Genomic DNA, 57,671 nt, shown 5'->3' on the forward strand with positions numbered 1-57,671 from the left:
CCAGCTCCTTCACTTCAGCATAAATTTCTTTTGGTAAGAACGGATTTCCGTCGTATTTCAGCACGGATTCGATCTTTTCTGCGTTGCCAACGTGCTGTTTGAGAAGGTTTTTAACTTGTCCTTGGATGTTGTGCTCAATGACAACAACCTTTTTCGCTTTCTCAACAAGTGCTTTCAATTCCTCAGCTGGGAATGGATGCAACAGGCGAATTTGGGCATGGTTAACCTTCACACCCTCTTGCTCCAAGCGAACTTTGGCTTCTTGGATCGTACCGATAGTGGAGTTGATACCCACAACCAGAACGTCTGCTTCTTCGTGAGGAGCGTCTACCACTACTGGATTTTTGAAGGTTTTCAGCACGCCATCGAGTTTGCGCATACGTTTTTCCATTTGCGCTTTACGGTTAGCAGCGTTTTCGGATGGACGACCAGTTTGATCGTGCTCAACACCGGTAACGTGGTGCAAACCGTATTTTTGGCCAGGAATGACACGAGGAGATACGCCGTCCTCTGTTACTTCATAGCGTTTGAACAGGTCGTTTTGCTCTTTTTCCGGCAACTCTTGTCCAGCCAGCAGTTTCCCACGGCGGATTTCCACTTTATTGTAGTCAAACGGTACAACGGTTTGTTTGCCCAAAGACAGAGTCAGGTCAGTCATCACGATAACCGGCAGTTGGTACTCTTCCGCGATGTTGAACGCTTCGACTGTATCGTAGAAGCACTCTTCGACTGTGCTTGGAGCGATAACAACCTTCGGAACGTCACCGTGCGTACCGTAAATCATTGCGTTTACGTCGGATTGCTCGATCTTCGTAGGCATACCTGTGGAAGGACCACCACGTTGGGTATCTACGATAACGACTGGAGTTTCTGTGATTCCAGCCAAACCGATCGCTTCCATCATAAGGGAGAGACCAGGACCTGCAGAAGCAGTCAGGGCACGAGCACCTGCGAAGTTCGCACCGATCGCCATCGTGATCGCTGCAATTTCGTCTTCGGTCTGGATAACGGTTCCGCCGAATTTCGGCAGCTTTTTAATGAGGTATTCCATTACCTCAGAAGCAGGCGTGATCGGGTAAGCTGGCATGAAGCGGCAGCCCGCTGCTACTGCACCGAGAGCGATCGCATCGTTACCGATCATGAACAGTTGCTTTTGAGGTTGTGCTTTTTCCAATTGGAACTCAGGCAGTTGACCGCCAGTTTGCTCCGATACAAAATCAAAACCGCGGCGAATGGCTTCCATATTCTTTTCAACCACTTTTTCGCCTTTGCGGAGGAACATATCTTCAACGATGTTACGGTAACTTTCTACTGGAATGCCGAGGATCGCGCTGGAAGCACCGATGGACACCATGTTCTTCATCAGGGAAGTTCCCAGTTCATCAGCAATTTCCGTCAGCGGAACGGCCAGGAAGCGAACTGGCTTCAAACCATCCGGCAATTTCGGGTTAAATTTGGTATCCGCGATAATGATACCGCCTTCACGCAATTCATGCCCATTGAAATCGATCGTTTCTTGGTCGAAAGCTACGAGGATGTCCAGATCGTCAGAAATGGCACGCATTGGCGTGGTGCTCACGCGGATTTTGTTGTTTGTGTGTCCACCCTTAATCCGGGAAGAGAAGTGACGATAGCTGTACAGATGGTAACCCATCCGGTTCATCGCCATCGAGAAGATCTCACCAGTACTCTCGATGCCCTCCCCTTGCTGTCCTCCAACTTTCCAAGAAAGTTGACTAATCATTCAGATTCCACCCTTTCAGTGACTGTGAGAAAAAGCAGCCTTTCTTATCGATAAAAACTGATAAGATGTGACAATTTTGTGCATAGACAGTAACATTGTAGTCCTGTCCATGTAAAATTGCAAGTGCTTTTACTCAACTTACTTTTGACCTGAATTTTAATGTTGAACTTGGTTCATTAATATATCTACATGTATTATTGTAGCACGTTTCTAAAAACACGCAACCAGTTTCCTTGCACAAATTTCTTTACTTCTTCCTCTTTATAACGTTTTAACAAAGCTTCTAGCAGAAGGGAGTAATCCCCTGCACAAGTGAGGTCGCCATACGTCTGGGAGATGCCGTCGAAGTCGGATCCAAAGGCGACATGGTCTACTCCCCCCAACGCACATACATGGTCCAGATGGCGAAGCAGATCATCGATCCAGACGGTCCGCTTTTCCTCGACGGTAAAGAAGTCCACGAACGTCAGACCCATCACGCCATCCTTTGCGATCAACGCTTGTATTTGATCGTCCGTCAAATTGCGCGGATGGTTGCACAGCTTGCGTGTATTGGAATGGGAAGCGATTACGGGAGCTTGCGACAGCTCCATGATGTCCCAGAATCCCGGATCAGCCAGATGGGAGACGTCGATGACCATTCCCAAACGGTTCATCTCGGCAACAACAGTTCGCCCGAACTCAGTCACCCCACCCGGATTCGGCTCCCCGCTTCCGGCTGCGACGGAATTGCCGTGGTTCCAGGTCAATGTCATGCCACGCACCCCGAGACGGTACCACGTCCGAAGCTGCGCTAGGCTTTCTTCCAAGGCATGCGCTCCTTCTACAAACAGAATAGCCCCTTTCCGCCCCTTTAATACGCAGTCGTCCAAATCCGCCCTGCTGTAAATAGGTAGAAACCGATCGCTCGCTACCCGTTCGTAAAAGACATCGATCATCTCTAGCACCGTATGAAATCTTCTGCCGAAGGGCACATTCGCCGGCACGAAGCAGGCCAGCACCTGTATGTCTACTTTCCCTTTTATCAAGTCGGGTAAACTTACGTGCAACCGCTTGTCCCCCTGATAAAAGTCGAGCTCCGGGTCCTTCCACAGCTTCCCCAGCACGTCGCAATGCGCGTCAAACACCTTCATGTGCTCTCTCTCCTTATGCTTCCTTGATCGATTCGGACAAACGAAAAAACCTGTTCATTCGTCGAACAAACAGGCGGGCCAAACTGTACTCGATTTTCATTATCTGGGCTCTACGATTAATTTGATTGCAGTGCGCTCTTCTCCATCAATCACGATGTCGGTAAAGGCTGGAATACAAATGAGGTCAACTCCACTCGGCGCTACGAACCCTCGTGCGATAGCTACTGCCTTCACTGCTTGGTTAAGCGCCCCAGCGCCAATAGCTTGGATCTCGGCTGCCCCGCGTTCGCGAAGGACACCGGCAAGGGCACCAGCAACGGAATTGGGGTTAGACTTTGCTGAAACTTTTAATACTTCCATCCTTTTGAACCTCCCGTCTGATAGGAATCCTGTCATCATTAGAATGATATTCGCATAACCCCTAAAAATTCCTGCTAACTGTCATGAAAGATTCAAAAAATTCTAATCTTATTCTTATTATTCCATAAACGGATGGTCGGCGTCAATTCGGATTCGCTCCAGCTTTTTCGCGTGCCCTGTCGATTTGTCGAGCGTAATCACCACGGCATTGAGCTGGGCGGGATCCGGTGCCACCTCAAAGCGAACGGGCAGCTGGGTCAAAAACTTCTTGATGACGGCTTCCCGTCCCATTCCCAGGATTCCGTCGCTCGGACCGCAAATCCCTACATCGCACAAAAAACCCGTACCTTGCGGAAGCACGCGTTCATCCGCTGTTTGAACATGCGTGTGCGTCCCGACGACGGCACTCACCCTCCCGTCCAAATACCAAGCCATCGCTTGCTTTTCAGAAGTGACCTCTGCGTGAAAATCGACAAAAATGAGCTTGGTACGCTTCCTCGCCTGCTCCACGAGCTTATCTGCCATCTGAAACGGACAATCGAGCGGAGGCAGGAAGGTGCGGCCTTGCAAATTGATGACAGCCAGCTCCCCCTCGGCTTGTTTGATATATGTAATTCCTTTACCCGGAGCTCCCTCCGGAAAATTCGCAGGGCGAATCATACGAGGCTCGTCATCGATGAAGTCAAAGATCTCCTTTTGATCCCATGTATGATTTCCCAGCGTAATGGCTTGAACACCGCATTCAAACAGCTCTTTTGCAATCTTCTCCGTAATGCCGCGCCCATGTGCCGCGTTTTCCCCATTCGCCACAATAAAGGTAGGCTGATATTTTCGCTTCAACAACGGCAAATACGATTTCACCATCTCTCTCCCTGGAGAGCCCATAATATCCCCTAGAAACAACAGCTTCATAAAAATCACCTCAATCCTAGTATACACAACCGCATTCGGATTCGAACATGCAGAAGGCATCGCGCATATGTCGCATTTGCCTCCTGCACTCCGTATCGAACCAGTCTGGCACTGACGTCCAGAAAAAAAGTAAAGTGGCTTTTCGCCACTTTACTTTGCATACTCAACTGCCCTTGTTTCACGAATGACCGTCACTTTGATGTGACCCGGATAGTCGAGTTCATTTTCGATTCGTTTTGTAATCTCACGTGCCAAGCGTGTCGCTTCTGCATCGTCGATCTTCTCAGGTTGAACCATCACACGGATTTCTCGTCCCGCCTGAATCGCATAAGACTTTTCAACTCCATCGAACGACTCGGAGATCTCTTCCAGTTTCTCCAAACGTCTGATATAGGTTTCCAAAGTCTCACGGCGAGCTCCCGGACGTGCTGCAGAAAGTGCGTCGGCTGCACCTACCAGCATGGCAATGACGGAGGTTGGTTCGGTATCGCCGTGATGTGAGGCAATACTGTTGACAACTACCGGATGCTCATTGTACTTCTTAGCCAATTCCACACCGATTTCCACGTGCGAACCTTCCACTTCGTGATCGATCGCCTTCCCGATATCATGCAGAAGGCCTGCGCGTTTTGCGAGTTTTACATCCTCTCGCAATTCCGCCGCCATCAAACCTGCGAGGTGCGCTACTTCCATCGAGTGCTTCAGCACGTTTTGACCATAGCTCGTACGATAACGCAGACGGCCCAGAATCTTGATCAGGTCAGGATGCAGACCGTGTACGCCTGTCTCGAAGGTAGCTTGCTCCCCGTATTCACGTATGCGCTCGTCTACTTCTCGACGGGCTTTTTCCACCATTTCCTCGATGCGAGCCGGGTGAATTCGACCGTCGGCGACCAGCTTATCCAAAGCAGTCTTGGCAATCTCCCGACGAATCGGGTCAAAACCAGACAGGATCACCGCTTCCGGCGTATCGTCGATAATGAGGTCAATCCCTGTCAACGTCTCGAGCGCGCGAATGTTCCTTCCTTCACGGCCGATGATGCGTCCCTTCATCTCATCATTTGGCAAGGTAACGACAGAAACCGTCGTTTCCGCCACGTGATCTGCCGCACAGCGTTGGATGGAGGTGGTAATGATTTCTCGGGCACGCTTGTCCGCCTCTTCCTTGGCTTGTGTCTCAATCTCTTTGATCATCACAGCCATGTCATGGCGAACGGTGTTCTCCACTTCGGTCAAGATGATATTCTTCGCTTCATCCTGCGTCAAACCGGAGATGCGTTCCAGCTCAGAAACTTGTTCTTTATATAAGTGCTCTACCTTGCTTTGCAGTTCTGCGATGGCTTTGTCACGCTCGGAAAGCTCTTCTTCCTTGCGCTCCAGCTGTTCCATCTTGCGGTCCAACGATTCTTCTTTCTGCAGGATACGACGTTCCTGACGTTGTACTTCGTTGCGCCGCTCGCGCAGTTCGGTTTCCGCCTCCGAACGAAGCTTGAACACTTCATCCTTGGCTTCGAGTACCTTTTCCTTTTTCACGGCTTCTGCGTCCCGTTTCGCTTCTTCCACGATCTGTCTCGCAGCTTCTTCCGCGCTGGAAATCTTCGCTTCGGCAATGGACTTACGAGTGAAGTAGCCGGCACCCGCACCGATGAGCAGAGCGATGAGCACAATGACGACTGTTAGTATAGGATCCATAGGTTTTTCATTTCACCTCCTTGTGGTAAGACATCTCCCCGCTTTCCAAGCATTCGTTTTTCATGGAGTGCCGCTGTCGTTTTGATCAACCATCGGACATTCGACTAAAAAACAAGACCGATTCGACTCGGTCCGCTGAATCCGCACTCATCGCACGGGTGTTCAGTTGTACCACAGGCAATGAGTAGGGAAAGCAGCAAAAAGCTATGATACACCAAGTAAATACAAACCTATTTTATTATTTGTGAACAAGAATTGTCAAGATCATGCAAATAGAGTCAGGCCTATTCGTCGGTTCGCTGACGCAATTCGCCGCGAATCTGTTGTACAACACCATGAGAAAATCCTTTTCGCAACAACATCGACAGCAGCTTTCGCTCCTCGGCAGCGTCCGGTGCTCCGGTCAGCCTTCTCGCTTTTTTCTCTATCAAGGCTCTTGCCGCAGTCAGTTCATCTTCACGGGAAACGGCCCGCACCGCCTCGTCCACGATGCCTTTGTCCACTCCGCGCTGCTGCAGCTCGATCCGCAGCATGTACGGGCTGCGCGGCTTTAGCCGAAGCCGCTCATCCACCCATTGCCGCGCAAAGGCTTTGTCGTCGATGTATCCTTGCTTTCGACAGCGGTCGCACACTTCATCAGCCACCTCCGGCAAAAAACCTTTTTCCAGCAGGTACGCGTGGAGCTGGCTTTGCGTTCGCGGCCGTATTCCTAAATAACGCAGGGCTCCCAGATAGGCTTTATGCTTTTCCTCCGCCACGAGCACTTCCCGAAAAAAAGCTTCGTCCACTTCCGTGCCTTTAAACAGATTGTACTTGACCAAGATGTCCTCGTGCACGGAAAAGGCATACTCCCCTTCCACATCGATGTGATACCGCTGCTTTTGCTTGGTGTCACGATGCACCCCTGTGATCTGTCCGGTCTTCATGGTTCTTCCTCCTCCCTCAGCGGTCCTGCTGCCTTCTTTTACGATGAACAAAACAGCCTGTCTCGTCGACAGGCTGCTTGCTAGGCTCTCGCTTACTCTAATTCAAAGGATGGCTCTTCTTCTTGCTCAGGATCGAAAACCGCTTCTGCCTCTGGAATCGAGCCTGGGTTCAGGCTGAAATATTCACGGACTTTGGCTTCGATCTGCGAAGCGATGTGCGGGTTCTCTTTCAAGAAGATCTTGGAATTCTCACGTCCTTGGCCGAGTCGCTCTTCATTGAAGGAGTACCACGCCCCGCTCTTTTGCACGACATCGATTTCCGAGCCGATATCGAGGATGCTGCCTTCCTTGGAGATGCCTTCCCCGTACATAATATCGACCTCGGCTACCTTGAACGGCGGAGCCACTTTATTTTTCACGACTTTGATTTTGGTCTTGCTACCCAAGATGTCGTTCCCGACTTTGATCGTCTCGGCTTTCCGGACATCGAGACGAACGCTCGCGTAGAACTTGAGGGCGCGTCCACCTGGCGTCGTTTCCGGGTTGCCGAACATGACGCCGACTTTTTCGCGAAGCTGGTTGATAAAGATCGCGATCGTTTTGGACTTGTTGATCGCCCCGGACAGCTTGCGGAGAGCTTGAGACATCAGACGCGCTTGAAGCCCGACGTGGGAATCTCCCATTTCGCCTTCAATCTCGGCTTTCGGAACCAAAGCCGCTACGGAGTCCACAACAATAATATCGACAGCGCCTGAGCGCACCAATGCTTCTGCAATTTCAAGCGCTTGCTCACCGGTGTCCGGTTGAGACAGCAAGAGCTCATCAATGTTTACGCCCAGCTTGGCAGCGTACACCGGATCCAGAGCATGCTCGGCGTCAATAAACGCAGCTTGTCCGCCCTGCTTCTGTACTTCCGCAATCGCGTGCAGAGCTACGGTCGTTTTACCGGAAGACTCTGGCCCGTAAATTTCAACGATCCGGCCACGCGGGAAACCGCCCACACCGAGTGCAATATCCAGAGCAAGCGCTCCGCTGGAGACGGTGGAAATTTGAACGTTGGCGACTTCCCCCAACTTCATGATGGAACCTTTTCCGAACTGTTTTTCTATTTGACGCAATGCACTTTCCAAAGCTGCGCGACGATCTGACAAATGGTACACACCCTTTCACATTTCGCATCTGTTTTGCTTGTTTCCATCATACATCGAGACAGAATGGTTTGCCAAGTATTTTTTGCGAACAAATATTCGCATGCAAACAAAGACAGCCACCCGCCTGCTATACTGGCGAAATGGCTGTCTGCTTGTCTGCCCGGATTCGCTTAGGAACGCTTCGCGCCGCGCGGCTTCGCCGGCTCCAGATTGATCCGCTTGCCGTTGATTCGCGTCTGACGCAAGGATTCGTAGACGAATGCCGCTACCTCTTCCGGCACCTCCACGAACGTAAAGTTCTCGAAAATGTCGATGCGCCCCACTGCTTTTCCCGGGATGCCGACCGACTCGGAGATCTCGCGAACGAGATCCTGCGGCTTCATGTTCGCGTTTCGTCCTACGTTCAGGAAGAATCGGACCATGCCTTTCGCCGCTCCGGTCTCTCCGAAGTTGTACGCCTCCACTTCCTGGGTTTGACCCACTTCGCTGTGGAAGGCGAGGTGAAGCGCCGCCGCCGCCACTTTCTCAGCCGGGTATTGCCCGACCAGCGTTTCGGCCACCTTCTGGTACATATCCGCGATCGCATCGCTCTCCAAGAGGCTGGTCAATTGCTCACGCAGCTGCTCCTGCTTGCGCTCTGCCACTTCCTCGAGGGAAGGAACGTTGCGGGACAGCACTTGCGCTTTTGTTTGCTTTTGGATAAACATCATTTGTCGTACTTCGCGCGGCGTCACGAGAGTCATCGCGATCCCTTTGCGGCCGGCACGACCGGTACGGCCGATCCGGTGAACGTAGCTCTCCGAGTCTTGCGGAATGTCGTAGTTGATGACGTGGGATACATTGCCGACGTCAATACCGCGTGCGGCTACGTCCGTCGCGATCAGAAACTCGATGGAGCCTTCACGGAAGGCGTTCATGACTTTGTCGCGCTGCGCCTGGGACAGGTCTCCGTGCAGCCCGTCAGCCAGATAGCCGCGGGATTGAAGCACTTCAGTCAACTCGTCCACGCCGCGCTTGGTGCGGCAGAAGATGATGCCGAGCTCGACATCCTCGCTGTCCAGAATGCGGCAAAGGCTTTCCACTTTGTTGCGGTCAAACACTTTGTAGTACACTTGCTCGATCAGCGGAGCCGTCACTTCTTCGCGGCTGACAGCGATCGTCTGCGGCTGCTTCATGTAGCGGGTAGCCAAGCGCTTGATTTCCGGAGGCATCGTCGCGGAGAAAAGCAGCGTCTGGCGCTCTTCCGGCATCTGGGTAATGATCGTTTCGATATCCTCGATGAAGCCCATGTCCAGCATTTCGTCCGCTTCATCGAGAACGAGTGTATGTACATGATCGAGTCGCAGCGTTTTGCGGCGCAGGTGGTCCATGACGCGACCAGGAGTCCCGACAACTACCTGCACACCTTGACGCAGCGCACGAATTTGGTGGCCGATGGACTGTCCGCCGTAAATCGGAAGAGTCCGTACCTTATTGTATTTGGAGATGCGCAGAAGCTCGCCTGCTACCTGGATCGCCAGTTCGCGGGTTGGTGTCAGGACGATCGCCTGCACGCGGTTCGCCGGGGTGACTTTCTCGATCAGCGGGATCCCGAAAGCCGCAGTTTTGCCTGTCCCCGTCTGGGCTTGACCGATCAGATCTCCGCCCTCCAGCACCTTTGGAATGCAGGCTGCCTGGATCGGCGATGGTTCTTCGAAGCCCATGTCATGAATGGCTTGAAGAATGGATTTATGTAAAGGAAAATCAGAAAAAATCGTCATGAATACGTCACCTTTCTTTTTGCATTTGAAGCGCGTAGAACAGCGCAAATTTGGCTGCTCGGCCAACAATAGCCCGCCTTTTCCCCGCCAGTCGCAGTTCTTTCACGACTGTCGGCAGGCCTTCTGCGGCGATTCCTACGTAGACCAGCCCGACAGGCTTGCCCTCCGAAGGATCCGGTCCGGCCACGCCTGTTACCGAGACCCCATAAGTCGAACCCAATTTCTCTCTGACCTGTTCAGCCAAGAGCTTTGCCGTCGTTTCACTGACAGCCCCGTCCGTGTCCAGCACTTCCTCTGGAACGCCGAGCACTTGATTTTTTACTTCGTTGGTGTAGCAAACAATTCCGCCTCGGAAGACAGCAGAGCTCCCGGGGACCGATGTGATCAAAGACGCCACCGTACCGCCTGTGCAGCTCTCTGCGCAAGCGATGCTCTCCCCCCTGGTTCGCAGTTCTTCGACCAGTACTTGATGCAGCGAGGAATCCTCGCCCGTTCCGTAAATATACTGCCCAACCCGGTTCCGAATCTCGTTTTCCACAGGCAAAATCAACGCTTCGCCTTCCTCTGCCGTTGCCGCTCTCGCCGTCACTCGCAGCGTGACTTCAAATTCCTTGGCATAGGGTGCGATCGTCGGGTTGTCCTGTTTTTCAATCAGGTCCAGCAATCTCTCCTCCAAGGCCGACTCCCCGATGCCGTAAAAGCGGAAAACCCGGGAGTGAAACACCTGTTGTTCCGGAAGCAGAGAGGTCAGGTACGGCATGACGTAGCGCTCCACCATCGGGTACAGCTCGCTAGGAGGACCGGGCAGCAGGACAAACGTGGTACTGTCATGACGGATCGCCATCCCCGGCGCCATTCCGAAGTCGTTGGCAAAGACGTGACTGCCTGCCAGGACCAAGGCTTGCTTACGGTTGTTTTCCGTCATGACAATGCCGCGTTGTAAAAAGAAGTCCTCGATATGCTGCATAGCCGGTCGATCGGTCACCAGCTCCACCCCGACATGCTCCGCGACCGTCTCTTTGGTCAGGTCGTCCTGAGTCGGGCCCAGCCCACCGGTGAAAATGACCAGGTCTGATCTTCCTGCCGCCAGTCGAATGACCTGCGTCAGTCGCTCTGCATTATCGCCTACCACCGTATGGAAATATACCCCGATACCGATTTCCGCCAGCTTTTGCGACATAAACTGGGCGTTCGTATTGGCGATTTGCCCCAGCAAAAGCTCGGTCCCCACCGCGATAATCTCTGCTCTCATCTTTCTCACCCATTCCCACGTGGAGTAAGCATCCTTCCGATTGGAAAAGCCTCTAAACTAACAGTCTATCACCGACGGCCGAATTGGAGAAGAGCCTTGTGAAAAAAGAGTCCAATACCCGCTTTACGAGTATTGGATAACGTTGCGATTCTTCGCAAAGTAGTCGTATCCGGAGTAAATGGTGATGATCACCATCGCCCAAGTCGCTACCTCATCAAACGGTATGCCGAGAAACTCGAACGGGAAGTTGCGAATCATCACTACCGTTATCGCAACGATTTGCACCCACGTCTTCAGTTTACCCAGCGCACTGGCTGCGATAACCTGTCCTTCCGCAGCTGCAATCAACCGCAGCCCCGTCACCGCAAATTCCCTGCTGATGATGACAATGGCAATCCACGCTTCCAGCCGTTGCATTTCCACGAGCGAAATCAATGCCGCCGATATCAGCAGCTTATCGGCGAGCGGATCCAAAAACTTGCCGAAATTCGTTACGATCTTCCGCTTACGGGCAATATATCCATCGAGTCCGTCCGTACTGGCTGCTAGGATAAACACCAAAGCCGCAATCAGCTCGTTAAATGTCATCGTCAGGCTACCAATCGTAAAAGTCCCGATGTTGTAACGCACCAGCAGAAAAAACATAACGACCGGTACCAGGAAAATCCTGGCGAGGGTGATGCGGTTGGCGAGATTCACCTAGACTACCTCCCCAGCTAAATCGTATTCAAAGGAGTGCGTAATCTTGACCTTTGCGATTGAGCCCAGTTCCCCCTTAAATCCGGAGACGAACACTTCCCCATCAATTTCCGGAGCGTCGTACTGTGTGCGGCCCACGTAAATGTCGCCTCTTCCCTCATACCGTTCGATCAACACATCCAGGACCTCGCCCACGAATCGACTGTTGCGGTCGCCTGCCACTTCACGCTGGATTTCCATCAGCATGTTGGCGCGCTTTTCTTTCGTCTCCTCGTCCACGTGGTCCGGCAGTCGGGAGGCAGGAGTGTCATCTTCATTGGAGTACGTGAATACACCGAGTCGATCAAAGCGGATGTCTTTTACGAACTCGCAAAGACGCGCAAAGTCCTCCTCCGTTTCACCCGGAAAACCGACGATCAGCGATGTACGCAGCGCGACATCCGGCACTTCGGCACGGATTTTCGCCACCAGCTCGCGAATATCGGTTTGGCGGCCTGGACGGCGCATCCTTTTCAGAATGTGATCCTCGGAGTGCTGCAAAGGCATATCCACGTATTTGCACACTTTCGGATTGGCGGCAAACGTGCGGATCAACTCATCCGTAAAGAATCCCGGATACGCGTAATGAAGGCGGATCCACTGGATACCGTCGACCTCCGACAAGCGGTTCAGCAGTTCGGGAAGCATGTGTTTGCCATCGTAGATGTCTGTCCCGTAGTTCGTGGAATCCTGTGCGATCAAGCTGACTTCCACGATCCCCTGAGCGGCCAGGTGCTTCGCTTCCTCCACAATGGATTCGATTGTACGGCTGCGAAATCCTCCGCGCATCAGCGGAATACTGCAAAACGTACATGCGTTGTCACAGCCCTCTGCAATCTTAATGTATGCAGAGTAGGTACCTTCCTTCACTTTCCTCTTCACTACATCTTCGTACGTAAAAATCGGATTGCCCACATAGATGGGACGCTTGCCTGCGAGCGATTCTTCGATGATTCCTGTAATCGACATAAAATCGCCTGTTCCGACAATGCCGTCTACTTCGGGAATCTCGCTTAAGATGTCCTCTTTGTAGCGTTGGGTTAGACAGCCTGCCACTACAAGCGATTTGAGTTTGCCAGTTTCCTTCAGTTCAGCCATGTCCAAAATCTTGTTGACGGACTCTTCTTTAGCTGCGTCGATGAAACCACAGGTATTGACGATGACCACGGTTGCCTCTTCCGGATTGTCAACCAGTTCATAGCCTTTTTCATCTATCAGATGGGCCATCATGTCTGAATCCACCAGATTCTTTTCGCAGCCCAGTGTCACAATCGCAACTTTTTCTCGCGAGCCTACCTTCTCTGCCATCACTTTTCCTCCAATTGGTCATACCAGCCCATATTACACCTATCCAGTATAATATAAGGGCAAAGGAAGTGTCAAAAGAGACAAAAGTATGAAAGGCAAGCAAAATGCTTGCCTACTGAGTGACCGGCTGTTCTTTCATTTTGAACAACAGGTTCGCGGTCGTTTTCATTTTGGACGTATCCACAGATACACCGTTGATGCTTACATCCACTACTTTTGCCTTGCCCAGTCGAACATAAGCGGATTTCCCCAGATCGACCGTCTTTTCTTCCCCATTATTCAGAGTGCCTTCCTCGATATACTTTTTCCCTTTTCCTTCCGATACGCCGTACCAGCTGCGATCTTCCTTCACTTTCAGCTTGACCGTTATTTTTTCTCCGCCAGCCACGGTGTAGTTGTAGATGCTTCCTTGCTGAGACTCGAACGTAACTGTCGTCTTGGGGGTCTCCACGACCGTGTCAGACGGCGGTGTCGAAGAATCGGGAATCGGGGCGACATTGCTCGGAGGCTGAGGCTGCTGGGCAATGGGAGATGTAGCCGCTCCGCCGCCGGTACCAGGAGTAATGACCTCCGCTCCCGGAGTGACCGTCCCCCCTGGGATCGGCTGAGTCATGCCGCCATTGCTGTTGTTCACAGCTGCCATGTAGATCACCCCGATAATCAAGGCGATAAACAGGACCAGCAGGGTTTTGGTGACCCATCGCCCTGCTTGCAAGGGGCTGTTCGTGGATGCCACCCGTCGCCGACGCAGCCTCTCCACTTGTTCGGTAGGCGGCTGGGCCGGCAAATCGGACTGGAAGTGACTCATGATGTGATTTGGGTCGAGACCAACGGCTTCCGCATAGCTCTTTATGAATGCACGCGCGTAAAAGTGGCCGGGTAAAACGTGAAAGTGGCCCCTTTCGATCGCCTCCAGATAACGCTTCTGTATCTTGGTGATACGTTGGATGTCATCGAGCGTGATTCCTTTTTCCTCGCGGGCCCTTTGAAGTACTTGACCGAGCTCAGACACAGCTGCCCCTCCTTAATTCATATCAAAATTATCAAAACCGCGATTATTGATCAGCTCGTAGGTAATTTCCTCCTCCGGATGGTGACGCAGCTCGATTATGTAGTGAAAATCAGAAAGCTCATACTCCGATTCCCTTACAAAAATATCCGGGTGCTCAATAATTTTTGCGGCCGGGAAATTCATGACCTCCCGCAGCAAGGTGTAGTGCTTCTCCGTGGAGCGGAGCGTCGACACGATGCCATCTATCAAATATACATGATCAGTTGACAGTTCATCAATGGCTAGAGAGCTTCTGACCGTTTGCCGCAGGAGAGTCGAAGAAATAAACGTCCAGCGCTTGTTTGCGGAAACGCTGGCCGCGATCATGGATTCTGTCTTGCCAACGCGGGGCATTCCTCGGATCCCGATCAATTGATGGCCTTCCTTTTTTAAAATTTCCGCCATGAAATCTACCAGAAGCCCCAACTCATCGCGGACGAAGCGAAACGTTTTCTTGTCTTCGCTGTCTCGCTCGATGTATCGACCGTGGCGCACTGCCAAACGATCCAGCATCGTCGGGGGACGCAGCCTCGTTATGGTTATGTTGTCCATTTTTTGAACAACGTTGCGCAAAACCTCAATTTTTTCGTCGTCATCCGTCAAGAGCAGCATGCCTCTTCGCATGGTATCGACACCATTGATGGTCACGATGTTGATGTTCAACATACCCAGAATAGAAGCGACGTCCCCCAATAGGCCGGGACGGTTGCGGGCAATTTCGTACTCCATGTACCATTCTTTGATTGCTTCCATAAACATTCCTCTCCGACTCCCAGAATTCTCTTCTTATGTAGTATATCACGTTCCCATCAATCGACAATCCGGGAAAAGAAAAATCCCCAAAATAGGGGATTTACAAGCTAATTGCCGCGGCCTACACTATCCGGATTTTGTACGAGCTTCACCATCAGCGAAGCCAACGCCTGCTGTTGCTGCTGGTCTCCAGCATCCCACAGCTGCTTGAGCAAACGCTCCTGGTCATTTTTCGGATCGACTTGCTGTGCCAGATAGCCGCCGATTTGGTACGCGACGTTTTCCAGCGTCTCGCTCTCCATGCCCGCCTGTTTCGCTTGCTCTACTCGCTCTCCGAGAAACTCTTTCCAGTCACGAAAATTTTCAAGAACCGACATGTAGAAATTCCCTCCTTAAGTACGTTGCGAACAGATTTGTTGCCCGCACAGAAGGTAGAATTCCACCATTTCACGGAAATTATGCAGCATCGCACGTATCTCGGTCAGGTGTACCATCCGCCGTTCGGGCTGATGATTTGGCCCGTGACATAGCCCGCTTCCCGTGTCAAGAGGAAACGGACGACAGCTGCCACCTCTGAAGCGTGACCCAGCCTCCCCGCCGGAATCTCTTCGGCGATCATCGCCACTTCCTCCGGGGAAAAGCGTTCCATCATGCCTCCCGAAATCGCTCCGGGCGCCACTGCATTTACCGTAATCCCGTTCGGAGCCAGCTCTTTTGCCAGCGCTTTGGTAAAGGTATTGACAGCTCCTTTGGTAAGCGAGTACAGCACTTCGCACGAGCCGCCCGTGATGCCCCAGATGGAGGAAATATTAACGATGCGGCCGTACCTCTCCCGAAGCATCGCCGGCAGCGCCCCCTGGCTGACCAAGAAAGCGGAACGGACATTGGCCGCGATCAGCTCGTCAAACTGCGCCACGCTGACATCGGAAAACAATCCGACGTGGTCGATGGAGGCGTTGTTGACGATCAGCAGCGGAGCGACCGGAAACTGAGCAAACATCCCGGCGACTTGACCGGGGTCCCTCAGGTCTGCCTGAATTTTTAAAGCGGGAACTCCGAGCTGCTGGCATAGCTGCAAGGTGCCATCCAGCTTGAGCTCGGACATGTGGTAATGCAAATAAAGCGGAACCCCCGCTTGAGCCAAACTCGAGGCGATTGCCTGCCCCAGCTCACCGGAAGCACCTGTCACCAACGCCCAAGGCGTTCTTTCATTCATTCAATTCACTACTCCTGTGGCGAAGCGGAGCGAACGATGGATACCGCCATCTGTTCGGCTGCAAAATGCTCTTTCATGCGTTTTTCCACGTCTTCGCGAGTAATCGACTCCAGCGTCGGCACTACAGCAAAGAGATCGTTCCCATTGAACTTGAAGCTGGTGAACTGGTTGGCGATAAATTCGACCGAGTTCAGCGAGCGAAGGAAATTTCCGATTTTTTTCCGCTTGGCCCGCTCAAAGTCGTCCGGATCGATGCCTTTTTGCTTCAATTGCTCGATCTCGTTTTGGATGGTCTCCACCAGTCGCTCAGGATCCGGGGTATCGCCGCCAAGGATCGTATACGCGTAATCCTGTTCGCTGCTGTAATCGAAATCAAAACTCTCGGTAATCAGCTCGCTGTCGTACAGCCTTTCGTAAATGGCGGAGCTGGTGCCGAACGCGATGTCCAATAACAGTTTAGTCTCCAGCTCTCGTTTTAACAAGGCTTCTTTCGTCAAGCCATGCTCGCGCTCCTTGATCCCGATCATGCACTTCGGCAGACCCACAGGCAATGCTGCCTCGATTTTTGGCTGTGCCGGTTCTGGCTGCTCTTCCGGAAACAGACGGGTAATTTGCGGTGCGGGTGGAAACTCTTTGGCAGACTGATTGTCGCGGATGAGCTTCATGACCGCTTCTGGCTCGAACGATCCGACGACCAGTAGGAGCATGTTTGCCGGGTGGTAAAAGGTTTCGTAGCACTGGTACAAATACTCTTTGGTGATATGAGAGATCGTTTCGATCGTACCTGCGATTTCGATGTTGATCGGGTAATCCTTGTACATAGCCTTGAGCAGATTCATGTAGACCTTCCAGTCCGGATTGTCGTCGTACATGGTGATCTCCTGGCCGATGATTCCCTTTTCCTTCTCCACGCTGGCGTCTGTGAAATATGGCTCTTGCACATAATCCAACAGCAAATTCAGATTGTCGTCCAGCTTCTCTGTGCAGGAAAACAGGTATGCTGTCCGGTTGAAACTCGTAAACGCGTTGCAGGATGCACCGTTTTTGCTGAACTCGTGCATGACGTCCCGGTCTTTTTTCTCGAACATCTTGTGCTCCAGAAAGTGCGCGATCCCGTCCGGCACGTTGATCTCTTTGCCATCCCTCGTTCGGAAATGGCTGTCGATCGAGCCGTAGCGTGTCGTGAAAACAGCATAGGTCTTGCTAAAGCCTTGCTTCGGCACTAAAAAAACCTGCAGGCCGTTCGCCAGTGTCTCCTGGTACACTGTTTCATTGACCTGTTCAAATTTGGTAGTCTGCATCGTCACGCCTCTCCCTTCTTGTCACGCAGCAAATAAATCGTATCGATCGCCACTTTTTCCGCCACTTTCTTGAGGTCTTCAATCGTAGCCGTTTCGATTCCCTTCAGCAATTCATCCAGCTGCCGCTTGCGTCCGCTGATCAGACCGTTGAATGTGAATTCGATCATGCCGCGGGCGCTGTCCAACAGTTCCCGGAACTGATTGGACAAGGTCGCTCTCGTCTGGCTCATTTCTTCGTCCGTGATCTCGCCCTTACGCATCGACTCCATTTGCTGCTTGATGATCTCGACCGCTTTCTGATAGTTGTTCACATCAATCCCCGACATGATCATCATGATCCCTTTGTGGCTCTCCAAGCGGGATACTGCATAATAGGCGAGACTTTGCTTTTCACGGACGTTGACAAACAGCTTGGAGTGCGGAAAGCCGCCCAGTACGCCATTGTAGACCAACAGGGCAGGATAATCGTCGTCCTTGTATGTGATATGCGTCCGGCAGCCAATGTTTAGCTTCGCCTGATTGACCTCCAGCCGATCGATCACTTCATTTTCCTTGTGTTCGTTCTTTGCGGTCTGGTCGATATTCAGCGATTCAGCCTGAGAGCGGTTCAGCGGAATATGCTTTGCAATCGCCTGCTCTACCGTCTTCTGATCCACGTCGCCCACTACGAACATGTGAATCGGATTTTTCGTGGTGAGTTCGGTGAAATGCCTGTACAGATCTTGTCCCGAGATGCCGGGCAGATCCTTCACTTTGCCTTGCACGAGCAAAGCAAACGGCTCCCCCTTGCACATTTCTTCCGTCACACGCTGATTGGCGTACTTCATCTTGTCGTCGATCAGGCTCTCGATCCGTTTGCGCAGCGTTTCCTTCTCTTGCGCCACATACTTCTCCACAAAGGCGCCGTTTTCCACACGCGGCCGCGCAAGCATATCGCCGACGAACTCGATGGCCTGCTCCAAAAGCGACTCTCCTTGCGACAAATACTTCTCGTTCGGCACCTCCATATAGATCTGGAGAATTTGCCTCTCGCCCTTCTTGGTCACATCCACATCAAAGATCGCCCCGTACAAAAAGTCGAGATGAGCGCGCAGTTGCTTCGTTTCGGGAAAGCGTGCGCTTGCCCGCTTCATGACCATGGCCAGCAAGGCTGTCTTCGTCACGGTCTCCTCGGAAAGCGGCTGTTCGATCATGGTCACGATCGTGGTCGTCTTGAATTTGCCAGTCGGCAGAATATGTACATTCATCCCATTGATCTGGGTACTTTGAAACGCGATTTCGGCTATGTTCGCACTCATCGTCCATTCTCCCTTCTCCAATCAGTTACTCTTCTCTATTGTAACCAATTGACAGGCCATCAAGCATGCGAAACTTCTCGCCGATGTGCTTTTCATAGCCAGGTGTTCGTCCGCTACCTGCATTTCCATCCCCAACAAAAAAAGGAGCGGGTTCGCTCCTTTTCAAAAGTCCATATAGTCCCACTCCGAACGATCTTCCCGAATTGCATCTTCCTCTACAAACCGGCCGCAATCCTCCGATAGGCAGAGCATGCCATCCAGCTGCTCATCGTGAAACGGTATACCGTGGTTGCCGCCGCAGTACGGGCAAATCCACATGCGAAGCCCTCCTCTAGGCAAAAAGATTTACTCTGCCTAGTTTGCCCCATTAGGAGAAAGGATTTTCCACCTTGTTTTGTTCCCAATAGCGCAAGTAGTAATACGGATCGGTAGCATTTCCGTTGTTGTTCAAGTAGAGCCCGAAATGAAGATGAGGCTCGAACATGCCGACGGTCCCCATGCCGCCATAGCCCGTATCACCGACAAATCCGATCAATTGTCCAGCTTTAATCACAGAACCGACTTGCAGACCGGGCACGTAAGCGCTCAAATGGGCGTAATACATCCGGTAACGCCCGTTCTCATCCGTGATGTTGATCCTCCAGCCGCCGTACGTATTCCAGCCGATCCGGTTGATAGTTCCATTCGACACCGAGTAGACAGGCGTGCCTTTTGGTGCCATGATATCGATTCCCTCATGGTTGCGGACGGATCCGTCGTTGCTTTCGGTCCATTCGCGGTCAGAGCCGTAGCTATCGCCGTATGGCTCGTACCAGCTCGCATCGGAAAAAGGAAAGTAGTACCTGTTTGTCAGCATCCGGCTGTCGCCAACCTCTTTGGAAAGAGGATGCTCTGCCGCCTTTGCTCCCTTCGGCAGAAACAGCAATTGCTGGGCAACCAGCTGGTCCGACGACAGGTAGTTGTTCTGCTTCAGCTCCTGGACAGTCGTGTCGTGTCGATTCGCAATTCCGCTCAATGTGTCACCTGACTGTACAACATACGGGTTGGATGCTTCCTGAACCACAGCCGCCCGGTCTTCCACCGGTTTGGTCTGAATGTGCGCCACACCAGACTGGTTGTCCCATGCGACAAGGTATCCCAATGATTCGCTGACAAAACGAATGGGCACAAGCGTCCGTCCATTTACAATACGTGCAGACACATCCAAAGAGACGCGTTTGCCATCTACAAAGGCTATTTGGCTGTCTATGAGCAAGACAATGCGTTTCCCTTTTTGGGTGACGGTCACCTGCTTGGCCGACGCTTCATACTCCACCTTCGCTCCCGTTGTCTCCGCAATGAAGCGGATCGGGACAAGCATCCGGCCATTTTGCCGCAAAGGTTGTACGTCAGTGGCGACTCCCTTCCCATCAATCACAAGTGAAATGACGGGACCGGGCTCTGCTGCAACCGCCTCCCTTGTCCCTGCGCCTGTGGCACCCAGCACCAGGCACAACAAAAAAACGCCTAGAACACCTGGCCACAGACGATTGCTGTTTTTATGTAAACAGCGGTTCATCTGAATCCCTCCCCGCACGAAATCTTCCATTGAAAATTATCGCACAGGGAAAGTCCGGCGTTCTAGACGCAAATTATGTCAACTAGCGAGAACCGGTTTCGTACGGTTTGCCGAGTGCTGCCGGAGCGTTGGAACGCCCTACGAAGCCTGCCATCACGAGAACGGTCAGGATATATGGCAGCATGTAGATAAACTCGGTTGGCACGTACTTCGTCAAACCAAAAATTTGGACCAGCGATTTGATCGACTGGGCTACACCAAAGAACAAGGCAGCTCCCATCGCACCCGCCGGATGCCATTTACCGAAAATCAAGGCCGCGATCGCGATAAACCCTTGTCCCGATACCGTGTTGTGAGAGAAGTTGCTTGTCGTGGTAAGCGAAATCGTCGCTCCGCCCCACGCCGCCAGCACGCCACTGATAGTGACAGCCAGATAGCGCATTTTTTTCACATTGATCCCTACCGTATCCGCCGCACGCGGATGTTCACCGACTGCCCGCAGGCGCAAACCAAACGGTGTCTTAAAGATCAAATACCAGGTAAGGAACACCATGATAAACGCCAGGTAGCTGGTCGGATACGCCTCGAAAATGGCGTGTCCCAGGAAAGGAATATCATGCAATCCAGGGATGCTCCACTTGGAGAACACACTGGTTAGTGTCGTGGTTTGTCCTGCGCCATTGAAAATGATCTTCGTCAAGTAGACAGACAGGCCGGCTGCCAGGAAGTTCAAAGCAACCCCGCTTACGGTCTGATCGGCCTTGAAGGTAATCGACGCCACTGCATGCGGCAAGGCGAAGATCGCACCCGCAATGCCGGCAGCGAGGAAACCGAGCCACGGCGCACCCGCTGCGAATGAATCTTGAAACGCGTACGTGATGACGGCTCCCGTAAATGCGCCGATGATCATCATGCCTTCCAGTGCGATGTTCACGACCCCGGAACGCTCCGAATAAAGTCCACCCAATGACGCAAAGATCAAGGCAGTGGAAAACACGATGGTATCATGAACGAGGTTGCTTATGATTAATCCCCAATCCATCAGTTTCCACCTTCCTTTTGCTTCTTCAAGATTGGTTTGATAAACACCTTCACAATGCCGTGCGCTGCCACGAAGAAAATAACCGAGGCGATTACGACGCGAATCAGTTCAACCGGAACGCCGGCCCCGAATTTCATACCGGCCGCACCGAACGTCAAAATACCGAACAGAATCGCACCGAGAATGACACCAAGCGGCGTATTGCCTCCGATCAACGCTACGGCAATGCCGTCAAAACCGTACCCTGGCTGGGCGGTCATGATAGCCTGGTAGTGGAATACCCCTAATACTTCGCTCGCACCGCCGATCCCCGCGAACATCCCGCCGATGAACATCGCTTTCACAACGTTGCGGTTTACGTTCATCCCGGCGTATTCGGAGGCGTGCGGGTTCAGACCTACGGCGCGCAGCTCGAAGCCGGACTTGGTTTTCCAGAGGATAACGTAAAAGAAGATAGCTGCAATCACGGCAATCAACGTGCCCCAGTGCAAACGGGCACTGTCAAACATCTCGGATAGCCATCCGATGGTGATCGAGGCAGAGTCATGAATCATTTCAGAACGCTGTTGGCCGGACGGTACGTAAAAGGCGTTCATGATCCAGTTGCCCAAATAGAGCGCTACCCAGTTTAGCATGATGCTCGTGATGACTTCGTTTACTCCCCGGGCCGCTTTCAAGTACCCCGCGATCGATCCCCACAGACCCCCGGCGATAGCGCCAGCGATTACTGCGAGCGGCGCATGGATGTAAGCTGGCAGATCAAACGAGACGCCAACGGCAGTAGACGCGATCATACCGGCGATGAATTGGCCTTCGGCACCGATGTTGAACAGACCAGTACGGAAAGCAAACGCCACGGCAAGACCCGTAAAAATGAGCGGAGTGATCTGGCGAATGGTCTCCCCAAAGTTGTACGCACTGCCAAATACCTTTTCAATCAGAGCCATGTACGCTTTGGCCGGGTTGAATCCGCCAGCCAGCATGGCAATCGCACCGGTCAAAAGCCCGAGGATGATCGCAACCAGCGGGACGAGAAACGACTCTTTTGTAAAAACGGCAATGACCCTATTCATCGTTTCCCCCTCCTTGCATCCGTTTTCCGCCAGACATCATCAGGCCCAATTCTTGTTCCGTCGTCTTCTTCGCATCGACGATGCCTACAATATGTCCTTCGTAAATGACGGCGATCCGGTCAGAGACGTTGATCACCTCGTCCAGCTCCAGCGAGAGCAATAGCACGGCTTTGCCTTTGTCGCGCTGTTCTATCAGACGTCGATGGATAAACTCGATCGCCCCTACGTCCAGGCCGCGTGTCGGCTGCGCCGCAATCAAGAGATCCGGATCCTTGTACACTTCACGGGCGATGATCGCCTTTTGCTGGTTCCCACCTGAAAGTGCGCGGGCAGGAGTATGAATGCTAGGAGTCCGCACGTCAAACTCTTCAATGAGCTTGGCCGCGTGCTTGTCAATGGCGCCATAATCAAGAAAACCGTTCTTGTTGAACGTCGGGTGGAAATACGTTTCCAATACCATGTTTTCACTCATGGTGAAATCGAGAACCAAGCCACGCTTATGACGGTCTTCCGGAATGTGCGACAAACCGGACTCCGAGATACTGCGCGGAGATTGATTCGTGATTTCTTTGCCATTCAGAAGAACACGGCCGCTTGTGGCTTTGCGCAGTCCTGTCAGCACTTCGATCAATTCGCTTTGACCGTTGCCATCGACTCCGGCGATCCCGAGAATTTCTCCCGCGCGAACTTCCAGACTGAGGTTGTCCAACGCGTTTACTCCTCGGTTCCCCAGCGCCGTCACGTTTTCTACCGACAGGATGGTGTCCTTTGGCGTCGACTCTTTTTTGTCGACGCGGAAATTGACTTCGCGTCCGACCATTTTCGCTGCCAAATCGTCAGGGTTCGTGTCCTTGACGAGAACGGAATCAATGACCTTTCCACGGCGGATGATCGTCACCGCATCGCAAACCGCCATGATCTCTTTCAGTTTGTGTGTGATCAGGATGATCGTCTTGCCTTCTTTGACCAGATTGTGCATGATCTCGATCAATTCGTTGATCTCTTGAGGAGTCAATACCGCTGTCGGCTCGTCGAAAATGAGGATATCCGCTCCGCGGTACAGCGTTTTCAAGATCTCAACGCGCTGCTGCATGCCCACTGAAATATCTTGAATCTTGGCCCGTGGATCCACTTTTAGCCCATACTGGTTGGACAGCTGCTCCACAGCCTTCTCCGCACTTCGAATATCTATCTTCAACCCGTTTTTCGGTTCGTTTCCGAGCACAATGTTTTCTGTTACCGTGAATGTTTCGACCAGCATAAAATGCTGATGCACCATGCCAATGCCAAGCTCATTTGCTTTATTGGGGTTCGTAATTTTAACCGGCGTTTCATTGATCAGAATTTCGCCCTCATCCGGTTGATAAAGGCCGAACAAAATATTCATGAGTGTAGACTTGCCTGCCCCGTTCTCACCGAGAAGGGCGTGAATTTCCCCTTTTTTCACGGACAGCGTGATGCTGTCGTTCGCGATGATCCCTGGGAAACGTTTGGTAATTCCTCGCATTTCAACAACATTCTTTACCGGATTCAACCATGTTCCCCCCGTTTTTGTGGGTCTTGTTTGAAGGTAAAGAACAAGGCTAGTTGCTCGAACTAGCCTTGTCCGTTTGCAGCTTCAATGTAATTATTTTTCAGGTACAGTGATTTCGCCTTTGATGATTTTTTGCTTGTATTCGTCAACCACTTTCAATACGTCTTCCGGAACGTTTTTGTTGGAAGTGGAAGCAAGGCCTACACCGTCTTCAGCAAGACCCAGACGTACGATTTTACCGCCTTCGAACTTGCCGTTGATCACGTCTTTGGAAACACGAACAACTGCTTCATCTACGCGTTTTACCATGGAAGTCAGGGTGATGTCATCGCCGAATGTCAGGGATTGGTCTTTGTCAACACCGATTACCCAAACGTTTTGGCCTTTTGCCTTGCGGTTTTTCGCTTCGTTGAACACGCCGTCGCCAGTTTGACCGGATGCGTGGAAAATGATGTCCGCACCTTGGTCGTACATGGAGGAAGCGGTCGATTTACCTGCGTCCGGCTTGTCGAATGCACCGGTGTAAACTTTGAAGACTTCGACGCTTGGATCTACTGCTTTCACACCAGCTTCAAAGCCCAATTCAAAGCGCTTGATTACCGGGATTTCCACGCCGCCGACGAAACCGACTTTTTTCGTTTTGGTCATTTTCGCTGCAACGACACCAGCGAGGAAAGAGCCTTCTTGCTCTTTGAAAAGAACGGATTCTACGTTTGGTGCGTCCACTTCAGCGTCAATGATCGCCAGTTTGGCATCTTTGTTTTCGTCCGCTACTTTTTTCAGGTGGTCTCCCATCAGGAATCCGATACCCCAAGTCAGGTCCCATTTGTCTTTCACGAACTGGGTCAAGTTTGGAACGTAATCGGCATCACTGGTAGATTGCAGATAGTTTACGTTTTCTTTCGGGAGATTCATTTCGGTTTGCAGTTTTTGCAGACCTTCCCAAGCACTTTGGTTGAAGGAGTTGTCGTTTACCCCGCCAACGTCCGTAACCATACCGATACGTACAGTTGGTGCCGCGCCGCCGGATGCGCCGCCTGTTGCTCCGCCTTGACCAGCTTGGCCTTGAGGTTGTGCTTCTGGTTTGCTACCACATCCTGCCAGTACGAGCGACAGGCTGAGAGTTGCCACAGACAGCACGGAAAGAACTTTCTTCATCTGAGAATACCCCCTGTTTTTCGTTGAATGAAATTGTTGAGTGAGGTTGCCCCCACTGTTTACAACCGTCTCCGCACAACGTGAAAGTGAATTTTGTCTGACCGAAAGTAATTATGGGAGTAAAGCACAGGCCTTTCACTTTCATCGTAGTGAATCTGTTTGAGCAAGAGAATGGGAGTAGACTTGTCGCATTGCAGCAGATTGGAAACCTTTTCATTGTACCCCATTGGAACAATGTCGGTAACCGCATAGGCAATCCGCAGCCCGATCACACTCTCGAGCCATTTAAAGATGGACTCTCCTACCGCAGTATAGCCTTCCGGAACCAGGTGAGCGGGAATTCGGTCCACACAATAGACAACAGGCTCTCCGTCCGCCGTTCGAATGCGTTCCACAATCAATACGCCTTCGCCCGGATTCAAGGACAGCCTCTTTCGCTCCTCGTCAGCGGACTCCCCAAAGGAAGTTTCCAATATCATGGTGCCTGCCGAGTAGCCTTGGCGCTCAATTGCATCCGTCACACTAAAGAGTTCCCCAATTCCCCCTGAAAAAACAGGTTTTGAATTGATAAAAGTCCCTACGCCGTGTCGGCGAATGACAATTTTCTCTTCCTCCAAAAGACGGAGCGCCTCTCGAAGTGTCGCTCTGCTGATGCCTAACTGTTTTGAAAGTTCGGCTTCGGAAGGAAGTCGCTCCCCCGGACGCAGCTGACCTGATTCGATATCCCCCTTGATCTTGTCCATGACCAAGAGACAAAGCGATCGAACATTCCCTTTGATGCTCATGTCATTCACTCCTGCTGTCCAGTAGCCATCCCAACAGGTAGGACGTCAGACCTCTAATTCATATGGGAAACGATACAACAATTTCCTCAATCTCGTAAAGATTTTAACCTAGGGGCGGAGATCATGCAAGCCAAATCTTTTCGAATTCCCCGCAGGAGAAGTGAAAAAAGCCGCACGACTCTACGCCCACTTCGGAAGAAATCTCGTTACGCTTTTTTGATCAAGAAATATTGCTTTCAATGGAAGGTCTGGGAATTCGCACTTCTCGCGGTTTGCTTCCTTCATACGGGCCCACGACTCCCTGAGCCTCCATCATGTCGATCAGTCTCGCTGCCCTCGTGTACCCTACCCGCAAGCGACGCTGCAAGAGGGAAGCGGACGCGGTCTGGGCCTCGGAGACGATCTGGACAGCCTGTTCATACAGCTCGTCATCGACGACCGGTTGCTGTTCGTCCTGCACGTCACCCGGAATCATCTCTTCGTTGTAGCGGGCTTCCTGCTGTTCTTTCACGAAGCGGACCACTTCTTCCACTTCCTTGTCGGAGACGAAAGCCCCCTGGACACGGATCGGCTTGGATGCGCCCATCGGCAGCGACAGCATGTCCCCTCTCCCCAGCAGCTTTTCCGCGCCCCCCATGTCCAGAATCGTGCGAGAATCCGCCATGGAAGAAACGCCGAATGCGATGCGGGAAGGAATGTTTGCTTTGATCACGCCGGTGATGACATCGACAGAAGGGCGCTGCGTCGCGATGATCAAATGGATCCCGGATGCCCGGGCCATCTGCGCGAGACGGCAAATCGCATCCTCGACCTCGCCCGGCGCCACCATCATCAAATCAGCCAGCTCATCCACGATGACGACGATGTAAGGCAAAGGCGGTCCTTCGACCTGGGCGTTGTACATCTCAATATTGCGGCTTCCTGTCTTCGCGAACAGATTGTACCTGCGCTCCATTTCCGCCACGACCTTTTTCAAGGCGACGGAAGCGCGCCGCGGATCAGTTACCACCGGCGCCAGCAAGTGCGGGATTCCATTGTAAACGTTCAGCTCCACCATCTTCGGGTCCACCATCATGAGCTTCACTTCGTCCGGCCTCGCCTTGAACAGGATACTCATGATCAGGCCGTTGATGCAGACCGATTTTCCGCTGCCTGTCGCTCCTGCCACCAGAAGATGGGGCATTTTCGTCAAATCCGCCACGATCGGTTCACCGGAAATGTCTCGGCCAAGTGCGACGGTCAGCTTGCCGGGTGCATCCTGGTATTGAGGTGACTCCAATACCTCGCGCAAAGAGACGACCGCGACCTCCGAATTTGGCACCTCGATTCCGATTGCCGATTTGCCGGGAATCGGTGCTTCGATGCGGATGTCTTTGGCTGCGAGCGCCAAGGCCAGGTCGTCCGTCAGACTGACGATCCTGCTGACCTTCACCCCGGTGGCGGGCTGGACTTCATAGCGGGTTACTGCAGGTCCGCGATGCACTTCTGACACTGTCGCGTTGACCCCAAAGCTCTTTAACGTCTGGACGAGCTTATTTGCGTTGGAGGTGTGATCCACGTCTTTCCCCGCGCCGGTCGAACGGGGACGGGACAGCATGTGCAGGCTCGGCAGCTCGTACGGCGCCGCCGGCAGGGCCTCATCCGTCTCAATCGTTCCGAAAATCTCTTCTTCTCCTTCCAGGGAAAACGTGATCTCCTGTCCAGCTGACTGGCTTGTGCCAACCCGATTCGTCTTCATCGGTGCCGCTTCTTCCTCTTCCATCGCAATTCGGTCTGTAAAATCGCGGATGACGGGAGCGATTGTCGGTTCCTGCACGGGTTCCGCTGCGAGAGCATCTTGTCCAACGCCACCGCTATATCCGTCGTCGTGAATGATGGGCACGACCACTGCCGCGTCAGCTTCGGCAGCCTGCTTCGCTTTGCGCGCTTCTCTGGCTTCCTTTGCTTCCTGCTTGCGTTTGTCGCTCTCCTCCTGCAAAAGTTGGACGGAATCCTTTACCGTTTCCTTCGCCCTACCGTACACATGGGCAGCCTTATCCCGCAGGAACATCAGAATGTTCACATAGGAAAGATTGAACAGGAACATGATTCCGACAAGGAACAAGAAGACAATCATGATCCCGGTACCGATGGTTCCCACCAGACCGTTGCAAATCGCGAACACAATGGCTCCGAGCATGCCCCCGCCGACTCCGGTCGTCGAAACTTTTTGGCTGTGATCGAGCCATAGCCTGTCCCACGTCACACGAAGGATGCTTTGCTCCGCAAATTTGCCGTCAGCTGTGACTTGCTTGTACAAAATCAGGTGATCCCATGTAAACACCGCTACAGCGATGAGTACGATACCGAGCACCCGATACGTCAGCCGGGGTGGTTTTCTCGTAAACATCATGTGAACCGCCATCCCGATCAGCAGCACGGGAATGACAAAGTCCCAGGAACCGGCGATGAATCGGAACAAAAAGGCCAGGATGTTTTTTCCCAGCCAGCCGCTCTCCAGAAGTCCGATCAATGATAGGACGATGATGATCAGCCCGAGCAGCTCTATTTTGACAACCGAGGCCAATGCCGCTTGGGACGATTCTCTTTTTCTTCTACTCAGATGGCACGCCTCCTTTTGCCTGTTTTTGTTATGTACCACCAATGGTAAAAAGGCAGCCGTCCGCTGTTCGGCTGCTGTTCGTACACATTTAGTATAACACAGGAAAATCATAGAAATACAGGACTTCTTGCTCGTTTCACTCTGGCCCAAAGCGTACGATTTGGCCGGGAGCATAATGAGGATTCAAGTAGTCTTGGGGGTCTGGACTGATAAGCCGGACGATCCGTCCTTCAAATGCTCCTGTCTGCTCCAGGAGCATGGTGGCATGCCCGAGACTCACTTCCTTCAGCTCTTGTTTTACCACCGCATCCATATTGGCGAACACGGTGTCTGCCGGCATGACCGAATACAGGATCATTGCAGCACCTCTTCTTTGCTTGCGCGGGCTTTTTCGATCAGCTCGTTCAGTTTTCTCAATGCCTTGCCCAGCCCGCCGACCTCGTCGATCAAGCCGTACTTGACGGCATCCGCCCCGATGACGTTTGTACCGATGTCCCGCGTCAGCTCTCCGGTCCGCGTCATCAATTCGCGGAATTGCTGCTCGGATATTTTGGAATGGCGGGCGATAAAGCTGACGACACGATCCTGCATCTTGTCCAGATACTCGAACGTTTGCGGCACACTGATGACCAGACCCGTCAAGCGGATCGGATGAATGGTCATCGTAGCGGTTTCCGCGATGAAGGAGTAGGTTCCCGCAACCGCGATCGGGACGCCGATGCTGTGCCCTCCGCCCAGTACCAAGGTGACGACCGGCTTGGAGAGAGAAGAAACCATCTCCGCGATCGCCAAGCCCGCTTCGACATCTCCGCCCACCGTATTCAGAATCACGAGTACGCCTTCGATTTTGTTATTCTGCTCGGCCGCGACCAGCTGCGGGATGAGATGCTCGTACTTGGTCGTCTTGTTTTGCGGCGGCAATTGGATATGGCCTTCTACCTGCCCGATGATGCTCATACAATAAATATTGCTTTCCAGCTGCGGAACGTTGGTCTGTCCTAGCTGCGTGATGGAATCCAGCAGTTTTTTCTTCGGATCTTCAGGCCCGGGCGCTTCTCCCGGCGGGGCTACATTCGGTTCTTGCTCTTGAACCGGTGTTTGCTGCGGAGAATGTTGCTTGTTCGTGGTGATACCTGCAAAAGGTGGCCGATTCAAATAATCGGTGAATTGTTGCTTCGACATGAATGATCCTCCCTTTCTTTCCTCCGTTAGTATGGATAGGGGGAGGCAAAATCATGCACGGCTTCCAATTGACGAAAAAAGCCGGAATCCCGCTGAAACGAGATTTCCGGCTTTTTGAGAGCATCGCCTTAGACTTCCATGATAATCGGAAGAATCATTGGGCGGCGACGTGTCTGCTCATACAGATAACGCCCCAATGCTTCCTTGACATTGTTTTTGAGCGACGACCATTCATTTACGTTTTCTTCCATGCATTTGACAAGTGTTTGGGTGACGATGCGATTGGCCTCGTCCAGCAATTCCTCGGATTCGCGAACGTAAACGAATCCGCGTGAAATGATGTCTGGTCCGGACAAAATCGTGCCGTTTTGTTTGCTGAGTGTAACAACAACTACCAGAATTCCATCTTGGGACAGTAATTTGCGGTCTCTGAGTACGATATTCCCTACATCGCCGACACCCAAACCATCAATCAGGACATTTCCTGCGTGAACCTTTGGACCATAACGGGCCCTGCCACCGGAGAGTTCCACCGTGTCGCCGTTATCCAGCAAGAAGATGTTTTCTTCCGGTATTCCGACCTGCTGCGCCAAAAGCGAATGGGTCTTCAACATACGGTATTCACCGTGAATCGGGATGAAGAATTTCGGCTTCATCAAGTTGAGCATCAAGCGAAGTTCTTCTTGACTGCCATGACCGGATACGTGGACGGTTCCGTTTGGTCCATGACCGCCATAGATGACTTCGGCGCCGATGCGAGATAGCTGGTCGATCGTCCGTGCCACGTATTTCTCGTTCCCTGGAATGGGAGTGGCAGCGATGATCACCGTGTCTCCTGGAAGGATGTCAATTTTCCGATGGGCGGATCGGGCCATACGAGTGAGAGCGGACATAGGCTCTCCTTGGCTTCCAGTAGACAGAATAACCACTTGTTCAGCAGGCAGCTTGTTGATTTCATCGGTTTCAACAATCAATCCGTCAGGTACGAGTAAATAGCCCAACTCTCTGCTGATGTTGATGACGTTTTGCATGCTTCTTCCAACAACCGCCAGTTTCCGGTTGAATTGTGCTGCTGCATCCAGAACTTGCTGGATACGATGAACGTTGGATGCAAATGTGGAGACGATAATGCGGCCGCTGGATTTGCTAAACACGTCCTTGATCGCGATCCCCACGGAACGCTCGGAACCGGTAAAGCCCGGGCGCTCAGAATTGGTGCTGTCCGAGAGAAGGCACAGTACGCCACGATCCCCGATCATTGCCATTTTCGCAAGATCAGCTCTTTGGTCGTTGACCGGTGTCTGATCAAACTTGAAGTCCCCCGTGTGGACGATGTACCCTTCCGGCGTTTCCAGGCATACCCCGACACTGTCCGGGATGCTGTGGTTGACTCGGAAAAAGGTCGCTTTGATCTTGCCGAGGACAATCTCCGATTCGCTGTTGATCAAAACGCGTTTGGTATCACTTAGGATACCCGCTTCTTTCAATTTTGCATCAATCAGTCCAAGGGTGAGCTTGGTCGCATAGACAGGCACATTCAGGTGCTTCAGGACATAGCTGAGGCCACCGATATGGTCTTCGTGTCCGTGCGTGACGATGATGCCCCGTACCTTGTCGCGATTCTCCTCGAGGTAAGTGATATCCGGAATGACCATATCAATTCCCAGCATTTCCTCTTCCGGGAATTTCAATCCGGCATCAATCACGACGATGTCGTCCTCGCTTTGTACCACGTACATGTTTTTCCCAATTTCGCCGACTCCGCCCAGGGCGAAAATGAGAACAGAGTGATTCGACTTTGCCAAACGTGTAACCTCCTATATTTAGTTGTCATGTCCACTCAATTAAACCGCCCCAAATCACTTGTTATCATTATACCCGAAGTGAAAACATGAACACAAGGAAAAAGAGCCTTTCCCGAAGGAAGGGCTCTTTTTATTTGCTTCTGCTAAACAAGGAGCGAATGGACAAACGCCTTCTCCTGTTCATTCAGTTCAAACAGGGGCAGACGAACGCCGCCGACCGCCACGCCGAGCTTTTCCAGCGCGACCTTGGTCGGTCCTGGACTCGGGTAGGCGAACAATCCTTCAAACACAGGCATCAGCTTTCGATGCAATCGGGCAGCGGATAGGTGATCGCCTGCGAAGAAGGAATCGATCATCTCCGTCATGGGGCAGCCAACCACATGGCTTGCCACGCTGACGATTCCAACGCCTCCGATGGAGAGGATCGGCAGGGTCAAGCTGTCGTCTCCACTGTATAGTTCGAAACCTTCGGGGGCATGCTCGATGATCTTCGCCATTTGCGACAAATTGCCCGAGGCTTCCTTGATGCAGACGACGTTCGGCAATTGAGCGAGACGAAGCGTGGTTTCCGCCGTCATGTTCACGGCCGTCCTGCCAGGCACGTTGTACAGCATGACCGGCAAATCGGTTGCTTCCGCCACGGTCTTGAAGTGAGCGAACAGCCCTTCCTGCGATGGACGGCTGTAGTACGGTGCCACTACCATGACAGCGTCAACCCCTAGCGCTTGAACGGCCTGGGTGAACTCCACAGTAGACGCTGTATCGTTGCTGCCCGTCCCTGCAATCAAGTGGCATTTGCCTTTGGCATAGGCCACGGTGTGCTTAAATAGCTCCAGCTTTTCACTGCGGGACAAGGTCGGCGACTCTCCCGTGGTCCCGCTGACTACGATGGCTTCGGTGCCAGTCGCAAGCAAATGGTCGATGAGGCGCTCCGTTTTCTCGAAGTCGATCTCCAGGTGTTCATTAAACGGGGTTACCATTGCAGTAACCAGCCGGCCAAAACGTGCCACTGCCTTTCCAACTCCTCTATTCGTGATCAGTCAACTCTGACAAGCTGTCTGGCTGAGTTTACATATGATGGGCATGCAGATTGAACTGCTGGTGAAGAGCGCGGACGGCTCTGACCATATCACTCTCGTGCACGAGCACCCAAATCGTCGTATGGGAGTCCGCTGATTGAAGGATTTGAATATCCTCCTGCGTCAGGGCCTCCACGATTTGCGCCATGACACCGGGTACACCGGTCATGCCTGCCCCGATCACAGACACTTTCGCGCAATGCGGCAGGAGCTGCGGTTCGTAGCCCATCTCCGTAAGCAATCTGGCCGCTTTTTCTCCCATTTCGTCGTGAACCGTATAGGCCACTCCCAATGGATTGACGTTGATAAAGTCAACGCTGATATTGTTTGTCGCCATGGCTTTGAATACCTGCAGCTGAGTATCGTAATGTCCTTCCCGGTTTGCCACTTTCACTTGCGTAATATTGGGTACGTGTGCGATGCCCATGACGACCCGGTCGTGAACAGTATAACCCAACTTCCCGATTTCCAGCATCGTCGTGACAAGTGTCCCGGGGTCGTCCGAAAACGTAGAGCGGACGCGAATCGGCACATTCGCCTGCATCGCGATTTCTACTGCCCGCGGATGAATCACTTTGGCACCCAGATGAGCCATGTTGCAAATCTCCGTGTAGGTCACCATGGCTAGCGGCTGCGCTTCTTCCACGATGCGCGGGTCCGCTGTCATGATGCCCTCGACATCCGTAAAGATGTCTACCATTTCCGCGTTTAACGCGACGCCCAATGCAGTAGCGGTCGTATCGCTTCCTCCGCGTCCCAGCGTGGTAATTTCCCAGTCCGCCGTCCTTCCCTGAAAACCGGGTACGATCACGACACTGCCCGCCTCCAGTTCTTTGTGGATGCGAGCAGGATCGATCGAAAGAATTTGGGCGTTGGTAAAGTCGTCGCTGGTTACGATATTTGCTTGACCGCCAGTGAGAATGGTCGCTTTGATCCCTCTCACATTCAACATGCTGCACATAATCGTCGCCGAGATGATTTCACCCGTGTGCATTAACAAATCCATTTCCCGACTCGGCAGTTGGTTCCCATTATTCCGAATCAGCTGCAAAAGTGTATCGGTTGCATAGGGATCGCCTTTCCGTCCCATCGCCGATACGACAACGACGAGAGCGTAGCCTTCGTCGATCGCTTTTTTCATATGGTAGATTGCCCGGATCCGGCAATCTTCCGTCGTCAAGGAAGAACCACCGAACTTTTGGACGAGAATCTTCACAAACCTCTCCCCTATGCTCTTGCTTTGATGAGTTCTTCAGCGATTTGCACCGTATTCCAAGCCGCGCCTTTGAGAAGGTTGTCAGATACGATCCACATATGCAGCCCGCGAGGATGATGGAGGTCACGACGCACACGGCCAACAAATACATCCAGTTTGCCCGCAGCATCCGTAGCAAGCGGATAGCGCTGCTCTTCCGGTACGTCTGCGAGCACGATCCCTGGAGCTTTTTCCAGCAGCGACTTCACTTCTTCCAGATCGAAGTCTTGCTTCAGCTCCACGTAGACGGATTCGCTGTGGCCGTAGACGACCGGAATGCGCACGCATGTAGCAGACACCAACACTGTGTCATCACCGAAGATTTTTTTGGTTTCGTTCACCATTTTCATTTCTTCATACGTAAAGCCGTTATCCGTAAATACGTCGATTTGCGGAATGGCATTAAAGGCAATCTGATGGTGAACCGGCAGTTTTCCCACCGGAAGCACGTTGCACTCCGGCTCTTTTCCGTCCAGTACATCGCGGCTTTGGCCAAGAAGCTCATTGATGGCCGATTGCCCGGCACCGGACACGGCTTGGTAAGTAGATACGATGATACGGTCTATGCCGAAACGATCATACAAGGGTTTCAGAGCGGCTACCATCTGGATCGTCGAGCAGTTCGGATTCGCAATGATTCCTTTGTTTTCGAGCGCGGCTTCCATGTTTACTTCCGGAACGACCAGCGGAACTTCCGGATCCATCCGGTATGCGCTGGTATTGTCAATCACGACAGCGCCGTGGCGAACAGCGTGGGGAGCCAGTTCCTTGCTCACAGATCCACCCGCGCTGAACAGTGCGAAGTCAATCCCGGCAAAGCTCTCCGGCGTCGCTTCTTCCAGAACAATTTCCTGCCCCTTGAAGGTCACTGTCTTGCCTGCAGAGCGTCCGGAAGCAAGCAGCTTCAGCGTCTTGATCGGAAAATTGCGCTCTTCCAAAAGTCGAATCATCTGTTGTCCGACTGCGCCCGTTGCACCTACGACTGCAACATTGTAAGTCAGTTGGTTAGCCATCTCTTACTCTCCTCCTAATCGCGAAAAAACAAGTTGGTTGATTGTTGTTTTTCTGTCGTGTCTTAATAGTTGAATCTTTCGATGAGCAAGGGTTGCAATTGTCGACCTTCCAAGGCAGCTTCGCACGTCTCCAAAAGTAAGTCCATGCGGGCGACAAGCGAATTCGGTTTTTTATCCGGGGCGTCCTGGCCAAAAGGTACGAAATAGATGTTTTTCGCAGCCAACAGCTTGGCAATATTGGCCGCATTTAATCCCAGACCATCATTGGTGGAAATCGCAACGACAAGCGGACGCAGATTGCGCATCGTCGCTTTGGCAGCCATCAGCACGGCGCTGTCCGTAATGGCATTGGCCAAACGGCTCGTCGTACTGCCGGTGCAAGGAGCGATGAGCATGACGTCCAGGAGCTTGGAAGGACCTAATGGCTCCGCTTGGGGAATCGTCGAGATCAACTCTTCACCTGTCAGCTCCTTGATCTGCTCCTGCCAGCTTAAAGAGGTGCCGAATCGGGTATCTGTCGTCATCACCGTATTGGAGACGATCGGGACCACGCGTGCCCCGGCATCCACAAATCTCTTGATTTGCGGCATGGTTTCCTCAAACGTGCAGTGCGATCCAGATAAACCAAAACCGATGGTCTTCCCTTGTAGTTTGCTCATGTTGACTCCTCCCTGGGTTTCGTTTGCTCCGCAATGAGACGAGACAAAGTTTTTGCGAGAATTTGTCCTGCGGTTTTCGGTGCAACGATTCCAGGCAGTCCAGGAGCGAGAAGCGCTTTGATGCCTCGTCTTTCGGCGTAGCGGAAATCGGTTCCGCCCGGCTTGGAAGCCAGGTCGAGAATGAACGCCGACTGGGGCATTTGGGCGATAACTTCTGCTGTGAGCAATAATTGCGGGACGGTATTAAAAATGAAATCAGCATTTGTCACCTGTTGCCTCAGTTCGCTTATATGGAAGGGAGTCATTCCCATCTCATAAATGCGTGCCAAGTGTTCCTGACGCCGAGCCCCCACTCTGACGCGCGCTCCCAGCGCATGCAGCCCCCGAGCCATGGACAAACCAGTCCTGCCAAGTCCCAACACGATTGACTGCGAGCCGTGAATCGTGATATCCGTGTTTTGAATCGCCATCATCAGTGCCCCTTCCACAGTGGGAATGGAGTTGTAGATGGCAACCTCATCACGCTCCAGCAGTTCCACAAGCGGAATCTGCTGGGGACTGACCAACCTCTTCAAGTACGGTTTTGCCATACCCGTATATACGACGCAGTGCTTTGGCAAGCTGGCCACGTGCTCTTCTTGCAGCTGCAATTGCTTGGAACAAAAAATGCTTTCCACGAAGCCTTGATCATCTGTCCCAACGATCGGAAGGATGAGGGCGTCCACGTCTTTCAACACATCGCATGTTAATGGTTTCTTCGTTGCCCCTGTGAAATTGCTTTCCAGGTTGTCGAAGCCAACTAACGTGACGCTGGCATCCAGTTGTATGCAACGCTTGATGACTTCCAACTGGCGAGCGTCACCGCCGATGAAGGCAACATGTATGCCCGTTAGCATGCTGCGTTCCCCTTTCCACACATTTTACTGCATTAAATGATCGAAACGCAAAGGTTTTTCCATGTGAAAAAGTTGACGAAAAACGATGCGGTCTACCCCCATCCTATTCTCTTGCCTCAGGTTAGGTGACAGTGGTGCCTACTTTTGGGAAGCTTGTATTTCCGGCGATTTTAGCTGGATAATGATCATGTCCGGACCGATTTTCACGATCGAATTCCACGGGATAACAATATCATCCCGTTTCTTGCCAAATCCCAAAAAGCTCCCGCCCGGCAAGATAATCGACTGGATTTGTCCATCGTCCGGATTGATGACAAGATCGGAATCGCTGATCACGCCCATCTTTTCCCCCGTATCAAGCCCAATGATTTCTTTCCCTCCCAAATCGCTAAGACGCATGCGCGTTTCCCCCTTTGTCCCGATTACTTGTTGATATACGCAAAAAAACCCGGCCTATGCCGGGTTTTTCGGGGAAACGGGCTTCCTACAGAAGAATGTCGTTTTTCACGTTGTCAGGGAACCCTTCCAGCGGACTGACCATCGCGAGAGCCAGCTTGGAGCGGAACAGCTCTTGCGCCACCGCCAGTACGGAATCATGCGACACCCTATCGATCTTCGCCAAAATTTCATCGAGACTGAGGTGACGCCCTAACAGAAGTTCGTTCTTGCCGAGGCGACTCATGCGGCTGTTCGTACTCTCCAGGCTGAGCATCAGGCTCCCTTTCAGCTGCTCTTTGCCCTTGACGAGTTCCTTTTCAGTGATGCCGTGATCGGCCACATCCCGCAGGACATGAGTCACGATATCAAACACCTGACTGACTTGCTCCGGAGCCGTGCCGGTGTAGACGGTGAATGTGCCGGCTTCCTTGTAGGACGAATGGTAGGAGTATACGGAGTAAGCCAGGCCGCGCTCTTCGCGGATTTCCTGGAAAAGCCGCGAGCTCATGCTCCCGCCGAGTACGTTGTTCAAAAGGATCAAGGAGTAGACATCCTCATGTCCGACCTGGAAGCCCGGCAGCGAGATGCACAGATGCGCCTGTTCCGTCTTCTTGTGCTGGGCCAGGACGTCTGAAGCGAAATCCGGCGTCGTCAAGACTGGCAAGTGAGCCGTGCGCTGGAACGCAGAAAAGCGTGTTTTGATGTCTTCAATCAAGCTGTCATCAAAATTGCCCGCAACCGTAACCACCGTGTTCGTCGGCAAATAATGCTGGTCCACATAGCGGACCAAATCGTCGCGTTTCAGGCTGCGGAGCACCTCTTCCGTGCCCAGAATCGGAGAGCCGAGCGGGTGGGAGCCGTAAGAGGCACGCGCAATCAGATCGTGAACCAGATCATCCGGAGTATCCTCGTACATGCTGATTTCTTCGATGACGACGTTCTTTTCCTTTTCCAGCTCATCCGCATCAAACACGGAGTTGAAGTACATATCCGACAGCACGTCCAAAGCGATCGGCACGTGCTGATCGAGCACTCTCGCATAGTAGCAGGTGTACTCTTTGGATGTAAAAGCGTTCACATTTCCGCCGATTTCATCAAAAGTCTCCGCGATTGCTTTGGCCGAACGCGTAGACGTTCCTTTGAAGAACATATGCTCCAAAAAATGGGAAATCCCGTTATTGAGATCGTTTTCGTATTTCGAACCGGTCCCTACCCAGATGCCAAGCGCAACGGAACGAACCGACGGAATCTTTTCCGTCACGATTCTCAGACCGTTCTCACACGTATGACGTTGTATCACACTAATCCTCCTCGGTTGATCATCTGTCTCTCTCCACTATCTACGGGGAAAATCTTGTAAACACGTCTAACTATAACAAACTTCCTTGGTCTCCACAACAAAGGAAGACGTTTCTCAGCGCGTCAAGCGGCTGGTGGAGATCACTTCCGATACCGTCGTAGGCTTCAGTCCTTTTTGCTCGGCCAAGGTCAGCAGCTGGTCGAGTGCCGCCTCCGATGCCGCCGTCGGGTGCATCAGCACCAGCACGCCATTGCCCATCAGCCTGCTGATTTTTCGCACCACCCAGCTCGAGGAAGGCTTTTGCCAATCCACGGTGTCAGCCGACCACATGATTGTCTTCATTTGAAACGGAGAATGAGCGATCTGTACCACCCGTTGATTGAACGATCCGGATGGCGGGGCAAACAGCGTGGGTCTGACCCCGAGTGTTTTTTCTATGACCTCCTGCGTCTTGCCGATCTCTTGCTGGATACTCTGCACACCGAGCGTCTTCATATCCGGATGGGAATAGGCGTGGTTGCCAATCTCGTGCCCGCGGGCTGCGATCTTTTTGGCTTCCTCCGGGTAGCGCTTCACCCATGAGCCATCCAGAAAAAAGGTTGTCTTCACACCGTGCTTGTCAAGCGTGTCGAGCATCGAATCCAAATACTCGTTGCCCCAGGCAACATTGATCATAAAGGAGATCGCAGGTTTTTTCGGATTGCCGCGGTAGATAGGCAAAGGCCCCAGCTTTTCCAGCGACACGGCTGGAGGAATATCTTTGAAGACCAGCAGATCCGGACCTTCCTTTCCGGCAGCGAGCATTTTGTCGATCGATGCCTCTACGTCTACAATACGCCCGTCGTAGCCAGGAATTGCCGATTTCCAGCTTTTATCGTACACGGTGTCGATCGGCAGCTCCTCCTTTCCTTCTTTCCATTGCTCGATCAACCCGCGCAGTCGCTCCCTCTCATCCACGCGCCCTTCTGCCGTAATCGCTTGGTGTTTCTTTAAGACGTCTATGTAGAGGTGAATGGGCTGATAGTTCAGCACGAGCATGAACAGCACCGCACAACTGATCGTAAACCAAAGTCTCCTCTTGGATCCTGCCATTGGAGCAGCCCCTCCCGAACGTACAAGTCTCTCTTTGTCCAATGTATGATTCGGGAAAAAAACTTAGACGAAAAAAGAAAAAAGCTTCCGTACGCGAATTTCTTCGAGTGACGAAGCCTTTTGCTTGTTCGTTTATTCCGCTGTGGCAGGCGCAGAGCTCGCTTGCTGTGCAGCGGCCTGTTCCTTCAAGACAGCTTTGCGGGAGAGGTTGATGCGACCTTGATCGTCGATCTCCGTTACCTTGACCTGCACCTTATCGCCAACCGAGACGACATCCTCCGTCTTGGCTACGCGCTCTTCTGCGAGTTGTGAGATATGGCAAAGTCCTTCCTTGCCTGCAAACAGTTCGATGAACGCACCGTATTTCTCCACGCGCTTGACGGTTCCCAAATACGTTTGACCGACAGCAACCTCGCGCACGAGATCCTCGATGATTTGCTTGGCACGCAGGTTGGCCTCGTGATTGATCGAAGCGATGAAGACGCGGCCGTCTTGCTCGATGTCGATCTTGACGCCGGTCTCTTCGATGATCTTGTTGATCACACGACCTTGTGGACCGATGACGTCGCGGATCTTTTCCGGATTGATGGTCATGGTCATGATCTTCGGTGCGTAAGGAGACAGTTGTTCGCGCGGTTCGGAAATCGTGCCCATCATATGCTTCAGGATGTGCAGGCGGCCGATGCGCGCTTGCTCCAGCGCCATCTCCAAAATTTCACGGTTGATCCCGGAAATCTTGATATCCATCTGGATCGCGGTGACCCCCGCTTCCGTACCCGCTACTTTAAAGTCCATATCGCCCAAGTGGTCTTCCATGCCTTGGATGTCGGTCAAGATGGAGAACGATTTCTCATCCTTGCCCATGATCAACCCCATGGCAATCCCCGCTACCGGAGCTTTGATCGGCACCCCTGCATCCATCAGCGCGAGAACGCTGGCACAAATGGAAGCTTGCGAGGTGGAACCGTTCGACTCGATGACTTCGGATACCAGGCGGATCGTGTAAGGAAATTCCGTTTCAGATGGAATGATCGGCTCAATCGCACGCTCACCCAAAGCACCGTGTCCGATTTCGCGGCGGCCAGGAGGACGAAGCGGACGTGCTTCCCCTACGCTGTACGGCGGGAAATTGTAGTGGTGCATGAAGCGTTTCGACTCTTCCAGACCGAGCCCGTCCAAAATTTGCACGTCACCGAGCGCCCCCAGAGTGCACACGCTAAGCGCCTGGGTTTGACCGCGAGTAAACATCGCCGAACCGTGAGTCCGTGCCAAAATGTTGACCTCGCTGGAGAGGGGACGAATTTCGTCGAGTGCTCGTCCATCCGGGCGGACCTTCTCTTCCGTGATCAGGCGGCGGACTTCGTCTTTCACGATGTTGCCGAGCACTTCGCTAATCATTTTTTCCTGCTCTTCGTACGTTTCTGGATTCAAGGCGGCAAAATGCTCCTTGGTCTCTGCCTTGATCGCGTCGATTGCATCGTAGCGCGCTTGCTTTTCCTCGATGCGAACCGCTTCCTTCAGGCGAGCCTCCGCAAATTCACGTACAGCCCGATCGATTTCGGGATCGACTTCATGCAGGATGACTTCCATCTTCTCTTTGCCGATTTCCGCCACGATCTTGTTTTGGAACTCGATGAGCTTTTTGATTTCATCGTGACCCGTCATGATCGCTTCGAGCATGATTGCTTCCGGTACCTGATTGGCTCCCGCTTCCACCATGTTGATCGCCTTGTGCGTACCCGCAACGACCAGATGGATATCGCTCTTTTCTGCTTGTGCGACCGTTGGGTTGATGATGAACTGTCCATCGACGCGGCCGACGATCACACCTGCGATCGGTCCCTCGAACGGAATCTCCGATACGGACAGTGCTGCGGATGTACCGATCATCGCGGCAATTTCCGGCGAGCAGTCTTGATCAACCGACAAAACGGTATTTACGATTTGTACGTCATTACGGAATCCTTCCGCGAAAAGCGGGCGGACAGGACGGTCAATCAACCGGCTGGCCAAAATCGCCTTTTCACTTGGACGACCTTCTCTTTTAATGAAGCCGCCGGGGATTTTCCCGACCGCGTAGAGACGTTCCTCGTAGTTGACAGTCAGCGGGAAGAAATCCAAAGCTTTTGGTTCCTTCGAGACTGTCACTGCTGACAGGATTGCCGTATCGCCGTACCGAACCAGTACCGAACCCTGAGCCTGTTTGGCCATTTTGCCAAATTCCAGAACCAGCTTGCGGCCTGCCAGTTCGTATTCATATGTACGGAATTGTTGCTCCATGTTGCTAGCAGTCCTCCTTCACGACAATGTGCAGTATATACACTTTGTTTTCTACTTGTATGTATTATTTCCTGCCTCCAGCAAAATTAAATGGCTACCTTTGGCAGTCTTTCCGGATAATAAAAAAACCTCTACTGAGGCTTATTCATGGGGGAGGACGACGCAGACCTGCGCCGTACACTCCTGCACGTGAATAGAAAAGCTTCCTCGCCAATCTATTCATATACGTTAGAAAAAGCGGGGGAAACCCGCTTTTTGCAAGACGCTAATTAGCGACGCAGACCCAGACGGTCTACAACCGCACGATAACGTTGAACATCTGCTTCTCTCAGGTATGTCAACAGGTTGCGGCGTTGACCTACCATTTTCAACAGACCACGACGGCTGTGGTGATCTTTTTTGTGAGTGCGCAAGTGTTCGTTCAGGTTGTTGATGTTTTCGGTCAGGATAGCGATTTGTACTTCCGGCGAACCGGTGTCGTTCTCATGCGTACGGTACTCTTGAATCAGTTGAGTTTTACGTTCTTGAGACAATGCCATCTTGACTCACCTCCTTGTTTTTTATCCCGTTAGCCGAGTCTGCCGTCGGTGAGCCTCGGTCAGCCAAGCTACGGTTTCTGTACAACGTTTTGAATTATAGCATACAGGTGGGTGAAAAGCAAAGCATATGATGCGAATTTACTCCCCGAAGCGCTGCTTCGCCGTTTCCACATCGCGCTGGATTTGGGCGATCAAAGCGTCGACACCGGCAAACTTCTGTTCCTCGCGAATGTAGAACAAGAATTCTACCTCTACTTCTTTGCCGTAAATCTCGCCCGAGAACTCAAAAATGTGGACTTCTAGCGATTTTTCTTTCTTTTCCAGCTCGAATGTCGGCTTGATTCCGACGTTCATCACACCATTGTAGCTCTTTCCCTCTACCGTAAAGCGCACGCCGTACACGCCGTTTTTGCCGATCAGGTACGGCGCAGCCACTTTCACGTTGGCTGTCGGGAACCCGATGGTACGGCCCCGCTTGTCGCCATGGACGACGGTTCCGCGCACCTTGTATGGTCGTCCCAGCAAGTGGCGGACTTGATCGACATCCCCATCGTACAGGTACTCGCGGATGATGGTGCTGCTCACCTTTTCCCCCAAGCGGTTCACAGGGCCGACGATGTCGAGGCCGTAGCGTCCCTTGCTCATTTCCTGGAGCGTTTGGGCTGTCCCCATGCCCCGATGGCCAAACGTATAGTCGAAGCCGACGACGACATGGCGACAACCCAGCGGCAGCAAGCACTCCGATATGAAATCTTCCGGATAAACGGCGGCGAAGCCAATATCAAACTTCATGACATAGGCTCTGTCCACACCCATTTTCTCGAATTGTTCCAGCTTGTCTGCAAGCGGGGTCAAATAGCGGGTATAGCCGCTTTGCCCCAATACTTCACGCGGGTGCGGATCGAAGGTCAGGACGGTGCTTTGCCAGCCGTTCGCCTTTGCTGTATCGATCGCTTTTTGGATGACTCGCCGATGACCGATATGTACCCCATCAAAATATCCCAAGGCGATTGCGCAGGGCTGCGTTTGCAATTCGACAGACAGTGGGTAAGTCAGGGAGATCGTTTTCACGGTTACACCTCGGAAGAAAAGACTTTTTCTGCTTTGGCAAAGAGCCCTTTATCCCCACGGCACACGCGGTGTATCCCGAGTAATTCCTCGCCCGAAAACAGGCAGATCAAGCTTCCTTCCTCGGCATTTACGCCCGGCAGTGCAGTGGCGAGTCCATTTCGGACGGCTCTGACTCGCTCCGGCTTCACCTGGATGGCAGGCAAGAACGACATGGCCTTCGGGATCGAAATCAATTTTCGGGACAGCTCTTCCCGATCGGCAGCCGACTCTTCCAGCTGTGCGAGTGGGATCGCTTCCTCTTCCACGAACGGACCGCTTTTGATGCGCCTAAGCAGCTTCATATGGGCAGGATACCCCAGCCTGCGGCCGAGGTCAACACACAAGGTGCGCATATAGGTCCCCTTCGAGCAGGTGCACGTAAATGAGACATCGACGACACCGTCACCTGGCTGGATGTTGCCAAGCGTCAGCTCGTAGATCGTCACCTTTCGCGCGGCACGCTCGACGACCGCGCCTTCCCGAGCCAAATCGTAAAGGCGGACGCCGTTCACCTTTACGGCGGAGTACATCGGCGGCACCTGTTCAATCTCTCCCAGGAAAGAGGCGAGCAGCTCTTCCATTCTTTCTCTGGTAATCTCGGCCGTGTTCACCGATCTTTGTTCGATGACTTCGCCCGATGCATCTTCGGTGGTGGTCGACGATCCGATGCGCATGACCACTTCGTACCGCTTGGGGAGATCCTGCAAATACTGCACGATCCGTGTAGCCTGTCCCAGGCAGATCGGGAGAACGCCTGTCACATCAGGGTCAAGTGTACCCGTATGTCCGACTTTTTTCGTTCCGTACAGGCGGCGGATTCGCGCCACACAATCGTGGGAGGTCATACCGGCGGGTTTGTCCACCACCAGCACACCGTTTACGTCACTCATGGCTGTTCACCCCTAATGCTTCTCCCAATGCTCGCCAGACAATATCCTGCGCTTCCGGAAGCGATCCGCGGACGGTGCACCCCGCAGCTTTGGCGTGGCCTCCCCCGCCCAGCTGCTTGGCGACCGCTGAAACATCGACGCGGTCACGGGCTCGCATACTGACCTTGACTACCCCCGCCTCCGCTTCGATAAACGAGACGCCGACCTCTACCCCTTCGATATTTCGGCAGTAGTTGACCAGACCGCCAGCATCCTCACGCTCTGCTCCAGACACGGCAAAGTCTTCCTTCCGAACGGTGATCGACGCGACGAGATTGCGGTGGGATAATTGCAGCGATTGAAGAGCCAGACGCAATATTTTTATATGGGCGAACGTAATTTCTTCCAGGCACCGCTCCGCTACCTCGCCTGGCTTTACACCATAGCGCAAGAGCTGAGAGGCGATCTCCATAACCTTTGGAGAGGTATTCGAATAGCGAAATCCTCCGGTGTCCGTCAACAAGCCGGTATAGATGCACAAGGCGAGCTCTTCGTTAAAGCTCACGCCTGCCGCAAGGGCCACGTCATACAAAATTTCCGCAGTAGCAGCCGCATCCGTCCGAATCAGATTGACCGAACCAAATCCGTCGTTGGTCGGGTGATGATCGATATTGAGCAAGGAAGCATCGGAGCGAAAGAAAGACCGTACATCGCCCATCCGAGACTCGTCGGCACAGTCTACGGCGATTACGGCCTCGAACGTTTCATCCAGTGGTTGCTTTTCCAAATTCAGGAGTCGGTCAAAACGCGGCAAAAAGTTGAATTTTGCCGGAGTTTCCCCTTCGTTTACCACGACGTACTTTTTGCCCAATTGTTCCAGAATCAAGGCGACTCCGAGCGCAGAGCCGGTCGCGTCCCCGTCCGGATTGACATGAGAAAGAACGAGGAAGCGGTCATGCTGCTGCATGAATCGCGCCGCTTCCTCCACGCTGTTACGATTTGGATTCATCCTGTTTTCCCTCTTCAGTGGAGATTTCCCGCAGGATTGATTCTATTTTACTGCCGTAGTCGATCGACTCGTCCAGCTTGAATGCGAAATCAGGGATATGCCGCAGCTTCACTCTCTTGCCGATCTCGGTCCGCAGATAGCCTTTTGCTTTTTGCAAACCGGCAAGCGATGCCTTACGCTCTTCCTCGGTACCGAAGATGCTGACAAATACTTTCGCCAGCTGCAAATCGCTGCTGACCTCTACATCCGTGACCGTAACAAAGCCGATACGCGGATCCTTCAGTCCTCGCTGCAGCAAAATGCTCAGTTCTTTTTTGATTTCTTCCCCAACGCGGCTCATCCGTGTCTTGTTCATGTTCTTCACCTCCGCTGGCTGCGTTAATCGTAGTATGCCGTATCCGCACGAATCAACTCGACACCGGGATGGTTTTCCACCAGTCGTACCACAGCCTGAATTTCCTTTTCCAAAAAAGACATCTCATTAGCAACGGCAGCGATACCCAACATGGTACGCTGCCACTGCTCAGGATAAGCCATCTCCGCTGCGGAAACGTTAAACCGGCTCCGCAGCTTGCCAATCAGACTCTTGACGATGGCCCGTTTTTCTTTCAGGTTTTGGCAAGCGGGCAGAAACAGTTCGATCTGCACACCCGCAACCATTATTGTTTCACTTCCACCATGACAAACGCTTCGACGACGTCTCCGACCTTGAGATCCTGGAAGCGTTCCAGGGTCAAGCCGCACTCATAGCCCGCTGCGACTTCCTTCGCATCGTCTTTGAAGCGCTTCAGGGTATCCAGCTTGCCCTCGTAGATCACGATGCCTTCGCGAATCAAGCGTGCGCCTGCATCGCGGCTCAATTTGCCTTCGGTTACGTAGCAACCGGCAATGTTGCCCACCTTGGACACTTTGAATACTTCGCGAATCTCGGCTTGGCCGATGATGCTTTCTTTATACACAGGATCCAGCATGCCTTTCAGCGCTTGCTCGATCTCTTCGATCACGGTGTAAATGACGCGGTGCAGGCGGATGTCGATCTTCTCCTGTTCCGCCATGCTGCGCGCGTTTGGCTCAGGACGGACGTTGAAGCCGATAATGATCGCATTGGATGCATTTGCCAGCGTCACATCGGATTCGGTAATCGCACCGACACCGGTGTGGATGATTTTCACCCGGGTACCGTTGATGTCGATTTTTTCCAACGAACCGCGCAATGCCTCTACGGAGCCTTGTACGTCCGCTTTTACAATCAAGTTCAGCTCTTTGATGTCGCCTTCCTGAATTTGCTGGAACAGGTCGTCCAGGGAGACACGAGCGCTTTCACGACGTTCGGATTCCCGTTGTTTCGCTGCACGGGCTTCCCCGATGGCGCGCGCTTTCTTCTCGTCTTCGAAGACGCGGAACTGGTCACCTGCTTGCGGAACGTCGTTCAAACCGGTGATTTCGACCGGAGTGGACGGCCCCGCCTCTTTCAAACGGCGCCCTTTGTCGTTGACCATCGCACGGACGCGGCCGTACGCGGAGCCCACGACGATTGGATCGCCGATGCGCAGTGTTCCTTGTTGCACCAAGATAGTAGCGACAGGACCTCGACCTTTGTCGAGCTCTGCTTCCACGACGGTACCGCGAGCGCGTTTGTCCGGATTGGCCTTGAGCTCTTGCACTTCCGCTACGAGCAGGATGTACTCGAGCAGCTCCTCGATACCGGTGCGCTGTTTGGCGGACAATGGCGAGAAGATCGTATCGCCGCCCCATTCTTCCGCAACCAGCTCGTATTCGGTCAATTCTTGCTTGATCCGATCGATATTGGCCTCCGGTTTATCCACTTTGTTTACCGCTACGATGATCGGCACGTTCGCTGCTTTTGCGTGGCTGATCGCTTCAACGGTCTGCGGCATGACGCCGTCGTCGGCTGCGACGACCAGGATGGTGATGTCGGTAATTTGCGCACCGCGCGCACGCATGGTGGTGAACGCCGCGTGGCCCGGGGTATCCAGGAAGGTGATTTTCTTTCCTTTGATTTCGACTTGGTACGCACCGATATGCTGGGTGATTCCCCCTGCTTCGCCTGCTACTACGTTTGTAGAGCGGATCGCGTCCAGCAAGGTGGTCTTTCCGTGGTCGACGTGACCCATGATCGTCACGACTGGCGGACGTTCTACCAGGCTTTCAGGTGGATCCACTTCTTCGATGGTTTCGAAATTCGTTTCGTCGATGATGATTTTTTCTTCGACTTCGACATTGTACTCCGCGCAGACGAGCTCGATGGCATCCTTCTCCAGGTATTGGTTGATGGTGGCCATAATCCCCAAGTTAAACAACTTTTTGATGATTTCCGCAGGTTCCTTGCGCAGTTTTACCGCCAGCTCGTTCACGGTCAGAGAATCGGTGAACGTAATTTTTGACGGTGGCTCCAGTACAGGGCGCTGCTGCTTCTGTGGTCCGCGATTGTTGTTCCCGCGGCGATTGTTTTGATTGCGGTTGTTTCCACCGCGGAAAGGCTGGTTTTTCTTATTGTCTTCGAACGTTTTTTGCGTCTGCGGTGCCTTCTTGATCTTCTCCCGTTTCTCCAGGCCGACGTTCGTAGGGAGTTTTACCTTGTCTTCAAAGTCGTCACCCGTGCGAGTTTCTGTCGTTGTTGCGTTGGCAGCACTCTGCGGAGGGCGCTGATTTTGTGGTCTCGGTGGTCGTTGCTGTTGGTTTTGCGGCTGTGGCTTGCGGTCAGTCGGTTTTGCGGGTTGACTTCTCATATTGGTTGGTCTTCTCTCCTGATTCTTCCCCTGATTTTTTCCATGTTGAGGACTATGTTGTTCGGATCTGCTGCCGGTCTGGCTGTTCCCTGCGGCACGGCCAGCGCCCTGGCTGCTTCCTGCACGATCGCGGTCGGCAGGGCGGTCATTTCTCTGCTGGGCTGCGTTTTGACCTTGCCCTGGCTGCGACTGGGGACGGGATTGTCCTCTGGAGTCGTTGGGGCGTCGTTGATCTTCCGTCTGCTTCGGTTTCGCATCACTTGGCGTCGTTCGCTGCTCGGGTCTGGAGCCAGAGCGCAATTTTGCCATGTGATCCTCGATCTTTTTGATCGTCCCTTCTTCCATGATACTCATATGATTTGCCACTTCTATATTCAATCGCTTTAGCAAATTGAGGATTTCCTTACTGCTCATGTTGTGTTGTTTGGCATATTCATACACACGTGTCTTCAAATGATCTTCACCCTTTCTAAGTTAGGTGAGCAGACGCTGAATGCTTTCGGCCAATTTCCCATCGGTTACCGCCACGGTAACGCGCCCATCTTTTCCGATTGCGTGTCCCAGTTCATGCCGGTCCCCAGTGGTTACACATGAAACACCGTAATAGGAACATTTGTCTTTTACTTTTTTGGCAGTATTGTCAGATGCGTCAGCCGCGAGCAATACCAGTCTGGCCTGCCCGTTGCGTACAGCCGCAAGGACCAGCTCCTCGCCGGTAATTACTTTCCTTGCCCGCATGGCGAGTCCGAGCAATTGCGCAGCTTTCGGGATCATCGTCCCATCATCTCCAGCCATTTTTCGCGGAAGGCATCGTACTTCTCTTGGGAAATGGACATGTTCAGCGCACGTTCCAGCACTTTTTTCCATTTTCCCGACGCGAACGCATCCGGCGTAAGACAGCTTTCCTGCCGACACACATAGGTACCGCGTCCGGCAGCCTTTCCGGTCAGATCGATGACGATCTCCTCTTGAGGCGTCCGTACTACGCGGATCAATTCCTTTTTCGGAAACATTCCTTGGCAAACGATGCACTTACGCAAAGGGATTTTTTTTTGCTTCATGACTATTCGATGTCCGCTCCTTCATCGTCCTGGGCTTCCCTTGGATAGACGATGCCTTCTTGTTCCGCCTGCGACTCGCTCTTGATGTCAATTTTCCATCCGGTGAGCTTGGCAGCGAGACGAGCGTTTTGACCGCGCTTGCCAATCGCCAGCGACAATTGGTAGTCCGGCACGATGACACGCGTCACCTTGTCTGCGGCATTCACTTCCACGTGCAGCACCTTTGCCGGGCTGAGAGCATTGGCGACGTATTCGGCAGGATCCTCCGACCAGCGGACGATGTCGATTTTCTCGCCTTTCAGCTCGGTGACGATGGTCTGTACACGCATTCCTTTTGGACCGACACAAGCCCCGACCGGATCGACATCCGGGTTGATCGAATGAACTGCGATTTTCGAACGGTCTCCGGCTTCACGAGCGACGGACTTGATTTCCACCACGCCATCGTAAATCTCCGGAACTTCTAATTCAAAGAGGCGCTTCAAGAGCCCCGGGTGTGTACGGGATACGACAATTTGCGGACCTTTTGTGGTTTTTTCCACCTTGATGATATACGCCTTTACGCGATCCTGTGACTTGAACTCTTCGGAAGGCATTTTCTCCGTAATTGGCATTACCGCTTCCGCTTTGCCCAAGTCAATGTAGTAATTGCGCGTGTCCATACGCTGAACGACGCCGGTGACGATGTCGTCCTCGCGCTCGATGAATTCGCTGTAAATCAATCCCCGCTCCGCTTCGCGAATGCGCTGGGTCACGACTTGTTTTGCCGTTTGAGCAGCGATGCGCCCGAAATCGCGAGGAGTTACCTCGATTTCAACAATGTCCTCGAGACGGAAGTTGGGATCAATTTCTTGGGCGGCCTCCAAGGAAATTTCGAGGCGCGGGTCCAGCACTTCCTCTACTACGTTTTTCCGCGCGAACACGCGGACCGTTCCCGAATGACGATTTACATCCACCCGTACGTTTTGAGCCGAGTTGAAATTCCGTTTGTATCCAGAGATAAGAGCCGCTTCGATGGCTTCAATCAGTACGTCTTTGGTGATGCCTTTCTCTTTCTCAATGGCTTCAAGAGCCTCGATAAAATCGCCGTTCATGACTTTCGTTGCCTCCTCCTTTACTTACCACCGGCCTTACCTGTTAAAAGACGATAGCCATACGGGCCGTGTCAATTTGTTCCTGTGGGATCACGTACGTTTTCTTTGCTTCTTTCACTGTCAGCTTGCCGTCCTCAAAGGATATCAGTTCGCCCTCGAACAGGCTGGCTCCTTCTATCGGCTCTTTCGTCGTGATGTGAACGTGCCGTCCGACCGCCTTCTTGAAGTCCTTCTCCTTCTTCAGAGGACGCTCTGCACCGGGCGAGGACACTTCCAGGAAGTATGCGGTAGGAATCGGATCCACTTCATCCAGCTTTTGACTCAGCTTCTCGCTGACAAGGCCGCAGTCATCGATGTCGATGTTGCCAGTTTCATTGTCGATAAAAACGCGCAGAAACCAGTTGCTGCCTTCCTTTTTGTACTCAATGTCAACCAGTTCCAGACCCAGTTCGTCAACAATGGGCGTGACCAGTTCGGTGACGATGTCCGTTACCTTGCTCAAGCAAGTACCTCCTTCTCGTTTGAACCCTGAGGTGTAGCCAGAAAGAAAGAGTGGGTTTCCCCACTCTCGATCTGCCATGCGTATAAAACCAGTATTTCCAAAAAAATTATAGCATAAGCGACCTACGCTGACAACCTTTGGATGAGCAGGCAGGTCCATGCCCTGTCAAAACAGGGAAAGCTGGTTGGACTCCGGCAAGCCTTTCAAAGCGCCCTGCTCCTCGAGATACTCCAAGATGGTCTTGGAGATCTTCGAGCGGGACAGAAGGTCTTCCTTGGACAGGAATTCACCCTGCGCTCTTGCTTCCACAATGCTGAGCGCAGCGTTCGTACCGAGTCCAGGCAGCGCGTTGAACGGAGCGATTAACGAATCGCCGTCGATCAGGAAGCGAGTCGCATCGGAGGCGTACAAATCGACATTGGCAAAGCGGAAGCCCCTCTCTACCATTTCCAGAGCCATCTCGAGGACGGTCAGCAACGCCTTTTCTTTTGGCTGCGCCTCATGCCCTTTTCCTTCGATTTCCTCAATTTTTTGCCGGATCGCCGCCGCTCCTTTTACCATGAGCGGAATATCGAAATCGTCTGCGCGCACGGTGAAGTACGTCGCGTAAAACTCCAGAGGGCGGTGCACCTTGAAGTAGGCGATTCGCACGGCCATCATGACGTATGCGGTCGCGTGCGCTTTCGGGAACATGTACTTGATCTTCTGGCACGATTCGATGTACCAATCCGGTACGTTGTTCTTGCGCATCTCTTCCTGATCCTCTTCCGGCACGCCTTTCCCTTTTCGCACCGACTCCATGATCTTGAACGCACGGGAGGGCTCCAGCCCTTTGTAGATCAGGTAGACCATGATATCGTCGCGGCAACCGATTACTTCCGGAAGTTTACAAATGCCATTCCGGATCAAATCCTGCGCGTTGTTCAGCCAGACGTCCGTCCCGTGGGAAAGTCCGGAAATCTGCACGAGCTCGGCAAAGGTGGTCGGCTTCGTATCCTCGAGCATTTGCCGTACGAATTTCGTACCAAACTCAGGGATGCCCAGCGTCCCCATGTTGGTGCCGATTTGCTCCGGCGTCACACCCAGGGCCTCTGTCGAGCTGAAGATCGACATCGTCTTTTTGTCGTCCAGGGGAATCGTTTTCGGATCCATGCCCGTCAGGTCTTGCAGCATCCGAATGACCGTCGGATCGTCGTGTCCGAGAATGTCGAGCTTCAGCAAGTTGTCGTGAATGGAGTGGAAGTCGAAATGCGTCGTGCGCCATTCGGATTCGTTGTCGTCCGCCGGGTACTGGATCGGACAAAAATCCTCGATTTCCATGTAGTCCGGAACGACGATAATGCCGCCCGGGTGCTGTCCGGTCGTCCGCTTCACTCCTGTGCAGCCGTTGACGATACGCGCGATTTCCGCGTTGCGCAGAGTCATCTTGCGCTCATCCGCGTATTTTCGGACGTAGCCGTACGCTGTCTTCTCCGCGACGGTACCGATCGTTCCTGCGCGGTACACGTAATCCTCGCCAAACAGCTCCTGGGTGTATTTGTGCGCGCGCGGCTGGTAGTCTCCGGAGAAGTTCAAGTCGATATCGGGTACCTTATCCCCTTTAAAGCCAAGGAAGGTTTCGAACGGAATGTCTTGGCCGTCTTTGGCATAGCGGGTGCCGCAGGACGGACAATCCTTGTCCGGCAAGTCGAAGCCGGATGCGATGGAACCGTCGGTGATAAACTCGCTGTGCTTGCAGCTCGGGCAACGATAGTGCGGCGGCAGCGGATTTACCTCGGTGATCTCCGCCATGGTAGCCACAAAGGAAGAACCAACCGAACCACGGGAGCCGACGAGGTAGCCGTCGGTCAGCGACTTGGTCACCAACCGCTGGGAAATCAAGTAGATGACGCCGAACCCGTGCTTGATGATACTGTTTAATTCTTTCTCCAACCGGGCCTCGACCAATTCCGGCAGAGGATCTCCGTAAAGCAGCCTTGCCTTGTCGTAGCACATCTGCCGAAGCTCATCGTCCGCCCCTTCGATCACCGGCGTATAGAGCTTGTCCGGGATCGGGCTGACATCCTCGATCATGTCGGCGATGGCATTTGTATTGGTCACCACGATTTCTTTGGCGGTTTCCTCGCCCAGGAAGGAAAACGCCTCGAGCATTTCGTCCGTCGTGTGGAAATAAAGCGGCGGCTGGTTTCCGGCTGTCGGATCTCCCTTGGACAGCAGGAATACATCCCGAAAAATTTCGTCCTGCGGATTGAGGAAATGCACATCCCCTGTAGCGACTACCGGCTTTCCAAGCTCCTTGCCCAGCTCCACGATCATCCGATGGTAGCCTTTCATCGTCTCCAGGCTCGGAATCTCTTCGTTCCGCAAAAGCGGCGAGTAATGAGCGATGGGCTGCAGTTCCAAATAGTCGTAAAATGCCGCCACTTCTTTTAACTCTTCCCGCGACTTCCCGCGGAGGATCGACTGCATCAGCTCGCCTTCCTTGCAAGCCGTCCCGATCAACAGTCCGTCCCGGTACTTGGTAATCTGGCTGCGCTGAATGCGCGGCCACCGATAAAACGTTTCGACATGGGAGCGGCTCACCAGCTTGTACAGATTTTTTAGTCCTTGTTTGTCTTTTACCAGGATCGTGGCATGGAACGGCCGCCCGCTCTTGTAGTCCGCTTCCGCGTTGCTCCGCTCGTTCAGCTCGGCAAGCGACGTGATCTGCGCTTCCTTGATGTCTTTGAGCATGTGCTGGAAGACATGCGCCAAAGCCACCGTGTCGTCCAACGCGCGGTGAGCATTGATGAGCTCCACGTTGAATTTTTTGGCGAGACTGCCGAGACGATAGTTGCGCATTCCCTTATACATCATGCGGGCAAGGGGCAAGGTGTCCAAAAACGCATTGTTCCACGGCTCCATGCCGATACGTTTGGCGCAGGCGTTGATAAACGCTTTGTCGAATTCCGCATTGTGCGCCACCAGAATGGCGTTACCGGTGAACTCCTTGAATTGGCGCAGTACGACATCGAGCGTGTCTTTGCCGCGCAGCATCTCGTTGGTAATCCCTGTGATTTCCGTCGTTTTTGGGCCGATCTCGAGCTGCGGGTCAATCAGTTCCGTCCATTTGTCGACGATTTCAGAGCCTTTCATCTTCACGGCCGCGATCTCGATGATCGTATGTTCTGCCGCGTTCAGACCGGTCGTCTCCGTATCGAACACGACGTATTCGGTATTTTCATCAATCGGGAGGTTGTTGTCCGCCGTCAGATTGTAGACGATGTCGATTCCGTCTTCCACCACGTACGCTTCCATTCCCAAAATGCACTTGATGTTGTTCTTCTTCGCGATAGAGTACGCTTCGGGGAACGCCTGAACGACCCCGTGGTCTGTAATCGCGATTGCCGGATGTCCCCACTTGGCCGCTGTTGAGACCAGCGATTTGACTGAAGCAACCGCGTCCAGCGCGCTCATAGGCGTATGGCAATGCAGCTCCACCCGCTTTTCATCGGCGGTATCGCGGCGAACTACTTGCTCGATTTGATTGAGGTCGTTGGCATTCATGACGAGCTCCCGCATGAACGTATCGTGCTGGACGCTCCCCCTCACCTTGACCCACATGCCGTCCTTGAGAGCTTCCAGCATCTTGACGTCTTCCTTGTCGCGCGAAAACATTTTGACCGTCAGCGAATCGGTGTAATCAGAGACGTTGAATGTCAGCAGATGACGGCCGCTGCGGAGTTCCTTGACCTCCACGTTGAATACGGTCCCTTGTATGACCACGCGGCGCTCCTCTTCCTGAATCTCGCAAATGGGAATCGGGGCGTCCTTGATTTCATAGCCCATCATCAAGGTCGTAATCGCTTCGGTCTTATCGGCAGACTTGTTTTCTTGAGCGGCAGCCGTCATCACTACCTCGACCAGCGCCCGCTCTTCCTCGTTTCGCTGCTCCACAAACGCTTTGTACGCCTCATCGCTCTCTTCAATGTGAAACGTGAATCGAGGCGAGGTGTCCGTGGTCTTTTGAAAAGCAGCCAGCAGTTCGCTGTCCGCCTTTTTCTTTTTCGCGACCTCCACGGTCATATCCGTAGGCAGGTAGATCTTGACTTCCTGCTGCTCCACCTGCTTTTTCGCTGTCCGCATCGTCACCGCAAGCGAATTCAAGGCCGGCTCGACCTTGGCAAGCACGACGTCCCAGTATTCATTGACGATTGCTTCCAGCGGGGGCTTATGGCCATAGCGAAAGCTGGCATCCACCTTTGCCAAATGAGAAAACGTCTGCGTCAGCCTTTGCATAAAAGCGCGAAAAACTTCGGCAGGCAGCATGTTGGGCAAAGACAAGCGGAACACCCACTCGCGATTTTGCCTGTACAGCTCCAGTTTTTCAATTTGTCCATCCAGAAAAAAACGTTCCACCCACTCTGCCGGAAGCTCCATTTGCTTGACCAGCAAGGAGAAACGCTGTTTTTGCTCTTGTGTACGGTCCACGGATTCCCATACCCCCTCAAACAAAGAAAAAGAGGTACTCCCATTTGCTTAGGGGAGTACCCCGTATTTTTCGACAAAAACCTTCACGATTCCTGCATGCTTACACGCCGAAAAGCTCTGCTCCCGTCCGATCCACACGTGCCAGCATCGCCCGTACTTCGGCGACGATGTCCTGCAGCTTCACGAGAGCCGTCTCGCCCGTCTTGCGCACGCGGACTTCTACCATTCCTTCTTCTGCCGCTTTATCCGATACAGTGATGCGCAGAGGCAGCCCGATCAAATCCGCATCCTTGAATTTCACGCCAGCGCGCTCAGGTCTGTCGTCAAACAGGACTTCCACGCCTGCTTTACGCAGCTCGTCTGCAATCCGCTCACTGATCTGACGCTGTTCTTCTACTTTAACATTGACCGGAATGACATGCACGTGGAAAGGCGCGATAGATACGGGCCAAATGATGCCATTCTCGTCGTTGTTTTGCTCGATGACTGCTGCGATCGTGCGCGACACCCCGATGCCGTAGCAGCCCATGATCATCGGCTGGCTGCGTCCGTTTTCGTCGAGGTAGGTAGCCCCCATGGCTGTCGAATATTTGGTTCCCAGCTTGAAGACGTGCCCCACTTCCACCCCGCGGGCGAACTTGATCGCTCCGCCAGTCCGTGGGCATACATCTTCTTCTGTAATGTTGCGCAAATCCGCGTAGCGGGACACGGTGTAGTCCCGGCCAGCCACGACGTGCTGCAGGTGATAGTCCGTTTCGTTTGCTCCTACCACGCCGTCGAACACGTCCTGCACGTAGTTGTCTGCAATGATCTCCACTTTTTCTTTGTCAATGCCGACTGGTCCTACAAATCCTGCAGGCGCACCAGTGACGGACAAAATGTCCGCTTCCGTCGCCAAACCGACGAAGGTCGCGTCGAACAGGTTTTTCAGCTTCACTTCGTTTAGCTCGTGATCGCCGCGCACCAGTGCCATCACGAGTTTGTCATCTACACGGTAAATCAGGCTTTTTACGATTTGCTTAGCCTCGATTTGCAGCGCTTTTGTCAATTGCTCGATGGTTTTGACCCCTGGCGTGTGCAGCTTTTCCATAGCCGGAGCTTCACTCGCAGGCTTCTGTGCGGGCTTGTACACCACTTCAGCCTTTTCGAGGTTGGCTGCGAAGTCGCCTTCCTCAGAATAAGCAATCGTATCCTCGCCGATGTCGCACAGCGCCATGAATTCATAGGTGCCCTTGCCACCGATAGCGCCTGCGTCAGCTTCCACCGCGCGGAAGTTCAGGCCCACTCGGGTGAAGATGTTGGTGTAGGCATCGTACATCGCCTGGAAGTTGCGGTCCAGGCCTTCCTGGGTGGTGTCAAACGAATACGCATCCTTCATGATGAATTCGCGGCAGCGGATCAAGCCGAAGCGCGGACGAACCTCATCGCGAAACTTGGTTTGAATCTGATAAAGATTGATGGGAAGCTTTTTGTAGGAGTTGATCTCATCGCGCACCAGGCTGGTGATGACCTCTTCGTGAGTCGGTCCCAAGGCGAAGGAGCGATCGTGACGGTCACGCAGGCGAACCAGTTCGGGACCATACACATCCCAGCGCCCGGTCTGGTGCCACAGTTCTGCAGGCTGCATGGCTGGCATCAGCAGCTCCTGCGCGCCTGCGTTGTTCATTTCTTCACGCACAATAGCTTGGATTTTGTGGAGAGTACGGAGTGCCAGCGGCAAGTAGGTATAAATGCCGGAGGCCAGCTGGCGCGCCATACCGGCGCGAAGCAGCAGCTTGTGGCTGGCAATCTCCGCATCGGCAGGCACTTCCCGCAGGGTAGGAATCAACATTTGGCTTTGCTTCAACACGTGCGTGTCCTCCTTATGCCTTATAAGCAATCGGTACGCATCAGCCTACGTGCGTAGGCTTTTGCTCCCCGACCATTTCGTGAATTTCCTTCATCAATTCTTCAAACAGTTCGGTTTCCTTCACTTTCCGGACAATTTCGCCATTGCGGAAAATCAGACCCTCACCGTTGCCGCCTGCAACACCGACATCCGCTTCGCGAGCTTCCCCGGGTCCGTTCACGGCGCAACCCATGACTGCCACTTTCAATGGCACTTTCAAAGTGGAGATGGCATCCTCCACTTTGGTGGCCAGGCCGATCAGGTCAATTGCGCACCGACCGCAGGAAGGGCAAGCGATCACGACTGGATCGTTGTTGACGATATCCAGGCTGCGCAAAATTTGCTTGGCGACTTTGATCTCTTCGACAGGATCCGCAGTCAGGGAGACGCGGATGGTGTCGCCGATCCCCATGGACAAGACTGTACCGATCCCTACCGCCGATTTGATGCTTCCCGAGAACTGGGTACCCGCTTCCGTAACCCCCACGTGCAGCGGATAGTTGCGCTTTTGAGCCATCAGCGAGTACGTCTGAATCATCGTAGGGACGTCCGAGGACTTGAGCGAAATCACGATGTTGTCGTAGTTCAGATCTTCGAGAATCTGCACGTGATCCATCGCGCTCTCTACGATGGCTTCCGGAGAAGGATACCCGTATTTTTCAAGTAGCCGTTTTTCCACGGAACCGGAGTTGACCCCGATACGGATCGGCACATTCCTTTCTCGGCAGGCTTCGACCACGCGCTTGGTTTTTTCTTTGGAACCGATGTTTCCCGGATTGATCCGGATTTTGTCGATCCCGCTTTCCAGCGCGATCAATGCGAGCTTGTGATCGAAGTGGATGTCAGCGACAAGCGGCAGCGGAGACCGCTCTTTGATTTTCTTGATGGCACGCGCCGCGTCTTCATTGATGACGGCCAGCCGAACGATTTGGCATCCTGCATCATGCAACCGCTGAATTTCAGCCAATGTTTTCTCCACATCACGCGTGTCGGCAGTGGTCATCGACTGAATCACTACGCTTTTTTGGCCCCC

51 protein-coding genes (2 of these 51 cut by a window edge) are annotated in these 57,671 nt (G+C 52.9%); all 51 read right to left on the minus strand.

Translation table 11 applies throughout. From position 1 onward, the window contains the following. Nucleotides 1-1,744: the 5' portion of a 2-oxoacid:acceptor oxidoreductase subunit alpha gene (locus tag RGB73_RS17160; RefSeq protein ID WP_310763901.1), read on the minus strand. The gene continues 35 nt to the left of window position 1, outside the view; the window shows 1,744 of its 1,779 coding nt (coding positions 1-1,744); its start codon is at nt 1,742-1,744; the stop codon falls past the left edge of the window. 194 nt (nt 1,745-1,938) lie between these two features. After that, a complete protein-coding gene (locus RGB73_RS17165) occupies nt 1,939-2,877 on the minus strand; it encodes a dipeptidase (protein ID WP_310763902.1) in 939 nt (312 codons plus the stop codon). A 99-nt stretch (nt 2,878-2,976) separates the two neighbouring features. After that, complete coding sequence (gene spoVS / locus RGB73_RS17170) at nt 2,977-3,237, minus strand: stage V sporulation protein SpoVS (protein WP_003385776.1); 261 nt, start codon at nt 3,235-3,237, stop codon at nt 2,977-2,979. Between the two features lie 117 nt (nt 3,238-3,354). After that, on the minus strand, nt 3,355-4,149 hold the full coding sequence (locus tag RGB73_RS17175; RefSeq protein WP_310763907.1) for a TIGR00282 family metallophosphoesterase: 795 nt from the start codon (nt 4,147-4,149) through the stop codon (nt 3,355-3,357). A 150-nt stretch (nt 4,150-4,299) separates the two neighbouring features. Next, on the minus strand, nt 4,300-5,841 hold the full coding sequence (gene rny / locus RGB73_RS17180) for a ribonuclease Y (protein ID WP_310763910.1): 1,542 nt from the start codon (nt 5,839-5,841) through the stop codon (nt 4,300-4,302). Between the two features lie 284 nt (nt 5,842-6,125). Beyond that, nucleotides 6,126-6,767, minus strand: a complete 642-nt coding sequence (locus tag RGB73_RS17185; protein WP_310763911.1) for a RecX family transcriptional regulator — start codon at nt 6,765-6,767, stop codon at nt 6,126-6,128. A gap of 92 nt (nt 6,768-6,859) precedes the next feature. Then, the gene (gene recA / locus RGB73_RS17190) at nt 6,860-7,918 is read right to left on the minus strand and encodes a recombinase RecA (RefSeq protein ID WP_310763912.1); all 1,059 of its coding nucleotides are present in this window, start codon (nt 7,916-7,918) and stop codon (nt 6,860-6,862) included. Between the two features lie 170 nt (nt 7,919-8,088). Continuing rightward, on the minus strand, nt 8,089-9,678 hold the full coding sequence (locus RGB73_RS17195; RefSeq protein ID WP_310763915.1) for a DEAD/DEAH box helicase: 1,590 nt from the start codon (nt 9,676-9,678) through the stop codon (nt 8,089-8,091). Nucleotides 9,679-9,685: 7 nt separating this feature from the next. Further along, complete coding sequence (locus tag RGB73_RS17200) at nt 9,686-10,930, minus strand: competence/damage-inducible protein A (RefSeq protein WP_310763917.1); 1,245 nt, start codon at nt 10,928-10,930, stop codon at nt 9,686-9,688. Nucleotides 10,931-11,053: 123 nt separating this feature from the next. Then, nucleotides 11,054-11,629 carry a CDP-diacylglycerol--glycerol-3-phosphate 3-phosphatidyltransferase gene (gene pgsA, locus RGB73_RS17205; protein ID WP_203254936.1) on the minus strand — a complete coding sequence of 192 codons (576 nt, stop codon included), beginning with the start codon at nt 11,627-11,629 and terminating at the stop codon, nt 11,054-11,056. After that, nucleotides 11,630-12,976 (minus strand): 30S ribosomal protein S12 methylthiotransferase RimO, encoded by a 1,347-nt coding sequence (gene rimO, locus RGB73_RS17210; RefSeq protein ID WP_310763920.1) that lies wholly within the window; start codon nt 12,974-12,976, stop codon nt 11,630-11,632. A gap of 112 nt (nt 12,977-13,088) precedes the next feature. Then, a complete protein-coding gene (locus RGB73_RS17215) occupies nt 13,089-13,988 on the minus strand; it encodes a helix-turn-helix domain-containing protein (RefSeq protein ID WP_310763921.1) in 900 nt (299 codons plus the stop codon). 12 nt (nt 13,989-14,000) lie between these two features. After that, nucleotides 14,001-14,780, minus strand: coding sequence for a DUF3388 domain-containing protein (locus RGB73_RS17220; RefSeq protein WP_310774382.1), 780 nt, complete (start codon nt 14,778-14,780; stop codon nt 14,001-14,003). A 107-nt stretch (nt 14,781-14,887) separates the two neighbouring features. Then, nucleotides 14,888-15,157: a DUF3243 domain-containing protein gene (locus tag RGB73_RS17225; protein ID WP_310763923.1), complete on the minus strand. Its 270-nt coding sequence runs from the start codon at nt 15,155-15,157 to the stop codon at nt 14,888-14,890. A gap of 104 nt (nt 15,158-15,261) precedes the next feature. Continuing rightward, nucleotides 15,262-15,996, minus strand: a complete 735-nt coding sequence (gene ymfI / locus RGB73_RS17230; protein ID WP_310763925.1) for an elongation factor P 5-aminopentanone reductase — start codon at nt 15,994-15,996, stop codon at nt 15,262-15,264. Between the two features lie 8 nt (nt 15,997-16,004). After that, on the minus strand, nt 16,005-17,297 hold the full coding sequence (gene yfmH / locus RGB73_RS17235; RefSeq protein WP_310763926.1) for an EF-P 5-aminopentanol modification-associated protein YfmH: 1,293 nt from the start codon (nt 17,295-17,297) through the stop codon (nt 16,005-16,007). A gap of 2 nt (nt 17,298-17,299) precedes the next feature. After that, nucleotides 17,300-18,595, minus strand: a complete 1,296-nt coding sequence (gene yfmF / locus RGB73_RS17240; protein ID WP_310763928.1) for an EF-P 5-aminopentanol modification-associated protein YfmF — start codon at nt 18,593-18,595, stop codon at nt 17,300-17,302. 162 nt (nt 18,596-18,757) lie between these two features. Continuing rightward, complete coding sequence (locus RGB73_RS17245) at nt 18,758-18,913, minus strand: hypothetical protein (protein WP_310763930.1); 156 nt, start codon at nt 18,911-18,913, stop codon at nt 18,758-18,760. Nucleotides 18,914-18,962: 49 nt separating this feature from the next. Then, complete coding sequence (locus RGB73_RS17250; protein ID WP_310763931.1) at nt 18,963-20,153, minus strand: stalk domain-containing protein; 1,191 nt, start codon at nt 20,151-20,153, stop codon at nt 18,963-18,965. A gap of 82 nt (nt 20,154-20,235) precedes the next feature. Further along, nucleotides 20,236-21,195: an ABC transporter permease gene (locus RGB73_RS17255; RefSeq protein ID WP_310763933.1), complete on the minus strand. Its 960-nt coding sequence runs from the start codon at nt 21,193-21,195 to the stop codon at nt 20,236-20,238. Further along, nucleotides 21,195-22,268, minus strand: coding sequence for an ABC transporter permease (locus tag RGB73_RS17260; protein WP_310763934.1), 1,074 nt, complete (start codon nt 22,266-22,268; stop codon nt 21,195-21,197). The genes RGB73_RS17255 and RGB73_RS17260 overlap by 1 nt, the downstream gene beginning before the upstream one ends. Further along, entirely contained in the window at nt 22,261-23,775 is a 1,515-nt protein-coding gene (locus RGB73_RS17265; protein ID WP_310774385.1) for an ABC transporter ATP-binding protein, read from the minus strand. Before RGB73_RS17265 ends, RGB73_RS17260 begins: the two co-directional genes overlap by 8 nt. A 120-nt stretch (nt 23,776-23,895) precedes the next feature. Further along, entirely contained in the window at nt 23,896-24,960 is a 1,065-nt protein-coding gene (locus tag RGB73_RS17270; protein ID WP_310763936.1) for a BMP family lipoprotein, read from the minus strand. Between the two features lie 59 nt (nt 24,961-25,019). Then, nucleotides 25,020-25,745, minus strand: coding sequence for a GntR family transcriptional regulator (locus RGB73_RS17275; RefSeq protein ID WP_310763938.1), 726 nt, complete (start codon nt 25,743-25,745; stop codon nt 25,020-25,022). A 220-nt stretch (nt 25,746-25,965) separates the two neighbouring features. Next, on the minus strand, nt 25,966-28,347 hold the full coding sequence (locus RGB73_RS17280) for an FtsK/SpoIIIE family DNA translocase (RefSeq protein WP_310774387.1): 2,382 nt from the start codon (nt 28,345-28,347) through the stop codon (nt 25,966-25,968). Nucleotides 28,348-28,483: 136 nt separating this feature from the next. Next, nucleotides 28,484-28,705, minus strand: a complete 222-nt coding sequence (locus tag RGB73_RS17285) for a YlzJ-like family protein (RefSeq protein WP_310763939.1) — start codon at nt 28,703-28,705, stop codon at nt 28,484-28,486. After that, nucleotides 28,702-29,529 carry a ClpP family protease gene (locus tag RGB73_RS17290; RefSeq protein ID WP_310763941.1) on the minus strand — a complete coding sequence of 276 codons (828 nt, stop codon included), beginning with the start codon at nt 29,527-29,529 and terminating at the stop codon, nt 28,702-28,704. Before RGB73_RS17290 ends, RGB73_RS17285 begins: the two co-directional genes overlap by 4 nt. Nucleotides 29,530-29,657: 128 nt before the next feature. Beyond that, the gene (locus tag RGB73_RS17295; RefSeq protein WP_310763942.1) at nt 29,658-31,334 is read right to left on the minus strand and encodes a ribonuclease J; all 1,677 of its coding nucleotides are present in this window, start codon (nt 31,332-31,334) and stop codon (nt 29,658-29,660) included. Between the two features lie 143 nt (nt 31,335-31,477). Then, nucleotides 31,478-32,344 (minus strand): 4-hydroxy-tetrahydrodipicolinate synthase, encoded by an 867-nt coding sequence (dapA, locus tag RGB73_RS17300; protein WP_310763944.1) that lies wholly within the window; start codon nt 32,342-32,344, stop codon nt 31,478-31,480. A gap of 58 nt (nt 32,345-32,402) precedes the next feature. Next, nucleotides 32,403-33,629, minus strand: a complete 1,227-nt coding sequence (gene dapG, locus RGB73_RS17305) for an aspartate kinase (RefSeq protein ID WP_310763945.1) — start codon at nt 33,627-33,629, stop codon at nt 32,403-32,405. Nucleotides 33,630-33,640: 11 nt separating this feature from the next. Next, nucleotides 33,641-34,681, minus strand: coding sequence for an aspartate-semialdehyde dehydrogenase (locus RGB73_RS17310; protein ID WP_310763946.1), 1,041 nt, complete (start codon nt 34,679-34,681; stop codon nt 33,641-33,643). 62 nt (nt 34,682-34,743) lie between these two features. Continuing rightward, a complete protein-coding gene (locus RGB73_RS17315; protein ID WP_310763948.1) occupies nt 34,744-35,340 on the minus strand; it encodes a dipicolinate synthase subunit B in 597 nt (198 codons plus the stop codon). Further along, a complete protein-coding gene (gene dpsA, locus RGB73_RS17320; RefSeq protein ID WP_310763950.1) occupies nt 35,337-36,236 on the minus strand; it encodes a dipicolinate synthase subunit DpsA in 900 nt (299 codons plus the stop codon). The genes RGB73_RS17315 and dpsA overlap by 4 nt, the downstream gene beginning before the upstream one ends. A gap of 138 nt (nt 36,237-36,374) precedes the next feature. Continuing rightward, nucleotides 36,375-36,635 (minus strand): YlmC/YmxH family sporulation protein, encoded by a 261-nt coding sequence (locus tag RGB73_RS17325; RefSeq protein WP_310763952.1) that lies wholly within the window; start codon nt 36,633-36,635, stop codon nt 36,375-36,377. A gap of 85 nt (nt 36,636-36,720) precedes the next feature. Continuing rightward, the gene (locus RGB73_RS17330) at nt 36,721-37,974 is read right to left on the minus strand and encodes a M16 family metallopeptidase (RefSeq protein WP_310763954.1); all 1,254 of its coding nucleotides are present in this window, start codon (nt 37,972-37,974) and stop codon (nt 36,721-36,723) included. Between the two features lie 114 nt (nt 37,975-38,088). Next, nucleotides 38,089-39,066, minus strand: coding sequence for a polysaccharide deacetylase family protein (locus RGB73_RS17335; protein WP_310763956.1), 978 nt, complete (start codon nt 39,064-39,066; stop codon nt 38,089-38,091). Nucleotides 39,067-39,198: 132 nt separating this feature from the next. Continuing rightward, nucleotides 39,199-41,346 (minus strand): polyribonucleotide nucleotidyltransferase, encoded by a 2,148-nt coding sequence (pnp, locus tag RGB73_RS17340; RefSeq protein ID WP_310763958.1) that lies wholly within the window; start codon nt 41,344-41,346, stop codon nt 39,199-39,201. Between the two features lie 269 nt (nt 41,347-41,615). Further along, nucleotides 41,616-41,885 carry a 30S ribosomal protein S15 gene (rpsO, locus tag RGB73_RS17345; RefSeq protein ID WP_310763960.1) on the minus strand — a complete coding sequence of 90 codons (270 nt, stop codon included), beginning with the start codon at nt 41,883-41,885 and terminating at the stop codon, nt 41,616-41,618. A gap of 138 nt (nt 41,886-42,023) precedes the next feature. Next, complete coding sequence (locus RGB73_RS17350; protein ID WP_310763962.1) at nt 42,024-42,956, minus strand: bifunctional riboflavin kinase/FAD synthetase; 933 nt, start codon at nt 42,954-42,956, stop codon at nt 42,024-42,026. A gap of 2 nt (nt 42,957-42,958) precedes the next feature. Further along, on the minus strand, nt 42,959-43,885 hold the full coding sequence (gene truB, locus RGB73_RS17355) for a tRNA pseudouridine(55) synthase TruB (RefSeq protein WP_310763964.1): 927 nt from the start codon (nt 43,883-43,885) through the stop codon (nt 42,959-42,961). Then, nucleotides 43,878-44,873, minus strand: coding sequence for a DHH family phosphoesterase (locus RGB73_RS17360; RefSeq protein WP_310763965.1), 996 nt, complete (start codon nt 44,871-44,873; stop codon nt 43,878-43,880). The genes truB and RGB73_RS17360 overlap by 8 nt, the downstream gene beginning before the upstream one ends. Beyond that, a complete protein-coding gene (gene rbfA / locus RGB73_RS17365; protein ID WP_310763966.1) occupies nt 44,857-45,228 on the minus strand; it encodes a 30S ribosome-binding factor RbfA in 372 nt (123 codons plus the stop codon). The genes RGB73_RS17360 and rbfA overlap by 17 nt, the downstream gene beginning before the upstream one ends. A 23-nt stretch (nt 45,229-45,251) precedes the next feature. Then, nucleotides 45,252-45,533 (minus strand): DUF503 domain-containing protein, encoded by a 282-nt coding sequence (locus RGB73_RS17370; protein ID WP_310763968.1) that lies wholly within the window; start codon nt 45,531-45,533, stop codon nt 45,252-45,254. Further along, on the minus strand, nt 45,533-48,076 hold the full coding sequence (gene infB, locus RGB73_RS17375; RefSeq protein ID WP_310763970.1) for a translation initiation factor IF-2: 2,544 nt from the start codon (nt 48,074-48,076) through the stop codon (nt 45,533-45,535). The genes RGB73_RS17370 and infB overlap by 1 nt, the downstream gene beginning before the upstream one ends. Nucleotides 48,077-48,097: 21 nt before the next feature. Then, the gene (locus tag RGB73_RS17380; RefSeq protein ID WP_310763972.1) at nt 48,098-48,397 is read right to left on the minus strand and encodes a YlxQ family RNA-binding protein; all 300 of its coding nucleotides are present in this window, start codon (nt 48,395-48,397) and stop codon (nt 48,098-48,100) included. Continuing rightward, nucleotides 48,394-48,684 (minus strand): RNase P modulator RnpM, encoded by a 291-nt coding sequence (gene rnpM, locus RGB73_RS17385; RefSeq protein ID WP_310763974.1) that lies wholly within the window; start codon nt 48,682-48,684, stop codon nt 48,394-48,396. Before rnpM ends, RGB73_RS17380 begins: the two co-directional genes overlap by 4 nt. Nucleotides 48,685-48,686: 2 nt before the next feature. Next, nucleotides 48,687-49,778 (minus strand): transcription termination factor NusA, encoded by a 1,092-nt coding sequence (gene nusA, locus RGB73_RS17390; protein WP_310763975.1) that lies wholly within the window; start codon nt 49,776-49,778, stop codon nt 48,687-48,689. 43 nt (nt 49,779-49,821) lie between these two features. Further along, nucleotides 49,822-50,280, minus strand: coding sequence for a ribosome maturation factor RimP (gene rimP, locus RGB73_RS17395; protein WP_310763976.1), 459 nt, complete (start codon nt 50,278-50,280; stop codon nt 49,822-49,824). Nucleotides 50,281-50,445: 165 nt separating this feature from the next. After that, a complete protein-coding gene (locus tag RGB73_RS17400; protein WP_310763978.1) occupies nt 50,446-54,750 on the minus strand; it encodes a PolC-type DNA polymerase III in 4,305 nt (1,434 codons plus the stop codon). A gap of 100 nt (nt 54,751-54,850) precedes the next feature. Beyond that, complete coding sequence (locus RGB73_RS17405) at nt 54,851-56,596, minus strand: proline--tRNA ligase (RefSeq protein WP_310774389.1); 1,746 nt, start codon at nt 56,594-56,596, stop codon at nt 54,851-54,853. Between the two features lie 43 nt (nt 56,597-56,639). Continuing rightward, nucleotides 56,640-57,671, minus strand: the 3' portion of a protein-coding gene (gene ispG / locus RGB73_RS17410) for a flavodoxin-dependent (E)-4-hydroxy-3-methylbut-2-enyl-diphosphate synthase (RefSeq protein WP_310763980.1). It continues 51 nt past the right edge of the window; 1,032 of the gene's 1,083 nt are visible here — the last part of the coding sequence; the start codon falls outside the window, past its right edge; it ends in the stop codon at nt 56,640-56,642.

Origin of the sequence: Brevibacillus brevis (genome assembly GCF_031583145.1) — a bacterium.
Classification (GTDB): Bacteria; Bacillota; Bacilli; order Brevibacillales; family Brevibacillaceae; genus Brevibacillus; species Brevibacillus brevis_E.

What these genes read in the sequence shown, in the direction of transcription:
- RGB73_RS17270 (WP_310763936.1), bottom strand. Translation starts at nt 24,960, where the DNA reads ATGAAGAAAGTTCTTTCCGTGCTGTCTGTGGCAACTCTCAGCCTGTCG.
- rpsO (WP_310763960.1), bottom strand. Translation starts at nt 41,885, where the DNA reads ATGGCATTGTCTCAAGAACGTAAAACTCAACTGATTCAAGAGTACCGT.
- RGB73_RS17250 (WP_310763931.1), bottom strand. Translation starts at nt 20,153, where the DNA reads ATGAACCGCTGTTTACATAAAAACAGCAATCGTCTGTGGCCAGGTGTT.
- RGB73_RS17195 (WP_310763915.1), bottom strand. Translation starts at nt 9,678, where the DNA reads ATGACGATTTTTTCTGATTTTCCTTTACATAAATCCATTCTTCAAGCC.
- RGB73_RS17315 (WP_310763948.1), bottom strand. Translation starts at nt 35,340, where the DNA reads ATGAGCAAACTACAAGGGAAGACCATCGGTTTTGGTTTATCTGGATCG.
- truB (WP_310763964.1), bottom strand. Translation starts at nt 43,885, where the DNA reads ATGAGTGACGTAAACGGTGTGCTGGTGGTGGACAAACCCGCCGGTATG.
- yfmH (WP_310763926.1), bottom strand. Translation starts at nt 17,297, where the DNA reads ATGCAGACTACCAAATTTGAACAGGTCAATGAAACAGTGTACCAGGAG.
- RGB73_RS17245 (WP_310763930.1), bottom strand. Translation starts at nt 18,913, where the DNA reads ATGTGGATTTGCCCGTACTGCGGCGGCAACCACGGTATACCGTTTCAC.
- RGB73_RS17325 (WP_310763952.1), bottom strand. Translation starts at nt 36,635, where the DNA reads ATGCGTCTTAGCGATTTGGGAGGGAAAGAAATCATTGGGCTTGATACG.
- RGB73_RS17380 (WP_310763972.1), bottom strand. Translation starts at nt 48,397, where the DNA reads ATGATCCCGAAAGCTGCGCAATTGCTCGGACTCGCCATGCGGGCAAGG.
- nusA (WP_310763975.1), bottom strand. Translation starts at nt 49,778, where the DNA reads ATGAACGGCGATTTTATCGAGGCTCTTGAAGCCATTGAGAAAGAGAAA.
- RGB73_RS17360 (WP_310763965.1), bottom strand. Translation starts at nt 44,873, where the DNA reads ATGAATCCAAATCGTAACAGCGTGGAGGAAGCGGCGCGATTCATGCAG.
- RGB73_RS17165 (WP_310763902.1), bottom strand. Translation starts at nt 2,877, where the DNA reads ATGAAGGTGTTTGACGCGCATTGCGACGTGCTGGGGAAGCTGTGGAAG.
- dpsA (WP_310763950.1), bottom strand. Translation starts at nt 36,236, where the DNA reads ATGCTAACGGGCATACATGTTGCCTTCATCGGCGGTGACGCTCGCCAG.
- pnp (WP_310763958.1), bottom strand. Translation starts at nt 41,346, where the DNA reads ATGGAGCAACAATTCCGTACATATGAATACGAACTGGCAGGCCGCAAG.
- RGB73_RS17310 (WP_310763946.1), bottom strand. Translation starts at nt 34,681, where the DNA reads ATGGCTAACCAACTGACTTACAATGTTGCAGTCGTAGGTGCAACGGGC.
- spoVS (WP_003385776.1), bottom strand. Translation starts at nt 3,237, where the DNA reads ATGGAAGTATTAAAAGTTTCAGCAAAGTCTAACCCCAATTCCGTTGCT.
- RGB73_RS17260 (WP_310763934.1), bottom strand. Translation starts at nt 22,268, where the DNA reads ATGAATAGGGTCATTGCCGTTTTTACAAAAGAGTCGTTTCTCGTCCCG.
- RGB73_RS17275 (WP_310763938.1), bottom strand. Translation starts at nt 25,745, where the DNA reads ATGAGCATCAAAGGGAATGTTCGATCGCTTTGTCTCTTGGTCATGGAC.
- yfmF (WP_310763928.1), bottom strand. Translation starts at nt 18,595, where the DNA reads ATGAGTGCGAACATAGCCGAAATCGCGTTTCAAAGTACCCAGATCAAT.
- RGB73_RS17255 (WP_310763933.1), bottom strand. Translation starts at nt 21,195, where the DNA reads ATGGATTGGGGATTAATCATAAGCAACCTCGTTCATGATACCATCGTG.
- RGB73_RS17335 (WP_310763956.1), bottom strand. Translation starts at nt 39,066, where the DNA reads ATGGCAGGATCCAAGAGGAGACTTTGGTTTACGATCAGTTGTGCGGTG.
- RGB73_RS17175 (WP_310763907.1), bottom strand. Translation starts at nt 4,149, where the DNA reads ATGAAGCTGTTGTTTCTAGGGGATATTATGGGCTCTCCAGGGAGAGAG.
- RGB73_RS17225 (WP_310763923.1), bottom strand. Translation starts at nt 15,157, where the DNA reads ATGTCGGTTCTTGAAAATTTTCGTGACTGGAAAGAGTTTCTCGGAGAG.
- RGB73_RS17285 (WP_310763939.1), bottom strand. Translation starts at nt 28,705, where the DNA reads ATGATCCTGTATTCGGTCATGCCGGCAGACACCGTGTTCGCCAATATG.
- RGB73_RS17370 (WP_310763968.1), bottom strand. Translation starts at nt 45,533, where the DNA reads ATGGTTGCGGGTGTGCAGATCGAACTGTTTCTGCCCGCTTGCCAAAAC.
- rimO (WP_310763920.1), bottom strand. Translation starts at nt 12,976, where the DNA reads ATGGCAGAGAAGGTAGGCTCGCGAGAAAAAGTTGCGATTGTGACACTG.
- RGB73_RS17185 (WP_310763911.1), bottom strand. Translation starts at nt 6,767, where the DNA reads ATGAAGACCGGACAGATCACAGGGGTGCATCGTGACACCAAGCAAAAG.
- rbfA (WP_310763966.1), bottom strand. Translation starts at nt 45,228, where the DNA reads ATGAACAAGACACGGATGAGCCGCGTTGGGGAAGAAATCAAAAAAGAA.
- RGB73_RS17220 (WP_310774382.1), bottom strand. Translation starts at nt 14,780, where the DNA reads ATGGAAGCAATCAAAGAATGGTACATGGAGTACGAAATTGCCCGCAAC.
- RGB73_RS17265 (WP_310774385.1), bottom strand. Translation starts at nt 23,775, where the DNA reads ATGCGAGGAATTACCAAACGTTTCCCAGGGATCATCGCGAACGACAGC.
- RGB73_RS17200 (WP_310763917.1), bottom strand. Translation starts at nt 10,930, where the DNA reads ATGAGAGCAGAGATTATCGCGGTGGGGACCGAGCTTTTGCTGGGGCAA.
- RGB73_RS17290 (WP_310763941.1), bottom strand. Translation starts at nt 29,529, where the DNA reads ATGTCGAAGCAACAATTCACCGATTATTTGAATCGGCCACCTTTTGCA.
- ymfI (WP_310763925.1), bottom strand. Translation starts at nt 15,996, where the DNA reads ATGAATGAAAGAACGCCTTGGGCGTTGGTGACAGGTGCTTCCGGTGAG.
- rny (WP_310763910.1), bottom strand. Translation starts at nt 5,841, where the DNA reads ATGGATCCTATACTAACAGTCGTCATTGTGCTCATCGCTCTGCTCATC.
- rnpM (WP_310763974.1), bottom strand. Translation starts at nt 48,684, where the DNA reads ATGAAGCAAAAAAAAATCCCTTTGCGTAAGTGCATCGTTTGCCAAGGA.